The organism is Serratia sp. CY33525, from assembly GCF_052169115.1.
GTDB lineage: Bacteria > Pseudomonadota > Gammaproteobacteria > Enterobacterales > Enterobacteriaceae > Serratia > Serratia sarumanii.
Window position 1 is genome coordinate 111,836 of sequence record NZ_JBJNLK010000007.1, and the last position, 57,671, is coordinate 169,506.

The 57,671-nt window shown below is 59.6% G+C and carries 54 protein-coding genes (2 of these 54 running past the window's edge); 25 read left to right on the forward strand and 29 right to left on the reverse strand.

The features are described from left to right. The 5 genes from lon to bolA all read right to left on the reverse strand — a co-directional run. On the reverse strand, positions 1-694 hold the beginning of the coding sequence (lon, locus tag ACJ8IM_RS17570) for an endopeptidase La (protein WP_033653263.1). The gene continues 1,661 nt to the left of window position 1, outside the view; the window shows 694 of its 2,355 coding nt (coding positions 1-694); the start codon lies at positions 692-694; the stop codon falls past the left edge of the window. Between the two features lie 194 nt (positions 695-888). Further along, positions 889-2,160: an ATP-dependent protease ATP-binding subunit ClpX gene (gene clpX, locus ACJ8IM_RS17575; RefSeq protein WP_004940354.1), complete on the reverse strand. Its 1,272-nt coding sequence runs from the start codon at positions 2,158-2,160 to the stop codon at positions 889-891. Positions 2,161-2,303: 143 nt separating this feature from the next. After that, positions 2,304-2,927: an ATP-dependent Clp endopeptidase proteolytic subunit ClpP gene (gene clpP, locus ACJ8IM_RS17580; RefSeq protein ID WP_016928858.1), complete on the reverse strand. Its 624-nt coding sequence runs from the start codon at positions 2,925-2,927 to the stop codon at positions 2,304-2,306. A gap of 438 nt (positions 2,928-3,365) precedes the next feature. Then, positions 3,366-4,670 carry a trigger factor gene (gene tig, locus ACJ8IM_RS17585; protein WP_004940358.1) on the reverse strand — a complete coding sequence of 435 codons (1,305 nt, stop codon included), beginning with the start codon at positions 4,668-4,670 and terminating at the stop codon, positions 3,366-3,368. Positions 4,671-5,037: 367 nt separating this feature from the next. Then, entirely contained in the window at positions 5,038-5,352 is a 315-nt protein-coding gene (gene bolA, locus ACJ8IM_RS17590; protein ID WP_004940361.1) for a transcriptional regulator BolA, read from the reverse strand. 314 nt (positions 5,353-5,666) lie between these two features. On the opposite strand from bolA, the gene ACJ8IM_RS17595 reads away from it, so the two are divergent. The 8 genes from ACJ8IM_RS17595 (at position 5,667) to ACJ8IM_RS17630 (ending at position 14,583) form a co-directional block, all read left to right on the forward strand. Then, on the forward strand, positions 5,667-6,245 hold the full coding sequence (locus ACJ8IM_RS17595) for a lipoprotein (RefSeq protein ID WP_033634001.1): 579 nt from the start codon (positions 5,667-5,669) through the stop codon (positions 6,243-6,245). Between the two features lie 51 nt (positions 6,246-6,296). Beyond that, positions 6,297-7,775: a muropeptide MFS transporter AmpG gene (gene ampG, locus ACJ8IM_RS17600; protein ID WP_033653264.1), complete on the forward strand. Its 1,479-nt coding sequence runs from the start codon at positions 6,297-6,299 to the stop codon at positions 7,773-7,775. A gap of 440 nt (positions 7,776-8,215) precedes the next feature. Then, positions 8,216-9,166, forward strand: a complete 951-nt coding sequence (gene cyoA / locus ACJ8IM_RS17605; protein WP_025301763.1) for a cytochrome o ubiquinol oxidase subunit II — start codon at positions 8,216-8,218, stop codon at positions 9,164-9,166. A 3-nt stretch (positions 9,167-9,169) separates the two neighbouring features. Continuing rightward, positions 9,170-11,161 (forward strand): cytochrome o ubiquinol oxidase subunit I, encoded by a 1,992-nt coding sequence (gene cyoB / locus ACJ8IM_RS17610; RefSeq protein ID WP_033637313.1) that lies wholly within the window; start codon positions 9,170-9,172, stop codon positions 11,159-11,161. Beyond that, positions 11,151-11,768, forward strand: coding sequence for a cytochrome o ubiquinol oxidase subunit III (locus ACJ8IM_RS17615; protein ID WP_033653265.1), 618 nt, complete (start codon positions 11,151-11,153; stop codon positions 11,766-11,768). The genes cyoB and ACJ8IM_RS17615 overlap by 11 nt, the downstream gene beginning before the upstream one ends. After that, a complete protein-coding gene (locus tag ACJ8IM_RS17620) occupies positions 11,765-12,112 on the forward strand; it encodes a cytochrome o ubiquinol oxidase subunit IV (RefSeq protein WP_033653266.1) in 348 nt (115 codons plus the stop codon). Before ACJ8IM_RS17615 ends, ACJ8IM_RS17620 begins: the two co-directional genes overlap by 4 nt. 17 nt (positions 12,113-12,129) lie before the next feature. Continuing rightward, positions 12,130-13,020 (forward strand): heme o synthase, encoded by an 891-nt coding sequence (gene cyoE, locus ACJ8IM_RS17625; RefSeq protein WP_015376842.1) that lies wholly within the window; start codon positions 12,130-12,132, stop codon positions 13,018-13,020. A gap of 198 nt (positions 13,021-13,218) precedes the next feature. Then, positions 13,219-14,583, forward strand: coding sequence for an MFS transporter (locus tag ACJ8IM_RS17630; RefSeq protein WP_033653267.1), 1,365 nt, complete (start codon positions 13,219-13,221; stop codon positions 14,581-14,583). A 34-nt stretch (positions 14,584-14,617) separates the two neighbouring features. On the opposite strand, the gene ACJ8IM_RS17635 is transcribed toward ACJ8IM_RS17630, so the two are convergent. Next, a complete protein-coding gene (locus ACJ8IM_RS17635) occupies positions 14,618-15,109 on the reverse strand; it encodes a YajQ family cyclic di-GMP-binding protein (protein WP_025301759.1) in 492 nt (163 codons plus the stop codon). A gap of 182 nt (positions 15,110-15,291) precedes the next feature. Here ACJ8IM_RS17635 and panE point away from each other — a divergent pair, with 182 nt between their 5' ends. Continuing rightward, entirely contained in the window at positions 15,292-16,203 is a 912-nt protein-coding gene (panE, locus tag ACJ8IM_RS17640) for a 2-dehydropantoate 2-reductase (RefSeq protein WP_033653268.1), read from the forward strand. Further along, positions 16,166-16,768, forward strand: a complete 603-nt coding sequence (gene yajL, locus ACJ8IM_RS17645) for a protein deglycase YajL (RefSeq protein WP_033647310.1) — start codon at positions 16,166-16,168, stop codon at positions 16,766-16,768. The genes panE and yajL overlap by 38 nt, the downstream gene beginning before the upstream one ends. A 46-nt stretch (positions 16,769-16,814) precedes the next feature. Here the strand turns inward: yajL and ACJ8IM_RS17650 are convergent, their stop codons facing one another. From ACJ8IM_RS17650 to thiI, 3 genes are all read right to left on the reverse strand, one after another. After that, positions 16,815-18,431, reverse strand: a complete 1,617-nt coding sequence (locus ACJ8IM_RS17650) for a ShlB/FhaC/HecB family hemolysin secretion/activation protein (RefSeq protein WP_033653269.1) — start codon at positions 18,429-18,431, stop codon at positions 16,815-16,817. Between the two features lie 44 nt (positions 18,432-18,475). Next, entirely contained in the window at positions 18,476-20,053 is a 1,578-nt protein-coding gene (locus ACJ8IM_RS17655) for a filamentous hemagglutinin N-terminal domain-containing protein (RefSeq protein WP_072008389.1), read from the reverse strand. 448 nt (positions 20,054-20,501) lie between these two features. Continuing rightward, entirely contained in the window at positions 20,502-21,950 is a 1,449-nt protein-coding gene (gene thiI / locus ACJ8IM_RS17660; protein ID WP_033637305.1) for a tRNA uracil 4-sulfurtransferase ThiI, read from the reverse strand. Between the two features lie 160 nt (positions 21,951-22,110). On the opposite strand from thiI, the gene xseB reads away from it, so the two are divergent. From xseB to ACJ8IM_RS17680, 4 genes are all read left to right on the forward strand, one after another. Then, positions 22,111-22,374, forward strand: coding sequence for an exodeoxyribonuclease VII small subunit (xseB, locus tag ACJ8IM_RS17665; RefSeq protein ID WP_033642062.1), 264 nt, complete (start codon positions 22,111-22,113; stop codon positions 22,372-22,374). 5 nt (positions 22,375-22,379) lie between these two features. Continuing rightward, complete coding sequence (gene ispA / locus ACJ8IM_RS17670) at positions 22,380-23,300, forward strand: (2E,6E)-farnesyl diphosphate synthase (RefSeq protein WP_033637304.1); 921 nt, start codon at positions 22,380-22,382, stop codon at positions 23,298-23,300. Positions 23,301-23,334: 34 nt separating this feature from the next. Continuing rightward, complete coding sequence (gene dxs / locus ACJ8IM_RS17675; RefSeq protein WP_033637303.1) at positions 23,335-25,200, forward strand: 1-deoxy-D-xylulose-5-phosphate synthase; 1,866 nt, start codon at positions 23,335-23,337, stop codon at positions 25,198-25,200. Positions 25,201-25,308: 108 nt separating this feature from the next. After that, entirely contained in the window at positions 25,309-26,283 is a 975-nt protein-coding gene (locus tag ACJ8IM_RS17680) for an aldo/keto reductase (RefSeq protein ID WP_033653271.1), read from the forward strand. A 32-nt stretch (positions 26,284-26,315) separates the two neighbouring features. Here ACJ8IM_RS17680 and pgpA read toward each other — a convergent pair whose 3' ends face one another. The 6 genes from pgpA to nrdR form a co-directional block, all read right to left on the reverse strand. Further along, positions 26,316-26,810, reverse strand: a complete 495-nt coding sequence (gene pgpA, locus ACJ8IM_RS17685; protein ID WP_033653272.1) for a phosphatidylglycerophosphatase A — start codon at positions 26,808-26,810, stop codon at positions 26,316-26,318. Continuing rightward, positions 26,803-27,795, reverse strand: a complete 993-nt coding sequence (gene thiL, locus ACJ8IM_RS17690) for a thiamine-phosphate kinase (RefSeq protein WP_033637301.1) — start codon at positions 27,793-27,795, stop codon at positions 26,803-26,805. The genes pgpA and thiL overlap by 8 nt, the downstream gene beginning before the upstream one ends. Positions 27,796-27,846: 51 nt before the next feature. Further along, positions 27,847-28,263, reverse strand: coding sequence for a transcription antitermination factor NusB (gene nusB, locus ACJ8IM_RS17695; RefSeq protein ID WP_004940384.1), 417 nt, complete (start codon positions 28,261-28,263; stop codon positions 27,847-27,849). Positions 28,264-28,283: 20 nt separating this feature from the next. Beyond that, positions 28,284-28,754, reverse strand: coding sequence for a 6,7-dimethyl-8-ribityllumazine synthase (gene ribH / locus ACJ8IM_RS17700; RefSeq protein ID WP_033637299.1), 471 nt, complete (start codon positions 28,752-28,754; stop codon positions 28,284-28,286). A gap of 107 nt (positions 28,755-28,861) precedes the next feature. Continuing rightward, entirely contained in the window at positions 28,862-29,971 is a 1,110-nt protein-coding gene (gene ribD / locus ACJ8IM_RS17705) for a bifunctional diaminohydroxyphosphoribosylaminopyrimidine deaminase/5-amino-6-(5-phosphoribosylamino)uracil reductase RibD (protein ID WP_101455746.1), read from the reverse strand. A 10-nt stretch (positions 29,972-29,981) separates the two neighbouring features. After that, entirely contained in the window at positions 29,982-30,431 is a 450-nt protein-coding gene (gene nrdR / locus ACJ8IM_RS17710) for a transcriptional regulator NrdR (protein WP_004940387.1), read from the reverse strand. A gap of 175 nt (positions 30,432-30,606) precedes the next feature. On the opposite strand from nrdR, the gene ACJ8IM_RS17715 reads away from it, so the two are divergent. Next, complete coding sequence (locus ACJ8IM_RS17715; protein WP_101455745.1) at positions 30,607-31,167, forward strand: DUF3251 domain-containing protein; 561 nt, start codon at positions 30,607-30,609, stop codon at positions 31,165-31,167. Positions 31,168-31,231: 64 nt separating this feature from the next. Here ACJ8IM_RS17715 and secF read toward each other — a convergent pair whose 3' ends face one another. The 5 genes from secF to queA form a co-directional block, all read right to left on the reverse strand. Continuing rightward, positions 31,232-32,200 carry a protein translocase subunit SecF gene (gene secF, locus ACJ8IM_RS17720; RefSeq protein WP_019454209.1) on the reverse strand — a complete coding sequence of 323 codons (969 nt, stop codon included), beginning with the start codon at positions 32,198-32,200 and terminating at the stop codon, positions 31,232-31,234. 10 nt (positions 32,201-32,210) lie between these two features. After that, the gene (gene secD, locus ACJ8IM_RS17725) at positions 32,211-34,058 is read right to left on the reverse strand and encodes a protein translocase subunit SecD (RefSeq protein ID WP_072008390.1); all 1,848 of its coding nucleotides are present in this window, start codon (positions 34,056-34,058) and stop codon (positions 32,211-32,213) included. 24 nt (positions 34,059-34,082) lie between these two features. Continuing rightward, entirely contained in the window at positions 34,083-34,415 is a 333-nt protein-coding gene (gene yajC / locus ACJ8IM_RS17730; protein ID WP_004940391.1) for a preprotein translocase subunit YajC, read from the reverse strand. Positions 34,416-34,448: 33 nt separating this feature from the next. Beyond that, positions 34,449-35,573, reverse strand: a complete 1,125-nt coding sequence (gene tgt / locus ACJ8IM_RS17735) for a tRNA guanosine(34) transglycosylase Tgt (protein ID WP_033653276.1) — start codon at positions 35,571-35,573, stop codon at positions 34,449-34,451. Between the two features lie 72 nt (positions 35,574-35,645). Next, a complete protein-coding gene (gene queA, locus ACJ8IM_RS17740; protein WP_004940394.1) occupies positions 35,646-36,716 on the reverse strand; it encodes a tRNA preQ1(34) S-adenosylmethionine ribosyltransferase-isomerase QueA in 1,071 nt (356 codons plus the stop codon). A gap of 120 nt (positions 36,717-36,836) precedes the next feature. Between queA and ACJ8IM_RS17745 the strand changes: the two genes are divergently transcribed. From ACJ8IM_RS17745 to ggt, 3 genes are all read left to right on the forward strand, one after another. Next, complete coding sequence (locus ACJ8IM_RS17745; protein WP_033647323.1) at positions 36,837-37,418, forward strand: ACP phosphodiesterase; 582 nt, start codon at positions 36,837-36,839, stop codon at positions 37,416-37,418. A gap of 229 nt (positions 37,419-37,647) precedes the next feature. Further along, positions 37,648-38,250, forward strand: coding sequence for a peroxiredoxin C (locus ACJ8IM_RS17750; RefSeq protein ID WP_019454212.1), 603 nt, complete (start codon positions 37,648-37,650; stop codon positions 38,248-38,250). Between the two features lie 234 nt (positions 38,251-38,484). Then, complete coding sequence (gene ggt / locus ACJ8IM_RS17755) at positions 38,485-40,248, forward strand: gamma-glutamyltransferase (RefSeq protein WP_033637292.1); 1,764 nt, start codon at positions 38,485-38,487, stop codon at positions 40,246-40,248. A gap of 53 nt (positions 40,249-40,301) precedes the next feature. Here the strand turns inward: ggt and malZ are convergent, their stop codons facing one another. Further along, positions 40,302-42,125, reverse strand: coding sequence for a maltodextrin glucosidase (gene malZ, locus ACJ8IM_RS17760; RefSeq protein ID WP_033653277.1), 1,824 nt, complete (start codon positions 42,123-42,125; stop codon positions 40,302-40,304). A 246-nt stretch (positions 42,126-42,371) separates the two neighbouring features. Here malZ and ACJ8IM_RS17765 point away from each other — a divergent pair, with 246 nt between their 5' ends. The 4 genes from ACJ8IM_RS17765 (at position 42,372) to ACJ8IM_RS17780 (ending at position 44,681) form a co-directional block, all read left to right on the forward strand. After that, entirely contained in the window at positions 42,372-43,628 is a 1,257-nt protein-coding gene (locus tag ACJ8IM_RS17765; RefSeq protein ID WP_033637290.1) for a mechanosensitive ion channel family protein, read from the forward strand. A gap of 132 nt (positions 43,629-43,760) precedes the next feature. Further along, the gene (locus ACJ8IM_RS17770; protein WP_033653279.1) at positions 43,761-44,030 is read left to right on the forward strand and encodes a hypothetical protein; all 270 of its coding nucleotides are present in this window, start codon (positions 43,761-43,763) and stop codon (positions 44,028-44,030) included. Positions 44,031-44,115: 85 nt separating this feature from the next. Next, positions 44,116-44,394 carry a type II toxin-antitoxin system RelE/ParE family toxin gene (locus ACJ8IM_RS17775; protein WP_019454217.1) on the forward strand — a complete coding sequence of 93 codons (279 nt, stop codon included), beginning with the start codon at positions 44,116-44,118 and terminating at the stop codon, positions 44,392-44,394. Beyond that, positions 44,394-44,681, forward strand: coding sequence for a HigA family addiction module antitoxin (locus ACJ8IM_RS17780; RefSeq protein WP_033653280.1), 288 nt, complete (start codon positions 44,394-44,396; stop codon positions 44,679-44,681). The genes ACJ8IM_RS17775 and ACJ8IM_RS17780 overlap by 1 nt, the downstream gene beginning before the upstream one ends. A gap of 46 nt (positions 44,682-44,727) precedes the next feature. On the opposite strand, the gene proY is transcribed toward ACJ8IM_RS17780, so the two are convergent. From proY to phoB, 5 genes are all read right to left on the reverse strand, one after another. Continuing rightward, positions 44,728-46,134: a proline-specific permease ProY gene (proY, locus tag ACJ8IM_RS17785; protein ID WP_033653281.1), complete on the reverse strand. Its 1,407-nt coding sequence runs from the start codon at positions 46,132-46,134 to the stop codon at positions 44,728-44,730. Between the two features lie 73 nt (positions 46,135-46,207). Beyond that, entirely contained in the window at positions 46,208-47,524 is a 1,317-nt protein-coding gene (gene brnQ / locus ACJ8IM_RS17790; protein ID WP_033653282.1) for a branched-chain amino acid transport system II carrier protein, read from the reverse strand. Positions 47,525-48,008: 484 nt separating this feature from the next. Beyond that, positions 48,009-48,971 (reverse strand): PstS family phosphate ABC transporter substrate-binding protein, encoded by a 963-nt coding sequence (locus ACJ8IM_RS17795; RefSeq protein WP_033647326.1) that lies wholly within the window; start codon positions 48,969-48,971, stop codon positions 48,009-48,011. Positions 48,972-48,985: 14 nt separating this feature from the next. Beyond that, complete coding sequence (gene phoR / locus ACJ8IM_RS17800) at positions 48,986-50,302, reverse strand: phosphate regulon sensor histidine kinase PhoR (protein ID WP_033653283.1); 1,317 nt, start codon at positions 50,300-50,302, stop codon at positions 48,986-48,988. 24 nt (positions 50,303-50,326) lie between these two features. Further along, positions 50,327-51,016, reverse strand: a complete 690-nt coding sequence (gene phoB, locus ACJ8IM_RS17805) for a phosphate response regulator transcription factor PhoB (RefSeq protein WP_004940438.1) — start codon at positions 51,014-51,016, stop codon at positions 50,327-50,329. A gap of 215 nt (positions 51,017-51,231) precedes the next feature. Here phoB and sbcD point away from each other — a divergent pair, with 215 nt between their 5' ends. From sbcD to licT, 3 genes are all read left to right on the forward strand, one after another. Further along, positions 51,232-52,464 carry an exonuclease subunit SbcD gene (sbcD, locus tag ACJ8IM_RS17810; protein WP_033653284.1) on the forward strand — a complete coding sequence of 411 codons (1,233 nt, stop codon included), beginning with the start codon at positions 51,232-51,234 and terminating at the stop codon, positions 52,462-52,464. Beyond that, positions 52,461-55,712, forward strand: coding sequence for an exonuclease subunit SbcC (gene sbcC, locus ACJ8IM_RS17815; protein WP_033653285.1), 3,252 nt, complete (start codon positions 52,461-52,463; stop codon positions 55,710-55,712). The genes sbcD and sbcC overlap by 4 nt, the downstream gene beginning before the upstream one ends. 231 nt (positions 55,713-55,943) lie before the next feature. After that, positions 55,944-56,792, forward strand: coding sequence for a BglG family transcription antiterminator LicT (licT, locus tag ACJ8IM_RS17820; RefSeq protein ID WP_033653286.1), 849 nt, complete (start codon positions 55,944-55,946; stop codon positions 56,790-56,792). On the opposite strand, the gene ACJ8IM_RS17825 is transcribed toward licT, so the two are convergent. The 3 genes from ACJ8IM_RS17825 to mak form a co-directional block, all read right to left on the reverse strand. Then, positions 56,789-57,175 (reverse strand): type II toxin-antitoxin system VapC family toxin, encoded by a 387-nt coding sequence (locus ACJ8IM_RS17825; RefSeq protein WP_033637281.1) that lies wholly within the window; start codon positions 57,173-57,175, stop codon positions 56,789-56,791. The genes licT and ACJ8IM_RS17825 overlap by 4 nt on opposite strands. Then, a complete protein-coding gene (locus ACJ8IM_RS17830) occupies positions 57,172-57,405 on the reverse strand; it encodes a type II toxin-antitoxin system Phd/YefM family antitoxin (protein ID WP_033637280.1) in 234 nt (77 codons plus the stop codon). The genes ACJ8IM_RS17825 and ACJ8IM_RS17830 overlap by 4 nt, the downstream gene beginning before the upstream one ends. Before the next feature lie 102 nt (positions 57,406-57,507). Further along, on the reverse strand, positions 57,508-57,671 hold the end of the coding sequence (mak, locus tag ACJ8IM_RS17835; protein WP_033653287.1) for a fructokinase. 751 nt of this gene lie beyond the right edge of the window; the window shows 164 of its 915 coding nt (coding positions 752-915); its start codon lies beyond the right edge, outside the window; the stop codon is at positions 57,508-57,510.

The following is a 57,671-nucleotide window of genomic DNA, read 5'->3' on the forward strand; positions in this document are numbered from 1 at the left end:
CATTCAGATAGTACTCGCGCTGGCTCTTCTCCATCTGCTTCTTGACGCGGTTGCGGATGCGTTTCTCGACCTGCAGCAGGTCGATCTCCGATTCCATCATCGCCATCAGGTATTCCAGGCGCTCGGTGATGTCGGACATCTCGAGCACCGACTGCTTGTCGCTGAGTTTCAGCGGCATGTGGGCGGCGATGGTGTCCGCCAGGCGCGCGGCGTCGTCGATGCTGTTCAGTGAAGTCAGCACCTCCGGCGGGATTTTTTTGTTCAGCTTGATATAGCCTTCAAACTGATTGATCGCGGTGCGCACCAGCACTTCCTGCTCGCGCTCGTCGATCGACGGCGACTCAAGGTATTCCGCCTGCGCGGCGAAATGCTCACCGCTGTCGGACAGCGTGGTGATGCGCGCGCGCTGCAGCCCCTCGACCAGCACTTTTACCGTGCCGTCCGGCAGCTTCAGCATCTGCAGGATCGACGCTACGGTGCCAACCGAGAACAAGTCGTTAATGCCAGGTTCATCCGTTGAGGCCTCTTTCTGTGCCACCAGCATGATCTTCTTATCGTGATCCATTGCGGCTTCGAGGCACCGAATCGATTTTTCCCGGCCAACAAATAACGGGATCACCATGTGCGGATAAACCACCACGTCGCGCAATGGCAGAACGGGGATTTCAATGCGTTCGGAACGCTCAGGGTTCATAGAGCTCTCTCTTAGTTTAATTTCCGCCAGGTTGAGGGGGAATCTCATGAGACGCAAGCATCTAACGTTTCATAAAATCTGGTTAACGAGTATATGGGGATGAATCTCTTACATTCAACGGCAAGAATGCAGGAAAAAGAAATGGGGGATAAAATCCCCCATTTTGCTGATAACGCCCTGGTTTGACTGGCTAATTATTCGCCAGACGCCTGAGCTTCCGGCTTGCCGTAAATCAGCAGCGGTTTGGATTGGCCGGCGATGACCGACTCGTCGATCACCACTTTGTCTACGCTGTCCATCGACGGCAGATCGTACATGGTGTCGAGCAGCGCGCCTTCCACGATGGAACGCAGGCCGCGGGCGCCGGTCTTGCGCGCCATGGCTTTCTTGGCGATGGCGTTCAACGCTTCGTCGCGGAACTCCAGCTCCACGCCTTCCAGGTTGAACAGCGCCTGATACTGCTTGGTCAGGGCGTTCTTCGGCTCTTTCAGGATCTGAATCAGCGCGTCTTCGCTCAGCTCGCTCAGGGTCGCCACCACCGGCAGACGGCCGATGAACTCAGGGATCAGGCCGAACTTGATCAAATCTTCCGGTTCGGCCTGCAGCAGCAGTTCGCCTTCGGTCGCCTTCTCGGACTCGCCCTTGACGGTCGCGCCGAAGCCGATGCCGGAGCCGGTGTTGACGCGCTGGCCGATCACCTTATCCAGGCCGGCGAATGCGCCGCCGCAGATAAACAGGATCTTGGAGGTATCGACCTGCAGGAACTCCTGTTGCGGATGCTTGCGCCCACCCTGCGGCGGAACCGCGGCGATGGTGCCTTCAATCAGCTTCAGCAGCGCCTGCTGCACGCCCTCACCCGAGACGTCACGCGTGATCGACGGGTTGTCGGACTTGCGGGAAATCTTATCGATTTCATCGATATAAACGATGCCGCGCTGCGCTTTCTGCACGTCATAGTCACATTTTTGCAACAGCTTCTGGATAATATTTTCCACGTCCTCGCCCACGTAACCGGCTTCGGTCAGCGTGGTGGCGTCGGCCATGGTGAACGGCACGTCCAGGAAGCGCGCCAGCGTTTCCGCCAGCAGGGTTTTGCCGCTGCCGGTCGGGCCGATCAGCAAGATGTTGCTCTTGCCCAACTCGATACCGTTGCTGGTATCGCCGTTGCGCAGGCGTTTGTAGTGGTTGTACACCGCAACCGCCAGCACTTTCTTCGCCTGCTCCTGGCCGATGACGTAGTCATCCAGGTGGTGGCGGATCTCGTGCGGCGTCGGCAGCGCACTGCGCTCACGATGCGGGGCAACTTCTTTAATCTCTTCGCGAATAATGTCGTTACACAGATCGACACATTCATCGCAGATATACACTGACGGCCCGGCAATCAGCTTACGCACTTCATGCTGGCTTTTGCCGCAAAAAGAGCAGTACAGCAGCTTTCCTGAACCGTCTTTGCGCTTATCTGTCATCAGTCAAACCTCTTCTTTAGTCTTGTCCCGCAGGAAAATCACGGCGGCAGTGCGCCCAAACTCATATCGGGAACGCCGAGTGGCCACAGCAGAGCGAGCCCCTGCCCACTCTGATTACTATAGTCCATCGGCGCCGCGTGGTTCTAGCTGCGGTGTGTCAGAATGCCGTCAACCAGGCCGTATTCCACAGCTTCTTCCGCGGTCATAAAGCGATCGCGCTCGGTGTCGCGCTCGATCTGCTCCAGCGGCTGGCCGGTATGTTCCGCCATCAGTTCGTTCATGCGCGCTTTCACCTTGAGGATTTCGCGCGCGTGGATTTCGATGTCCGTCGCCTGGCCCTGGTAGCCGCCCAGCGGCTGGTGAATCATCACGCGCGAGTTCGGCAAGCAGAAACGTTTGCCTTTGGCGCCCGCGGTCAGCAGGAAGGAGCCCATCGAGCACGCCTGCCCCATACAGATGGTGCTGACGTCCGGCTTGATGAACTTCATGGTGTCGTAAATCGACATGCCCGCGGTGATCACCCCGCCCGGCGAGTTGATGTAGAGGAAAATGTCTTTTTCCGGGCTTTCCGCTTCGAGGAACAGCATTTGCGCCACGATCAGGTTGGCCATGTGATCTTCCACCTGGCCGGTCAGGAAAATGATGCGCTCTTTCAGCAGGCGGGAATAGATGTCGTAAGAACGCTCCCCGCGTGAAGTCTGCTCTACCACCATCGGCACCAGCGCCATGTTCGGTGCAAATTGATCTCGTTCGCCACTGTATGACATTACCGTCTCCTAATAGAAATTGCCTTGGCGGCCAGGGTGTCACCCTAATACGCCGATTCTACTTGAGAACGGCCATGATGACTATGCTCAAGCATTCGACCCGCGCCGCACGTACCCGACGGTTATTTCATCCCGCGCACTTTGGCAAACAGCCCCAGAATTATTCTTTACAGATTGGGGGATCCCGGCGCGATTTCAAGCCCAGAGGCCGATTTTCTCCGCGCGCCGAAAACGATGCCGTTAATCTGACCGTTATCATGCCAGCCAGTTCCCCAGTCAACAGGGTAAATATAGTGCATATTGCCCCGCTTAACCTGAGATTAATCAGCAACGTGGCAAAAAGAAAAGCCCGCAACCTGAGGTTGCGGGCTTTTTCATCGTGCGCCGGTTCGCCAGGCGAAACCGGGGGCGCCGTTCATGGTGCCCGGCACGCCGGCATTACGCCTGTTGAGTCTGGTTCATCAGCTCGCTGAAGGTAGTGGCTTTTTCAGTCACTTTCGCTTTTGCCAGCAGGGCTTCAACCGCTTGCTCTTCCAGAGCCACGTTGCGCATGTTGTTCATCAGCTCTTTGTTTTTGCTGTAGAACTCGATGACTTCGCTCGGATCTTCGTAGGCAGAAGCCATTTCTTCGATCAGCGTCTTCACGCGGTCTTCGTCAGCTTTCAGGTCGTTGGTGCTGATCACTTCGCCCAGCAGCAGGCCAACCACTACGCGGCGTTTCGCTTGCTCTTCGAACAGCTCGCGTGGCAGTTCCAGCGCTTGCTTCTCGTTGCCGCCGAAACGCTGTGCAGCCTGACGACGCAGCACGTCGATTTCGCCGTCGATCAGGGCAGCAGGCACGTCGATTTCGTTCGCGCTCACCAGGCCGTCGATCGCCTGAGACTTGATGCGGTTACGCACGGCGCCTTTCAGCTCGCGCTCCATGTTCTTGCGAACTTCGGTGCGCAGGCCGGCAACGGAACCGTCCGCCACGCCGAAACGCTTGATGAACTCTTCGGTCAGCTCCGGCAGTTCGCGCTCTTCAACTTTCTTCAGCACGATAGCGAATTTGGCCGCTTTGCCCTTCAGGTTTTCCGCGTGGTAATCTTCTGGGAAGTTCACGTCGATGGAGAACTCTTCGCCCGCTTTGTGACCGACCAGGCCTTCTTCGAAGCCTGGGATCATGCGGCCCTGGCCCATTGCCAGTACGAAGTCGGACGCTTTGCCGCCTTCGAACTCTTCACCGTCGATAGAACCGGTGAAGTCAACGGTCACGCGATCTTCAGCTTCCGCTGCGCGATCGGTTTCTTTCCAGGTCGCCTGCTGCTTGCGCAGGGTGTCCAGCATCGCGTCGACGTCTTCGTCGTTCACTTCAACCACAGGTTTTTCAACTTCGATGTTTTCCAGGCCTTTCAGCTCAACTTCTGGATACACTTCGAATTCAACGGCGAAGGTGAAGTCTTCACCTTCTTTGTACTCGCCCGGCACGTAGTTTGGTGCGCCGGCCGGATTAATCTTTTCTTTGATGATCGCGTCAACGAAGCTGCGCTGCATCGCTTCGCCCAGCACGTCCTGACGAACAGAGGCGCCGTAACGCTGTTCCACGATGTTCATCGGCACTTTGCCTTTGCGGAAGCCGTCGATACGCACGCTTTTCGCTGCGTTGATCAGCTCTTTCTTCACCGCCTGCTTGATAGTATCAGCCGGTACAGTAATAGAGAGACGGCGCCCAAGGCCTTGAGTGGTTTCTACTGAAACTTGCATCTTGTTACCTCAAAAAAATCACAGTGCTCGGTCAACTCCGTTCCAAGAACCAGGACGGCTACAAATAAGAACCGAGTTCCCTGATGACAGAAGCGTCCCGAAACCATTCCGGAAAAATAAGACGCGACATTATAGCGGCGCATGCATGGCGAGTCGAGGAAAGCTAGGCGGCGCAGGCGCGCTAAAACTCACACTTTTGCCGATTCGATCGCCAAAAGGCCGCCAAAACAGACCGAACGTTGGCCACATTGCGCATCGGCCGTGTCGTCGTCAAAAACAGAAACGGCCCGCAGGCCGTTTCAAAATTCGTCAGTAGTAATACCCTAATTCAAGGGCAAAGTTCCACTGATACCTGAAAATTTCCCCCTCAGGCCAGCGTCCCGGCGCCGCGACACGGCGGCGAGGCCGGCACGGTATCCTGCAACCCTTCCCACTCTTTGAGCGTGTAGGTGTGCAGCGCCAGCGCGTGTACGCCGTCCGCCAGCTCCTCCGACAGCACGCCGTAGATGGAGCGGTGGCGCGTCAAAAAACGTTCGCCGACGAAGCGATCGCTGACCAATACCACTTTGAAATGGCTTTCTGAACCCGCCGGAACGTTATGACGATAGCTTTCATCAACGACTTCCAGATACGCGGGCTCAAACGCCGCCCTTAACTTTGCTTCTATTTGCTCGCGAATCATAGGATCTCCTTACAACACCGGCAGAGGACCGTGCCCATCTAGTTCAATATTAGCCGGTTTCCCCCCGTTTAGACCATCGCCGGGACAAATTTCTCTTTTCTGCGGTCAAATGATGAGCGTCATCCCCGCCGCTTGGGGGATTATCCGATTGAGCGGGCCAAAAAAGCGTGTTTTTATCAACGGCAGGTAAAAATTTGTCACTCAGGCGCCTTCCGCGCTTCCACCGCACGGCGGCGATGCTATGATGTCGGCAATTTGTTGTCGGCTATCCCGCTCTGATTATTGCTAAATCCATCGAGAATGAGACAGAAAACATGTTAAAGAAACTTTGTCTTCCTTTGCTGGCCGCCCTGCTGCTGGCCGGCTGCGCGACCAGCAGCAACACCCTGAACGTCACGCCGAAAATCGTTCTGCCGCAGCAGGATCCTACCCTGCAGGGCATCACTGTCAGCATCAACGGCGCGGATCAGCGCACCGACCAGGCGCTGGCCAAGGTGAACCGCGACGGCCAGTTGGTCACGCTGACGCCATCGCGCGATCTGCGTTTCCTGCTGCAGGAAGTGCTGGAGAAACAGATGGGCGCACGCGGCTACATGATCGGTGCCGACGGCCCGGTGGCGCTGCAAATCGTCGTCAATAACCTGTACGCGGACGTCTCCGAAGGCAACCTGCGCTACAACATCACCACCAAAGCCGACATCTCGATCATCGCCCAGGCGAAGAACGGCAACAAGCAGGTGAAGAATTACCGCTCGACCTATAACGTGCAGGGCGCCTTCACGGCCACCAACGAGAAGATCACCGACGCCGTCAACTCCGTGCTGGGCGACGTGATCGCCGATATGGCCCAGGACACCAGCGTCAACGATTTCATCAAGCAAAACGCGCGCTAATCGCTGCGCCTTGTGCCGCCCGGCGGATCGGGCGGCGCAGACAGGGAACTCATGTCGAAACACTATCTGAACATTTTCACCCAGCGTAACTCCGCCATTCTGCTGCTGCTGGGCTTCGCGTCGGGTCTGCCGCTGGCATTGACCTCCGGCACGCTGCAAGCCTGGATGACCGTCGAAAATATCGATCTGAAAACCATCGGCATCTTCTCGCTGGTGGGCCAGGCCTACGTCTTCAAATTCCTCTGGTCGCCGTTCATGGACCGCTATACCCCACCGTTCCTCGGGCGGCGGCGCGGTTGGCTGCTGGTCAGCCAGCTGCTGCTGGTGGCGGCGATCGTGGCGATGGGCTTTATGCAGCCCGCGCAGCACCTGTGGTGGCTGGCGGCGTTGGCGGTGCTGGTGGCGTTCTGCTCCGCCTCGCAAGATATCGTGTTCGACGCCTACAAGACCGATCTGCTGAAAGCCGAAGAGCGCGGGGCGGGCGCGGCGATCTCGGTGCTGGGTTACCGGCTGGCGATGCTGGTTTCCGGCGGCCTGGCGCTGTGGCTGGCGGATCGCTATTTCGGCTGGCAAGCCACCTACTGGCTGATGGCCGGATTGATGCTGATCGGCGTGGCCGCCACGCTGCTGGCGCCGGAGCCGGACGAAAGCATCCCGGCGCCGCGCACCATGGAACAGGCGGTCGTCGCGCCGCTGCGCGATTTCTTCGGCCGCAACAACGCCTGGCTGATCCTGCTGCTGATCGTGATGTACAAAATGGGCGACGCCTTCGCCGGCAGCCTGAGCACCACCTTCCTGATCCGCGGCGTGGGGTTCGACGCCGGTGAAGTCGGGCTGGTCAACAAAACCCTCGGCCTGTTCGCCACCATCGTCGGCGCCCTGTTCGGCGGTGTGCTGATGCAGCGTCTCAGCCTGTTCCGCGCGCTGATGCTGTTCGGCGTCCTGCAGGCGGTCTCCAACCTCGGGTATTGGATTCTGGCGGTGACCGACAAGAGCCTGCTCACCATGGGCAGCGCCATCTTCCTCGAAAACCTGTGTGGCGGCATGGGCACCGCGGCCTTCGTGGCGCTGCTGATGACGCTGTGCAACCGTTCGTTCTCCGCCACCCAGTTCGCGCTGCTGTCGGCGCTGTCCGCCGTGGGGCGCGTCTATGTCGGCCCGATCGCCGGCTGGTTCGTCGAAGCCCACGGCTGGCCGTTGTTCTACCTGTTCTCTATCGCCGCCGCCCTGCCCGGCTTGCTGCTGCTCGGCATCTGCCGTCAGACGCTGGAGCACACCCAGCAGCATGGCGACTTCATGCCGCGCACCGAGTTTTCAGAATCTTACCGTTGGGCACTGCGCCTGCTGACGCTAGGCTGTTCGCTGTTGGGCCTGTGGTTGCTGTTGCTGATCGCCAATGCGCTGGACTGGACGCAGGCACCGCTGCTGGCCGATCGGCTGCTGCAAGTCGGCGCCGCGCTGAGCCTGCTCGGCGTCGCGATGGGCAGCACGCTGGATTACCTCGCCCTTCGCCGCACCCGTTTGGCATAATCTGACCGGCCGGCGATTTCGCCGGCCGAAAAAAAAGCGATCCGGGGGTATATTTATTTCGGTAAAAAAAGATAATCGGCGCGAAAATTATTTTTTTATCCGACTGCCGCGCTCGGAAATAAAATTAAATTCACCTTTAAGACACAATTATTTTACATTAAATAAACCTTTTCTTCGTATTTCCCCGTCGCGCATTTCTTCGCCAAATTCATCATACCTTTAGTTTTCCTTAACATACGGGCTGCTCGTCACGATTCAGCGTGCCAACGCGTTGTTGTCATTAGTAAATTGTCACGCAGGGTTACATCTGTGACCCCCTTAACAGAAAGTGTCAACAAGCCGCTGACACTCCCTTAAGCATGTTTACAGTACTGCAACCTTCCCGTAAAATGCCCGCACACATGAAACGACAATTGAGCCTTTGTTATTGAGGTCGTTAGATGAGACTTAAGAAATACAATAAAAGTATTGGGATGCTGTCATTAATCGCAGCCACTGTATTGCTCAGTGGTTGCGATATGGTTTTGATGAATCCCAAAGGAGCAATTGGTGTTGAGCAACGGACACTGATTATCACTGCAATCGCGTTGATGTTGATCGTGGTGGTGCCAGTTATCTTCATGGCGTTCGCCTTTGCCTGGAAGTATCGCGCTTCCAACAAAGACGCCAAGTACAGTCCGAACTGGGCCCACTCCAACAAGATCGAAGCGGTCGTCTGGACCATTCCTATCATTATCATCGCCATCCTTGGCACCATTACCTGGAAGACCACCCACGAACTCGACCCGTTCAAGCCGATTGTCACCGACAAGAAGCCGATGACGATCGAAGTGGTGTCGCTCGACTGGAAATGGCTGTTCATCTACCCGGAACAAGGCATTGCGACCGTTAATGAGCTGGCTTTCCCGAAAGATGTTCCAGTCGAATTCAAGATCACCTCTAACTCGGTAATGAACTCGTTCTTTATCCCGCAGTTGGGTGGACAGATTTATGCGATGGCCGGCATGCAGACCAAACTGCACCTGATCGGCAACGAAGCCGGTGCCTACAAAGGCATCTCCAGCAGCTACAGCGGCGCAGGCTTCTCCGGCATGAAATTCACCGCGATCGTTACCCCGACCGAAGGCGACTTCGATCAGTGGGTAGCCAAGGTGAAGGCATCGTCTAAAAACCTGAACACCACCGACGACTTTAACAAACTGGCAGAGCCGAGTGAAAACAACCCGGTTGAGTACTTTGCCGCTGTCAAACCGAATTTGTTCAAAGAAACAATTGCCAAATTCATGGGCGACATGGATATGCACAAGGGCGCTGGCGCGCACGAAGGCATGGACATGAGCCAAGGTATGGACATGGGTGAACATGCTGCTCACGCCGGAGCCGAGGAATAACTGATGTTGGGAAAATTAACACTTGATGCGGTTCCGTACCACGAACCGATCATCATGGTCACCGTAGCCGCAATTATTGTCGGGGGCCTGGCAGTGCTGGCGCTGCTGACATATTTCGGCAAATGGAAGTGGTTGTGGAGCGAATGGCTGACTTCGGTCGACCATAAAAAAATTGGTATCATGTACATCATCGTGGCGATGGTCATGCTGCTGCGCGGTTTCGCCGACGCAATCATGATGCGTAGCCAGCAGGCGTTGGCGTCCGCCGGCGAAGCCGGGTTCCTGCCGCCGCACCACTACGACCAGATCTTCACCGCGCACGGCGTTATCATGATCTTCTTCATGGCGATGCCTTTCGTGGTCGGCCTGATGAACGTCGTGGTGCCGCTGCAAATCGGTGCGCGCGACGTCGCCTTCCCGTTCCTGAACTCCCTGAGCTTCTGGTTCTTCGTGGTGGGCGTTGTGCTGATCAACATCTCCCTGGGGGTCGGTGAGTTCGCTCAGACCGGTTGGCTGGCGTATCCGCCGCTGTCGGGTAAAGAGTACAGTCCTGGCGTCGGGGTCGATTACTGGATCTGGAGTCTGCAGATTTCCGGTCTGGGTACCCTGCTGACCGGCGTGAACTTCTTCGCCACCATTCTGAAGATGCGTGCCCCAGGCATGCCTATGATGAAGATGCCGGTGTTCACCTGGGCGGCGCTGTGTACCAACGTCCTGATCATCGTTTCTTTCCCAATTCTGACCGTCACCATCGCGCTGCTGACCCTGGATCGCTATCTGGGCACCCATTTCTTCACCAATGATATGGGCGGCAACATGATGATGTACATCAACCTGATTTGGGCCTGGGGTCACCCAGAGGTGTATATTCTGGTTCTGCCGGTGTTCGGCGTGTTCTCCGAAGTCACCGCGACCTTCTCCAGAAAACGCCTGTTCGGCTATACCTCACTGGTATGGGCAACCATCGCGATCACCGTTCTGTCGTTCATCGTCTGGCTGCACCACTTCTTTACCATGGGGTCCGGCGCGAACGTTAACGCCTTCTTCGGTATCGCCACCATGATCATTTCCATCCCGACCGGGGTGAAAATCTTCAACTGGCTGTTCACCATGTATCAGGGCCGTATCAAGCTCAACTCCGCGATGCTGTGGACCGTTGGCTTCATCATCACCTTCTCCGTAGGTGGTATGACCGGCGTTCTGCTGGCGGTGCCGGGCGCGAACTTCGTGCTGCACAACAGCCTGTTCCTGATCGCTCACTTCCACAACGTCATCATCGGCGGCGTGGTGTTCGGTTGCTTCGCGGGCCTGACCTACTGGTTCCCGAAATCCTTCGGCTTCACGCTGAACGAAAAATGGGGCATCCGCGCGTTCTGGTTCTGGATCATCGGCTTCTTCACCGCCTTCATGCCGCTGTACGCATTGGGCTTTATGGGCATGACCCGTCGTATCAGCCAGAACATCAACCCTGAGTTCCACCCTCTGCTGCTGGTTGCAGCCGGCGGTGCGGCGCTGATCGCCTGCGGCATCCTGTGCCAGCTGATCCAGATCTTCGTCAGTATCCGTGACCGCGAACAGAACCGCGATCTGACCGGTGACCCATGGGGCGCTCGTACTCTGGAGTGGTCAACCTCGTCTCCACCGCCGTTCTATAACTTTGCCGTAGTGCCGCAGATTCATGACCGTGATGAATTCTGGGACATGAAAGAAAAAGGCGAAGCGTATAAGAAACCGGCTAAATACGAACCGATTCATATGCCTAAGAACACCGGCGCCGGCGTTATCATCGCCTTCTTCAGCCTGGTATTCGGTTTCGCAATGATTTGGGAAATCTGGTGGATGGCTCTGGCCGGCTTCATCGGTATGATCGTTGTCTGGATCGGCAAGAGCTTCGATCACGATGTTGACTACTATGTGCAGGTTGATGAAATCGAGCGCATTGAGAACCAACACTACGAACAAATCCGTAAAGCAGGCGTGAACCATGTCAACTGAAACTCTGACCAATCATAACGCAGCCCATGCAGAGCATGGGCACCACGACGCGGGAGAGACCAAAGTCTTCGGATTCTGGATCTACCTGATGAGCGACTGTATTTTGTTTGCGAGCTTGTTCGCGACTTATGCAGTCCTGGTGAACGGGACCGCTGGCGGTCCTACTGGAGCACACCTGTTCAAACTGGACTTCGTCCTGGTTGAAACCTTCCTGCTGCTGTTCAGCTCCATCACCTACGGCATGGCGATGATCGCCATGAACAAGGGGAAAGTGGCGGGCGTCAATCTCTGGCTGTTCCTGACCTTCCTGTTTGGTCTGGGATTCATTGGCATGGAGCTCTTCGAATTCCATGAATTTATCTCAGAAGGTTTTGGCCCGGATCGCAGCGCGTTCCTGTCCAGCTTCTTCGCGCTGGTCGGCACCCACGGTCTGCACGTAAGCGCAGGCTTGGTATGGATCATCGTGATGATGATTCAGGTGAGCAAGTTCGGCCTGACCGCGACCAACAAAACCCGCCTGATGTGCCTGAGCCTGTTCTGGCACTTCCTGGACGTGGTCTGGATCTGCGTATTTACCGTTGTTTATCTGCTGGGGGCTATGTCATGAGTCATTCATCCCATGAAACCTCTCACGGCGGCGCAAGCCACGGCAGCGTGAAGTCATACCTGATCGGCTTTATCCTGTCGATCATCCTGACGGTAATTCCATTTGCGATGGTAATGTACGGGAACGGTGGCAACATCTCCCATTCCACCATCCTGGCGGTTGTTGTCGGTATGGCGGTTATCCAGGTGATTGTTCACCTGGTTTACTTCCTGCACATGAACACCTCATCGGAAGAGCGCTGGAACCTGGTGGCATTGCTGTTCACCGCTATGATCATCGGTATCGTTGTTGTAGGTTCACTCTGGATTATGTACAACCTCAACATCAATATGATGGTCGATTAAGAGCTGAGCTGCACGTGATGATTAAGCAATACCTGCAAGTCACTAAACCAGGAATTATTTTCGGCAATTTAATTTCTGTCGTTGGGGGATTCCTGCTCGCTTCCAAAGGGAGCATCGACTATCCCCTGTTTCTCGCCACCCTGGTGGGTGTCTCGTTGGTGGTCGCGTCGGGCTGTGTGTTTAACAACTACATCGACCGTGACATCGACAAGAAAATGGAGAGAACGAAGAATCGGGTGCTGGTAAAAGGCCTGATCGCGCCGAGTGTCACCCTGGTTTATGCGACCGTTCTGGGTATTGCGGGCTTCGCGTTGCTGTATATCGCGGCCAACCCGCTGGCCATGTGGCTGGCGGTGATGGGCTTCGTGGTTTATGTCGGCGTTTACAGCCTGTACATGAAACGCCACTCGGTCTACGGCACGCTGATCGGCAGCCTGTCGGGCGCCGCGCCGCCGGTTATCGGCTACTGCGCGGTAACCAACGAGTTCGACGCCGGGGCATTGATCCTGCTGGCTATCTTTAGCCTGTGGCAGATGCCGCATTCTTATGCGATCGCTATCTTCCGCTTTAAAGATTACCAGGCGGCCAACATTCCGGTGCTGCCGGTGGTGAAAGGCATTTCCGTCGCCAAGAACCACATCACGGTCTACATCCTGGCATTTATGATCGCCACGCTGATGCTGACCCTGGTGGGCTACGCCGGCTACAAATACCTGATCGTCGCTGCGGCGGTGAGCGTCTGGTGGCTGGGCATGGCGCTGCGCGGTTACAAAACCGAAAACGACAGCGTCTGGGCGCGTAAACTGTTCGTGTTCTCCATCGTCGCCATCACCTCGCTGAGCGTGATGATGTCGATCGACTTCAGCGCCACGGCGGCGCCTGAAGCGCTGGTGACCTACGTTTGGTAAGCCAAATCATCTGTGAATGGGCCGCTTTTGCGGCCCATTTTATTTGTCACGCCGAAAAGCGGCCGAACTGTAATATCTGTTAAACAACATTCGATTTACCCCCCCTGCTCTGCACACTAAAATGACGCAGCTTTACAGAAATCATGCCATCAGGCGCTGTCTCAACGTCTGATGGCATGGTTTTTACCGAGGTTTGATGTGAACGATAATTCAATGACCCCGCAGGAGCGCCGCGCCACCTGGGGATTAGGCACCGTATTCTCCCTGCGCATGCTCGGCATGTTTATGGTACTGCCGGTGCTGACCACCTACGGCATGGCGCTCAACGGCGCCAGCGAAGCGCTGATCGGCATCGCCATCGGCATCTACGGCCTGGCGCAGGCGGTGTTTCAAATCCCGTTCGGCCTGGTGTCCGATCGCATCGGCCGCAAGCCGCTGATCGTCGGCGGCCTGCTGATCTTTGCCCTCGGCAGCGTGATCGCCGCCGCTACCGACTCGATCTGGGGCGTGATCCTCGGCCGCGCGCTACAAGGCTCCGGCGCCATCGCCGCCGCGGTAATGGCGCTGCTCTCCGATCTGACCCGCGAGCAGAACCGCACCAAGGCGATGGCGTTTATCGGCGTCAGCTTCGGCATCACCTTCGCCATCGCCATGGTATTGGGCCCTATCATCACCCACGCCTTAGGCCTGCATGCGCTGTTCTGGATGATCGCCGTACTGGCGCTGGCCGGCATTGTCATCACCCTGGCGGTGGTGCCTTCCGCCGACACTCACCTGCTGAACCGCGAGTCCAGCATCGTGCGAGGCAGCTTCCGCAAGGTGCTAAGCAACTCGCGCCTGCTGAAGCTCAACTTCGGCATCATGTGCCTGCATATCCTGCTGATGTCGAGCTTTGTGGCGCTGCCGCTGGCGATGGAAAAAGCCGGGCTGGCGGCCAGCGAGCACTGGATCGTCTACCTGGTCACCATGCTGGTGTCGTTCGCCGCCGTGGTGCCTTTCATCATCTATGCCGAAAAATATCGCCGCATGAAACAGGTGTTTATGGGCTGCGTGGCGGTGCTGTTCTGCGCCGAAGTGTTGCTGTGGCTCTCCGGCGCGCGCCTGTGGGGCATCATCGCCGGCGTTCAGCTGTTCTTCATAGCCTTCAACGTGATGGAAGCCATTCTGCCTTCGCTGATCAGCAAAGAATCGCCGGCCGGCTACAAGGGCACCGCGATGGGGGTCTACTCCACCAGCCAGTTTATCGGCGTGGCGATCGGCGGCAGCCTCGGCGGCTGGCTATACGGGTTGCAGGGCGCAGGGCTGGTGTTTATCGCCGGCGCCGTGTTGGCCGCGGTCTGGTTCCTGGTCAGCAGCACCATGAAAGAGCCGCCGTATGTCAGCAGCCTGCGCATTACGCTGTCGGAACTGGCGGTAAAGGATTCGGCGCTGGAAAGCCGCCTGAAGGCGCAGCCCGGCGTGGCCGAAGCGATCGTGGTGCCGGAAGAGCGCAGCGCCTACGTCAAGGTGGATACCAAGCAGACCAATCGCGGTCAGCTGGAAGCGCTGGTCAATTCGCTATAAAGCATCAGGGCCGGCAATGCCGGCCCCGTAGAGATTAATCGCGGAAGTTCTTGAACTGGAACGGCTGCCCCAGATCGCCGCCGCGCACCAGCGCCATCACGCTCTGCAAATCGTCGCGTGACTTGCCGGTCACCCGCACTTCTTCGCCCTGGATCTGCGCCTGCACCTTCAGCTTGCTGTCTTTGATCAGCTTGACGATTTTCTTCGCCACAGAGGTTTCAATCCCCTGCTTCAGCTTGGCTTCCACGCTGTAGGTTTTACCGCTGTGGGTAAACTCTTCCGGGATCTCCAGCGCGGCGCCGTCGATGCTGCGCTTGCTCAGCTTTTCGCGCAGAATATCGAGCAGCTGCTGCACCTGGAAATCAGACTCGGTGGCAACCTTGATGCTTTGATCTTTCTCGTTTAGCTCAAAGCTGGCCGGCACGTTGCGAAAATCCCAGCGGGTGCCGAGATCGCGGGTGGCATTCTCAACGGCGTTACGCACTTCCTGCATATCAATTTCGGAAACGATGTCGAAAGATGGCATACTTCTTCCTCCTGAATGAGTGCCTAATAGCTTAGGCGATTTTGATGCCGAGCATGATAACCGCTTTGCCGCCTCAGACAAAATCTGCTGAACGCACGCAGGGATAGCGCTTCGGGCTGCCATAAAGCCTATAGTTAATTCACGGTAATTGAGCGGTATTCCCGTGTTTCCAAGGAGACTGAATGAAAATAACCATTCTTGGTTGCGGCGCGCTCGGACAACTGTGGCTCTCCCGGCTGTATCAACAGGGCCACGATGTGCAGGGATGGCTAAGAGTGCCTCAGCCTTTTTGCGCCGTGAACGTGATAGAGCCGGAAGGCGTCTCGTTCAATCGCAATTTGCCCACCAACGATCCGGAGCACCTCGCGCAGAGCGAGCTGCTGCTGGTGACGCTGAAAGCCTGGCAGGTGTCCAGCGCGGTCAGCGCGCTGCTGCCGAAGCTGAACCCCCAGTGCGCCATTTTGCTGCTGCACAACGGCATGGGCACCCAGGAGGAGCTGCCGCCGAACGGCCAGCCGATCCTGCAGGGCACCACCACCCACGCCGCGCGCCACGAAGGCAGCACCATTATTCACGTCGCCACCGGCATCACCCACATCGGCCCCACCTCGCCGGCCGCCCAACACCTCAGCCACCTGGCGGAAGTGCTGCATCAGGCGCTGCCCGACGTCGCCTGGCACAACAACATCGCCTCGGCCAACTGGCGCAAGCTGGCGGTCAACTGCGTGATCAACCCGCTGACGGCGCTGTACGGCTGCCGCAACGGCGATCTGCAGCGCTACCCGGAACAGATCGAAACGCTGTGCCGTGAAGTCGCCAGCGTGATGGCGATGGAGGGCTACCACACCTCCTGCGAAGGTCTGATGCAATACGTGATGGACGTGATCCACAGCACCGCCGACAACGTTTCGTCGATGCTGCAGGATATCCGCAGCCAGCGGCACACCGAGATCGACTACATCACCGGTTACCTGCTGCGCCGCGCGCGCAGCCACGGCCTCACGCTGCCGGAGAATGCGCGGCTGTTTGAACTGATTAAACGAAAGGAAAATGAATATGAGCGTATCGGCGCTAGTCTGCCTGGCACCTGGTAGCGAAGAAATCGAAGCCGTCACCACCCTCGATCTGCTAGTGCGGGCGGGCGTAAAAGTCACTACCGCCAGCGTTGCCGGCGACGGCGAGCTGACTATCGTCTGTTCGCGCGGCGTCAAGCTGCTGGCCGACGCGCCGCTGGTGGCGATCGTCGATGAGCCGTTCGACGCCATCGTGCTGCCCGGCGGCCTGAAAGGCGCAGAATGCTTCCGCGACAGCCCGCTGCTGGTGGAAAAAGTGCGGCAGATGCATCTGCAGGGCAACATCGTCGCCGCCATCTGCGCGGCGCCGGCGCTGGTGCTGCAGCATCACGATCTGTTCCCGATCGGCAACATGACCGGCTTCCCGGGCCTGAAAGACCAGATACCGGCGGATAAATGGATGGAGCGCCGCGTGGTGTACGACGCGCGCGTCAACCTGCTCACCAGCCAGGGGCCGGGCACCGCGATGGAGTTCGCGCTGAAGCTGATAGACCTGCTGCTCGGCAAGGCCAAGGCGGCGGAGATCGCCGCGCAGCTGGTGCTGATCCCCGGGATGTACGATTATCGCGACAGTGAAGAAAACTGAATCAGCGATCGTAAACACGGGGCGCAGATCCGCGCCCCGTATCGCGTCAAAAACTGAGCTGGCTGGAGAAGCCCAAAACCAGACGCTCACTCGGCAGCGCGCCGGGTTTGATCACCGGCGTGCCGGCGAAAATGTCCGCAGCAAAACGCCCCTGATTCACCTGCAGGCCAATGACGCTCCCCGCCAACTGGCCGCCTTCCCCCTGTTGTTTGGCCAACTGCCCATAGTCGAATCCAATATAGGGTTGCAGCATGTCACGTTCCAACGTCAGCGTATTGCGCAGATACCCTCCGCTGCTGCCGATCAATTTGCTGTCGCCGCTAAACCCGCGCACCGTAGAACGATCGCCGATAAACGACTTATCCTGGATCGGCTGTGCGGCGCTTGCCCATTGCCCCGATAACTCCCCGAGATAACGCAGACGATGACCAAATGCATTGAAGGGTTTCAGCATACTGCCGCCCGCTCGCAGCTGCTGTTCGGCATGTGAGCTCCCCTTCCCGACGCCGGCAAGGGCGTCGGCGGTCAGCGCGATTTGCGCACGGGCGCCATAATAAAGATGGCTGACGCCCAGCTTCAGGCTGGTTAGCCGTGCGCTCTGCAAGGCAATCTCCGTGTCATTGAGGTAATAGCGGTAATGACGTTGCAGCAGTTGCGCATTCAACGACGTTTTCTCATTCATCCCGCGCGCCAACGTATAGTCAGCCTGCAGCCCCCAATACTGCGAACGGCCGTTATAGCGATAATCGGTGAAGTTGCCGGCGAAAGTCTGGTGATAGCGGCTGTCTCCGCCCAACGCGCTGAAGCGCCAGTATCCCCAAGGCAAGCTATAGTACAGGGCGCGGCTTTCATTGCCTTTGCCCGGCGGCGCCAGAATGCTGCGCGCCATCGACAGGTAAAAAACGTCGCCCAATGCGGTCAGATTATCGAGATACAGCGCGCCGCCGGTCTGATAACGCCCCGTAGAACGAACGCCGGCATCATCCGCCCAGGCGGTAAAACGCCAATATTTATCCTGTTGGCGCAGGATCTCGATATCGCTTTCGCCAGCTCGTTCGCCCGGAGCAATGCGGATATCGCTGATGACGCCCGGTATCCCCCCCATGTTCTCCAGCCCTTGCTCGATACTACGCAAATTCAGCACATCGCCGGCCGCAATGGGAAAAAGCGCATCGGGGCGGAAATAGGCGCTGCTGCCCGCCTGCATTTTCAGCTGACCGATGCGGCCATAATGCACACGAACCTTCAGTATCCCTGCCGTTACCTCTTGAACGTCGAGCTGCACCCGCGAAGTGATATAGCCTTGCGCTATCAGCGCGTTTTGCAGCTTTTTGCGCAACCTCGCCAACCCTTTCTCCCCCATACAGCGGCCACGGGCCGTATGCGCCAACTGTTTGAAAGCCGTGAGGCGTAGCGGCGCCGTCGCCGTTTCGACTTTATCGATCATCCAACACGGAGATTCGCTGATAAATATGTCCGCTTGCGCGTTTTGCTCCGGCTGCGGCGACAAAACAGGAGGGGTGGACGGTAACAGCTTGCGTTGCGTATCGCCGATGAGGCTTTCCTGGCTAACGCGTTGTTTGGCCGGCGCCGGCGTGGCTTCAGCGCGGCTGCAACAGCTGAACAGCACGCCCAGACAAAGAATAAGACATTCCCTTTTCATGCTCTCTCATCCATTCCCCCACCCTTGGGTGGGGGAAACGTTTGTCACATCCAATAAGACCAACCGTAAGGCCAGCCGAAACCGCCGTATCCCCAACCCCAGCTATTCGCGGGCTTGTTGATGTCGCGGCCGTTGTTGGTGACCGCGCCGGACGTGGAGCGCATCGTGCCTGAGTTGTTGAAAGAGACGCCGCGATGGCTGATATCGCCATAGGCTTCAATCCTGCCGTAGTTGCTGAAACTGGTGTCCGACAAGCTGATGGAAGAAGCGCGAGAAACGATGCTCCCGCGGTTGGTGATGGACGTTCCCTGGATCGCCGCGCCGTTTTGGGCTTCGATCACGCCATTGCCGGCGTTGAACAAGCTGGTGGCGTTGAGTTGCAAAGCCTGCGCGGATTGAATGCCGCCGGTATTGTCGACGCGGGTCGCCCGCAGTGTCAGCGCGCCGTTTTGCGTTTTGACGCTGCCGCGATTGTTCAGTTGGGTCGCATTCAGCCGTATTGCCCCGCCCTCAATGCGGCCGATATTGTCCAGCTGCGTTGCCGTCAGGGAGGCCGAACGCGCACTCACGTTCTTTTCATTTTGCAGCCGGGTAGCGCTGATGTTCAATTGCCCCTGTGAAGCGATATTTCCTTGATTGACCAGCGAGTCGGTACTGATGTCGGCGCCACCGTTTTTCGCCTGAATCTGACCGCGGTTGGCGATACCGACGGAAGCGCGAGATACGTTTTGAGCGCCGTTGCCGATTTGCACGCGTTCATCACTTCCCGCGTCGGTTTGGATACTGACGATGCTGACATTGTTCAACGAGGCGCCGGCGTTGGAGCCCGCCCCATTGGCATTGCCGCTATTGACGCCTACGCCGTTTTCATTGGCGACCAGCCTAATCTTGTTGGCATACATTCCCCCCAACTCGGCGACGTCGATCAATACTTCAGGCTTATCTTTAGACGCATCAACGCTATTGAAGCGGGATAGATCTGCCGAAACCGTTTTTTTCCCCGCCGAGACTAACAGGGCGTCCGCATGAACCGCCGCGCTGATTTCCGCCGTGCGCGCAATAACAGCCGTATAATCGACATCGCCCTTCGACAAGCCCTCCCCCTCGACTCGAATATTGCCTTGATTAACGTGGAAGCCGTTAAAAGCGCCGTCCTTGAACTGCAAATCGGCGGTAGTTAATACGCCGTTGCGGGCATTAATAAAACCGCAACCGTTGCAGGTAATGCCGGATTTATTGGCAATGACAACATCGGCACGTTGCCCGGCGACTTCTACCATCCCCTTCAAAATACTTTTATTTGCCGAATTCACTTCATTCAGAATTACCTTAGCTGCACGGCCCTCTAACTGAGCGTTCCCCACAACGGTTCCGGCCAATGACGTATTCACGCCCGCAAGGCTGTTATTTAAAATAGCGCCCTGAGCGCCAACGTCGAACTGCGTGTAAACGTTATGCGAGACACCGTCCGCACCCGCACGATTGATATTCACCACCGGCACCTGATTGATATGGTCAACCGATGCGCCCCCCGCCTGAGGTGCTATTTGCGCCAACAGCGGCGCGCTGGGCAACAGCAACGCCGCTGCCGACAACAGCAATGTCGTCTTATTCATTTTCATTAATCGCTCTCCTTAAATAATGTTGTCCATCCCTGCCAACCATTAACTGACGTTCAGACTAATGGCGAAAAACATTAATGGCCATAGGGATATCCTCCTTTGCAATGTGCATTACCCTGATAACCATAAAATACGAATGGCTTATGCTCAGCAAAAATATAATTTGCACAGTAAGAGAAAAACATGCGCAATCAAATGCCAAAACACAATTTCAATAGGGAGTCAGCAGATAAACGCCGACAGGGCTGCCAGCGTTCGATAACAATAATATCCATACCATCAAATAAAAAAATCAATAGATTTTTAATATATTGACTGAAGTGATTTTAATAAAAGGAAAAACAAGTTAAGTGTATTATTTAAAAAAAGGCGTAATAAGCAGGGTTATTTGGCGGGAAAATGCGCTTTGAAAGAAAACGGCCGGCGTCTGGCGACGCCGGCGGATAAATTACGGACGATAAACCTTCACGTTGCTGAAGCCTTGCTCCAGCAGGTACAGCGCCTGCAGGCGGCTCATCACGCCGCGCTCGCAGTACAGCAGGTAGGTTTTGCTCTGATCCAGATCGCCGAACTGGGTGCTCAGCTTGTAGAACGGCAGCGCTTTCACTTCAACCTGTTCCAGCTGCAGCGGCTTCTCTTCCTGCTCGTCGTTGGAGCGGATATCCAGGATCACCTCGTCGGCGCCGAAGGCCGCGACGGTTTCGACCTCGGTCACCTGCTCCTGCGCCTGCTCGGCGATGGAGCGGATATCGACGTTCTTCGCTTCGCTCACCACCCGGTCGAGAATGCTGAAATCGAAGTGGCTCTCTTCCTCTTCGATCTTGGCCTTGACGGCTTTCACCGTCGGGCTCTTCGAAATCACGCCGCAGTATTCCGGCATGGTTTTGGCGAAGTCTTCGGTGCCGATTTCGCGCGCCAGCTTGATGATGTGCTCTTTATCGTGCGAGATCAGCGGACGCAGGATCAGGGTATCGGACGCGTTGTCGATCAAGCGCAGGTTGGTCAGCGTCTGGCTGGAGACCTGCCCCAAGGCTTCGCCGGTCACCAGCGCCTGCACGCCGTAGCGTTCGGCCACTTGCGAAGCGGCGCGCACCATCATGCGCTTGAGCACCACGCCCATCTGGCCATCGTCAATCTTCTCCAGGATCTCACCCACCACCGGCTCGAAATCGATGGCGACGAAGCGCACCTTGTGCGAGCTGGCGAAGCGATTCCACAGGTAGTGCGCCACCTGCTTCACGCCGATCTCGTGCGCGGCGCCGCCCAGGTTGAAGAAGCAGAAGTGCACGCGACAGCCGCGACGCATCAGCATGTAGCTGGACACGCCCGAGTCGAAACCGCCGGAAATCAGCGACATTACGTCTTCCTGGGTGCCGACCGGGTAACCGCCGATGCCTTCGAGGCGGCGTTTGACCAGCATCAGCTTGTCGTCTTCGATCTCCAGGTTTACCGTAACCTGCGGGCGGGTCAGGTTAACGCGCGCGCTCTCGATATGCTGGTTCAGACCGCCGCCGACATAGCGCTCCACGTCCTGCGAGTTGAACGCCTGCTTGCCGCGGCGCTTGACGCGCACGCAGAAGGTTTTGCCTTCCAGCTGGGCGCGGTAGGCTTCCAGCGTCTGCTCGAAGATGTGGTGGATATCGGTATAAGCGCGATCTTCCACTTCCAGAATATGGTGGATGCCGGGAATGCGCGTCAGGGCGTCGGCGATGACCGGCCGCTGGTTTTCATCTTTGGCGCGAACTTCGATATGATCCCAGTGACGGACGACCGCCAGCGTTTCATCATACTGCTTCAGGACGTTGCGAATATTGGTCGAGAGAATCTTGATAAAGCGCAAGCGCACAGATTGGCTCTTGATGGTGATTTCCGGGAACAATTTAATGATAAACTTCATGGCGGTCTTTGTTGTCAGATAAGAATTACGGCGCGGAGTATATCACCATATCGCCGCGCTCTGCGCACAAAACCATACATGAGCGCCATGATTTGCTAATCAAGATCCGCTAGGATAGGCTCTGGCGCCACGGTTCACATGATGACGTAAAAAGAAAATTATGCCGAAAAAACCAGCACAATCAGCCAGTACAGAGCAAACAGCCAGCTTTGAAAGCGCCCTCGGCGAGCTGGAAAGCATCGTGACGCGTCTGGAATCAGGCGAACTGCCGCTGGAAGACGCGCTGAACGAATTCGAACGCGGCGTGCAGCTGGCGCGTCAGGGCCAGCAGAAACTGCAACAGGCGGAACAGCGTGTGCAGATACTTCTTAACGACAGCGCCGACGACGCGGCGCTGGCGCCTTTCACACCGGATACCGAGTAACCGACATGTCTGAGATCGCCCCAGCGGCCGCTTTTGCCGATCAACTGCAGATTTTCCGCCAGCGCGCCGATCGCGCGCTGCTGGACTTCATCGCCCCACTGCCGTTCAACGACGGCAACATGGTGGCGGCGATGCGTCATGGCGCCTTGCTGGGCGGCAAGCGCCTGCGCCCGTTCCTGGTCTATACCACCGGCCAGATGTTCGGCGTGTCGTTGGCCAACCTGGACGCGCCGGCGGCGGCGGTGGAATGCATTCACGCCTACTCGCTGATCCACGACGATCTGCCGGCGATGGACGACGACGATCTGCGCCGCGGCCAGCCGACCTGCCACATTAAATTCGGCGAAGCCAACGCGATCCTGGCCGGCGATGCGCTGCAAACGCTGGCGTTTTCGATCCTGGCCGATGCTGAAATGCCCGACGTGGCCCTGCGCGATCGGCTGGCGATGGTCTCCGAACTGGCGACCGCCAGCGGCGTAGCCGGCATGTGCGGCGGCCAATCGCTGGATCTGGAAGCCGAAGGCAAGCGCGTCGACCTGCAGGCGCTGGAGCAGATCCACCGCCACAAAACCGGCGCGCTGATCCGCGCGGCGGTGCGTCTGGGCGCGCTGAGCGCCGGCGAAGCCGGGCGAGCGGCGCTGCCGCAGCTGGATCGTTACGCCGCCGCGGTTGGCCTGGCGTTCCAGGTGCAGGATGACATTTTGGACGTTGTCGGTGAGACTGAAAAAATCGGCAAGCGCCAGGGCGCGGATCAACAACACGGAAAGAGTACCTACCCGGCGTTGCTCGGGCTTGACAGCGCGAAAGCAAAAGCGTGGGATCTCTATCAGGAAGCATTAGCTGCATTAGACACTTTGGCAGCGCAATCTTATAACACAGCGCCATTGCGAGCGTTAGCCAGCTTCATTATTGAACGCGACAATTAACGTGTGACGTTAACTCCTCTGATATGAGTATCGAATGAGTCTTGATATAGCCAAATACCCAACCCTGGCGCTAGCGGAAAACCCCGAGGAACTCCGCTCACTGCCCAAAGAGAGCTTGCCGAAGCTGTGTGATGAGCTGCGGCAATACCTGCTGAACAGCGTCAGTCGCTCCAGCGGCCACTTTGCCTCCGGGCTGGGTACCGTCGAACTGACGGTGGCGTTGCATTTCGTCTACAACACGCCGTTCGATCATCTGGTGTGGGACGTCGGCCACCAGGCCTACCCGCACAAAATTCTGACCGGCCGCCGCGACCGTATCGCCACCATTCGGCAAAAGAACGGCCTGCACCCCTTCCCGTGGCGCGCCGAAAGCGAATACGACGTGCTGTCGGTCGGCCACTCGTCGACCTCGATCAGCGCCGGCCTCGGCATGGCGGTGGCGGCGGAACGTGAAGGCAAAGGCCGCCGCACGGTGTGCGTGATCGGCGACGGCGCCATCACCGCCGGCATGGCTTTCGAAGCGATGAACCACGCCGGCGACATCAACCCGGACATGCTGGTGGTGCTGAACGATAACGAGATGTCGATCTCGGAAAACGTCGGCGCGCTGAACAACCACCTGGCGCAGCTGCTGTCCGGCAAGCTTTACTCCACCCTGCGCGAAGGCGGCAAGAAAGTGCTGGCCGGCGTGCCGCCGATCAAGGAGCTGGTGAAACGCACCGAAGAGCACCTGAAAGGCATGGTGGTGCCGGGTACGCTGTTCGAAGAGCTGGGCTTTAACTATATCGGCCCGGTAGACGGGCACGACGTGCAGGGGCTGGTTGCCACGTTGAAAAACATGCGCGATCTGAAAGGCCCGCAGCTATTGCACATCATGACCAAGAAAGGCCGCGGTTACGCGCCGGCGGAGAAAGATCCGATCAGCTTCCACGCGGTGCCGAAGTTCGATCCCGCCAGCGGCACGCTGCCGAAAAGCGCCGGCGGTCTGCCGACCTATTCGAAAATCTTCGGCGACTGGCTGTGTGAAACCGCCGCCAAAGACAGCTCGCTGATGGCGATCACGCCGGCGATGCGCGAAGGCTCCGGCATGGTGCAGTTCTCTCGTGACTACCCGCAGCAATATTTCGACGTGGCGATTGCCGAGCAGCATGCGGTCACCTTCGCCGCCGGGCTGGCGATCGGCGGCTACAAGCCGGTGGTAGCGATCTATTCCACCTTCCTGCAACGCGCCTACGATCAGTTGATCCACGATGTGGCGATCCAAAACCTGCCGGTGATGTTCGCCATCGATCGCGGCGGCATCGTCGGTGCCGACGGCCAGACTCACCAGGGGGCGTTCGATCTGTCGTTCATGCGCTGCATCCCGACCATGGTGATCATGACGCCGAGCGACGAGAACGAATGCCGCCAGATGCTGTACACCGGCTATCACTACAACGACGGCCCGAGCGCCGTGCGCTATCCGCGCGGCACGGGTACCGGCGCGGCGCTGGAGCCGCTCAACCTGCTGCCGATCGGCAAAGGCGTGGTGCGCCGCCAGGGGGAAAAGATCGCCATTCTCAACTTCGGCACCCTGCTGCCGGAGGCCGCGCAAGCGGCGGAGGCGCTCAACGCCACGCTGGTCGACATGCGCTTCGTCAAACCGCTGGACGAGCAGCTGGTGCTCGAACTGGCCGCCAGCCATGAAACGCTGGTCACGCTGGAAGAGAACGCCATCATGGGCGGCGCCGGCAGCGGCGTCAACGAACTGCTGATGGCCAAACGCCGTCCGGTGCCGGTGCTGAACCTCGGCCTGCCGGACAGCTTTGTCTCGCAGGGCAGCCAGGAAGAACTGCGCGCCGATCTGGGGCTGGACGCCGCCGGCATTCAGCGCCAAATCGAAACCTGGCTGGCGCAGTAATCGCCACTCGCGCCTGAAAAAACGCCTCCGCTCTCGGGGGCGTTTTCGTTTCCGCCCTCCGGGATCCGCGCTACAGTTACTGTCTGAGCTTTCGAATGGGAGGCAAGCATGAAGTACCTGAAACTGGGCAACACCGATCTGAACGTCTCGCGCATCTGCCTGGGTTGCATGACCTACGGCGAACCGAACCGCGGCAATCACGCCTGGACGCTGCCGGAAGAGAGCAGCCGCCCGCTGCTGAAACAGGCGCTGGAAGCCGGCATCAACTTTTTCGATACCGCCAACAGCTATTCCGACGGCAGCAGCGAGGAGATCCTCGGCCGGGCGCTGCACGACTATGCGCGCCGCGAAGACGTAGTGGTCGCCACCAAGGTGTATTTCCCGCTGAGCAACCTGGAGCGCGGTTTGTCGCGCGCCAACATCATGCAATCCATCGACGACAGCCTGCGGCGCCTGGGCACCGACTATGTCGATTTGCTGCAGATCCACCGCTGGGATTACGAAACGCCGCTGGAAGAGACGCTGGAAGCGCTGCACGACGTGGTGAAAGCCGGCAAGGCGCGTTACATCGGCGCCTCCTCGATGTACGCCTGGCAGTTCGCCAAGGCGCTGTATACCGCCGATCTGCACGGCTGGACGCGCTTTGTTAGCATGCAGGATCAATACAACCTGATTCAGCGCGAAGAAGAGCGCGAAATGCATCCGCTGTGTACCGCCGAAGGCATCGCCGTGCTGCCGTGGAGCCCGCTGGCGCGCGGCCGCCTGACCCGCCCCTGGGGCGAAACCACCGCGCGGCTGGTTTCCGATCAGTTCGGCAAGAGCCTGTACGAGGAAACTGAAGGCATCGACGCCATTATCGCCGAGCGCGTCGCCAGCCTCGCCGACGAACGCGGCGTTTCACGCGCGCAGATCGCGCTGGCCTGGCTGCTGAACAAGCCGGCGGTCAGCGCGCCGATCGTCGGCGCTTCACGCAGCGAGCAGTTGGATGACGCCATCGCCGCGGTCGATTTGAGTTTGTCGCCGCAAGAGGTCGCAGAACTGGAGACGGCTTACGTGCCGCATCGGGTGACGGGATTTGAATAAGAGAAGCGGGCGCAAAACGGCGCGCCCGTCTGTCAGAACAGCCCGATCGGCCAGTGGTGCCCAATCAGGTAGATGATGCCGGCGGACAGCACGCCGGCGATGATATCGTCGACCATGATGCCCATGCCGCCATGCACGTTGCGGTCGAACCAGCGGATCGGCCACGGCTTCCACATGTCGAGAATGCGGAAGATAACGAAACCGGCGGCGACCCAGCGCCAGTCGTTGACCGGCAGCGCCATCAGCGTGATCCACATGCCGACGAACTCGTCCCAGACGATGCTGCCGTGATCGTGCACCTTCATGTCTTTTGCCGTGCGGTGGCAAATATAGACGCCGATGCAGATGCTGAACATCACCGTCAGCGAGTAGAGCTGCCACGGCAGCTGGAGCAGCAGCAGCCAAAACGGGATCGCCGCCAGCGATCCCATGGTGCCCGGCATCACCGGCGACAAACCGCTGCCAAACCCGGTGGCCAGCAGGTGCCACGGATTGCTCATCCGCAGCCGGCGCTTGGCTTCATCCATGGGTGCCCGGCTCCGCGTTGAAATGATCGAACCCAGCCCAGTCCAGCTCTACCGCCTCATCGTCGCGATAATAGCGGATGCCTTCAGACAGCGGGCCAATTTGGCCGATACAGGTGTAGTCGGCCCCGAGGTGGCTCAACGCCACTTCCAGCGCGCCGCGGTTGATCTCCGGCACGGTGAAGCACAGTTCGTAATCTTCACCGCCCGCCAGCGCCCAGCGCAGCGCCTGTTCGGCATCGGCGTGGCTGCTCAGCGCCTGCGACATCGGCAGCTCGTCCAGCACGATGCGTGCGCCACAGTCGCTGGCCTTAAGGATATGCTTCAGATCGGAAATCAGGCCGTCGGAGATGTCGATCGCCGAGCTGGCCAGATCGCGCAGCGCCTGCCCCTGCAACACCCGCGGCTGCGGCCGCAGATGGCGAGCGACCAAATAATCGCGCGCCGTCGTTTCCGTCACCGCCAAACGATCCTGCAGGATCGCCAACCCGGCGGCGCTGTCGCCCAGCGTGCCGGTCACATAGATCCAGTCGCCGATGCGCGCGCCGCTGCGGGTCAGCGCCCGGCCGGCCGGGATCAGCCCCTGGATGGTCAGCGTCATGCTCAGCGGCCCGCGCGTGGTATCGCCGCCGATCAGCTGCATGCCGTAATAGTTGAGCTGATCGAACAGGCTGTCGCTGAAGGCCTTCAGCCAGGATTCGTTCACTTCAGGCAGGGTCAGCGCCAGCGAAAGCCAGGCCGGATCGGCGCCCATCGCCGCCAGATCGCTCAGATTGACCGCCAACGCCTTATAGCCGAGATCGGCCGGATCGATGTCCGGCAGAAAGTGCACGCCCGCCACCAGCGTATCGGTACTGACGGCCACCAGCTGTTTTTCCGGCACTGCCAGCAGTGCGCAGTCATCTCCAATGCCCAACTGTACATCCCGGCGCACACGCTTGAACCGGTCAAAATAGCGGGCAATGAGGTCAAATTCGCCGCATGCCATATCGATATTCCACTAGAAGAAATTAAGGCCGGGAATGCCGGCCTTAATGTTTTACTTTTTCTTGCGAAGGGTTGGCGCCACTTTATCCAGCACCCCGTTCACAAACTTGTGGCTGTCTTCCGCGCCGAAGGTTTTCGCCAGTTCGATCGCTTCGTTGATCGCCACCTTGTAAGGGACATCCTCGCGCATTTTCAGTTCAAACAGCGCGACGCGCAGCACCGCGCGCTCCACCTGGCCCAGCTCTTCGAGCTGACGCGACAGGTAAGGCGCCATCAGTTCGTCCAGCATACCTGCATTCACTGCCGCGCCGGACAGCAACTCGCGAAAATAGGCGACGTCAACATCTTTGACATCCTGCTCCGTCAGGAACTGGTGTTCAACATCGGCAAGGTCGTTTTTAGACAACTGCCAAGAGTAAAGCGCTTGAACAGCGCACTCACGAGCGCGGCGACGAGCAGCAGGTTTCACGGAATTCCCCTTAACTAAATTCAGGCTTTAATAGCTTTGATAACATTAATCATTTCAAGTGCGGTCAGCGCGGCTTCAGCGCCCTTGTTGCCCGCTTTGGTGCCGGCGCGTTCGATCGCCTGCTCGATGCTTTCGGTGGTCAGCACGCCAAAAGCAACCGGGATTTCGGCATTCATCGCAACGTTGCCGATGCCGGAGCTGGCTTCGCCCGCCACATATTCGAAGTGCGCGGTGCCCCCACGGATAACGGTGCCCAGCGCGATAACCGCGTCGTATTTGCCGGTTTTGGCCAATACGCTCGCCGTCAGCGGCAGCTCGTAAGCGCCCGGGACCCAGACAACGGTGATGTTGTCGTCAGCAACCTGACCAATGCGTTTCAACGCGTCGATCGCGCCTTCCAGCAGGCTGTCGTTGATGAAATTGTTAAAACGTGCAATTGCGATCGCCACACGGGCCTTTGGAGTAGCAACAACACCTTCGATAACTTTCATGGGCTTTCCTTAAAAATGGGTTCAATACCCCGCAGGGGGGCGGATTCTATCATATTCTTTCATCGCCTGCGCGGCGCTTTTGTAAAACCGGCGCGCGGGCGCGAGATTCAGTGTTTCGCCCGCAGGCGCAAACGCAGGTCGGAGCCGACCTGGCGCACATCGCTAAAGACGAATTCCGGCGCGTCGGCCAACCGCTCCAGACCCGGCAGGTGGCACAGGCCACGGCCATTATCGCCCAACAGTTTCGGCGCGATGTACAAAATGAGCTCATCCACCAGGCCGGCCTGCAGCAGCGCGCCGGCCAGCGTTGCGCCCGCCTCCACCCAGATTGAATTCACCTGGCGCTTGGCCAACAGCATCATCATCACCACCAGATCGACGCCGCCACCATGCGCCGGGCAGATAAACTGCTCGACGTCTTGCGGCCAGGCCTGTTCATCCGCCTCCAGGCGCGCCAGCCAGGTGGCGCCTGGCTGCTGCACCACGCGGTGCTGCGGAGTAATGCGATTTTGGCTGTCGAGCAGGATGCGCAGCGGCTGGCGCAGATTGTCGCGCGGATAGAGGCGCTGCGTCTCGGCGTCCAATTCATCCCAACGCACCGTCAGCGACGGATCGTCCGCCAGCACGGTGGCGCTGGTGCTGAGAATGGCGGCGCTCTGCGCGCGCAGGCGCTGCACGTCCTGACGCGCTTCGGGTGAGGTGATCCACTGGCTCTCGCCGGAGGCCATCGCCGTGCGGCCGTCCAGCGACGCGCCCAGCTTCAGCTGCACGTAAGGGAAGCCGGTGCGCATGCGCTTGAGGAAGCCCAGGTTGACCGCTTCGGCCTCGGCCAGCATCAGGCCGTGCCGCACCTCGACGCCGGCCTGCTGCAGCTTGTACAGCCCGCGCCCCGCCACCTGCGGATTGGGATCTTGCATCGCCGCGACCACCCGGGTTACGCCGGCGGCCACCAGCGCATCGGCGCAGGGCGGCGTGCGGCCGTGATGGCTGCACGGCTCGAGCGTGACATAGGCGGTGGCGCCGCGCGCCTTGTCGCCCGCCATGCGCAGCGCGTGCACTTCCGCGTGCGGCTCGCCGGCGCGCAGATGATAGCCTTCACCGACAATTTCGCCGTCGCGCACGATAACGCAGCCGACGTTCGGATTGGGTGCGGTGGTAAAACGCCCCAGCCGCGCCAGTTCGAAGGCGCGCGCCATATAAAGTTCGTCGTGATGCATGAAAGATCCTTTAGTCTTGCAGGCGGGCGATCTCTTCGCCGAACTCGCGCACGTCTTCGAAGCTGCGGTACACCGACGCGAAGCGAATATAGGCGACCTTATCCAGCTTTTTCAGCGCGTCCATCACCAGATTGCCCACCAGTTTGGTCGGCACTTCGCGTTCGCCGGTGGCGCGCAGTTGGGATTTGATATGATTAAGGGCGTTTTCCACGTCGTCCGAGCTTACCGGGCGCTTTTCCAGCGCTTTCAGCATGCCGCGGCGCAGTTTGTCTTCGTTGAACGGCTCGCGCACCTCATCGCTTTTAATCACTCGCGGCATCACCAGCTCAGCCACCTCGAAGGTGGTGAAGCGTTCATTGCACACCAGACACTGGCGGCGACGGCGCACTTGCGAACCGTCCCCCACCAGGCGGGAATCAATGACTTTGGTATCAACGGCGGCGCAGAAAGGGCAATGCATAACACGTCCTGATAAACGTTTTTTATAGATAAATGCAGTTTACCCCGAAGTGCAGCCACAACAAAGAGCGGCGGCCATTTGTTGCGACACGCGGCCGGGAAGCGGCGCCGATATGACTTTCCCCTCCGGGCGGACTAAGCTGATAACAGGAGATTCAGCATAGGAAATCGCCGTCATGACAACCTGTTACCCCAAAATCGCCCTGCTCGCCGCCGCCGTGTTGCTGGCGGGCTGCGCGCATAACGCCGCCGTGCCCCAGCTGCGCCATCAGGTCGCCGCGCTGAACCAGAAAGTGAGCGTGCTGACCGATCAAACCACCGCGCTGGAGCGGCAGAATCAGCTCAATCAGTACTCCGACAATGGCGTCTATCTGCTGCCGGCGGCCCGAAGCGCCGCCCGTTTGCAGAGCGGTATCGGCGAACTGAGCGTTTCGCTGAGCCACATCAAGAACGAAGCCAACGGCACGCAGGCGCAGCTGCATGTACGCATCCTCTCACAGGCCACGCTGCCGCCGTTCAAAGCCGTGGTGGAATGGGGCCAGTTGGACGACGCCACCGGCCGGCCGTTGACCGCCGAGGCGCTGTCGCAACCGATCGCCAGCGCCGATTCGCTGCTGCCGAAGCCCGGCCAGGACTTCGAACTACGCTTCAGCGGCCTGACGCCGGAACAATTGGGCTATATCCGTCTGCACAGTCTGGTTTCGACCGCCCAACCGGCGGTAGTGAAGCAGCACTGATCCCCAAGGCAAAAAAAAGGAGCGCCATCGGCGCTCCTTCTCATATCGCTGAATACTGCGGTTGTTAAGGCAGAATCGAAGGCTGATCTGCGCCCTCTTTTTCCACTTTTTGCTGCAGCATGTGTTCGCGTTTCATCCCCAGCTTCAACGCCAGCGCGGACGCGACGTAGATCGAGGAGACGGTACCGATCGACACGCCGATCAGCATCGCCAGCGAGAAGCCTTGCAGCATCGCGCCACCGAAGATGTACAGCATCAGCACCACCATCAGGGTGGTCCCGGAAGTCATCAGCGTACGGCTCAGCGTCTGGGTCAACGACACGTTCATGATCTCGTAAGGCGTACCGCGGCGGATCTTGCGGAAGTTCTCACGAATACGGTCGGAAACCACGATGCTGTCGTTCAGCGAGTAGCCGATAACCGACATCAGGGACGCGACGATGGTCAGGTCAATCTCAATGTGGAACAGCGACAGCACACCCAGCGTGATGATCACGTCGTGCGCCAGCGCGATAACCGCCCCCAGCGCCAGGCGCCATTCGAAGCGGAAACCGACGTAGATCAGGATACAGATCAACGCCACCAGCAGCGCCATGCCGCCGGTTTGCGCCAGCTCGCTGCCCACGCTCGGGCCGACGAACTCGATGCGCTTCACGGTGGCGTTTTTATCCACCGAGTCGTTGATCACGCCGATCACCTTGTTGCCCAGTTCCTGGCCTGCGGTGCCGGTCGCCGGTGGCATGCGCACCATCACGTCGCGGCTGCTGCCGAAGTTCTGGATGATCGGATCCTGGAACCCGGCCTTCTCCAGCGTATCGCGCATCAGGTCGAGATTAGCCGGTTTTTCCAGGTTGATTTCAATCACCGTACCGCCGGTGAAATCCAGACCCCAGTTAAACCCGCGCACCGACATGGTGGCGATCGACGCGACCAACAGCACCAACGAGATGCCGAAGGCCACGTAGTCCCAGCGCATAAAGTCGTAGACTTTACGGCCGTAGTTGAGTTGCTCAACAGTATAATCCTGTGCCACAACGCACTCCTCAGATAGACAGCTTGTTAATGCGTTTGCCGCCGTAAAGCAGGTTGACGATGGCACGGGTACCGACAATCGCGGTGAACATGGACGTCGCCACACCGATAGCGGTGGTGATCGCAAAGCCTTTGATCGAACCGGTGCCGACTGCGTACAGGATGATCGCGGTGATCAGCGTGGTGATGTTGGCGTCAACGATACTGGAGAACGCGCCTTTATAGCCCTCATGGATCGCCTGCTGAACGGACCTGCCGTTCTTCAGCTCTTCCTTGATACGTTCGTTAATCAGTACGTTGGCGTCGACCGCCACCGCCAGCGTCAACACGATCCCGGCAATGCCCGGCATGGTCAGCGTCGCCCCCGGCAACAGGGACATCACGCCGACGATCAGCACCAGGTTGGCGACCAGCGCCGTGGTGGCGATCACGCCGAACTTACGATACCAGACCACCATGAAGACGATGGACGCCACCAGGCCCCACAGACAGGCTTCCAGACCCTGGGTGATGTTCTGCTGACCCAGGGTCGGGCCGATGGTGCGCTCTTCGACGATCTGAATCGGCGCGATCAGCGCGCCCGCACGCAGCAGCAGCGAAAGCTGACGCGCTTCGTTCGGGTTGCCGATACCGGTGATGCGGAAGCTGTTGCCCAGACGCGACTGAATGTTCGCCACGTTGATCACTTCTTCCTGTTTCACCAGCACTGCACGGCCGTTGGCGTCTTTCTTGCCGCTGTCCTTATACTCCACGAACAGGGTCGCCATCGGCTTGCCGATGTTGTCCTTGGTGAAGTTGGACATGGACGTGCCGCCGGCGCTGTCCAGCGAGATGTTAACCTGCGGCTGGTTGTATTCGTCGGTGCTCGAGGTGGAGTCAGTGATGTGATCACCGGTCAGGATCACGCGCTTGTACAGCACGATCGGCTGGCCGTCACGGGTGTATTTCACCTCGGAGTCGCCCGGCACGCGGCCGTTGGCCGCCGCAGTGGCGTCCGCATTGGTGTTCACCAGACGGAATTCGAGGGTCGCGGTGGCGCCCAGAATTTCTTTGGCGCGCGCGGTGTCCTGAATACCCGGCAACTCGACCACGATGCGGTCGGCGCCCTGGCGCTGCACCAGCGGTTCGGCGACGCCGAGCTGGTTGACGCGGTTACGCAGGATAGTGATGTTTTGCTGGACGGCGTATTCGCGCGCTTCGCTCAGACGGGCGTCCGTCAGGCTGGCTTTCATGGTGTTGGCGCCGTTGGCGGACAGCACCAGATCGCGCTGACGCGGGCCGATGTAGCTGATGGCCTGGTCACGGGCCGCATTGTCGCGGAAGCGAACTTCCACGCCGTTGTTGTCCAGCTTGCGGATAGACGCGTAAGGAATGCCCTTCTCGCGCAGCTCGCTGCGCAGGGTATCCATGGTCTGTTCCTGCAGCTTGCTCAACGCGGTGTCCATGTCCACTTCCATCAGGAAGTGTACGCCGCCGCGCAGGTCCAGGCCGAGTTTCATCGGCTCTGCGCCCAGCATGGCCAGCCAGGTCGGCGTGGCCGGCGCCAGGTTCAGCGCCACGACGAATTTGTCACCCAGCTCGGTCACCAGCGCTTCGCGGGCGCGCAGCTGAACGTCAGGATCTTTAAAGCGAGCCAGGATGGCGCCATTTTCCAGCGCAATCGACTTGCTCGCGATGTTGTCTTTTTCTAATACGGTACGGACCTGGTCCAGCGTAGTTTCACTGGCGGCGACGCCGCGCGCGCCAGTGATTTGTACGGCCGGATCCTCACCGTAGATGTTGGGAAGCGCATAAAGCAGACCGACGAGGATCACGACGATCAACATCAGATACTTCCACAAAGGATAACGGTTTAGCACGGCAATTCCCTTCGGGAAAAAAGATTACAGGGCCTTCATGGTACCTTTCGGCAGAACGGCCGCCACGAAGTCACGCTTGATCATCACTTCCGTGGTGTCGTTCAGCGCGATGGCGATGATGCCGGTGTCGGCCACTTTGGTCACGCGACCGATCAGGCCGCCGGTGGTCAGCACTTCGTCGCCTTTACCGATGGAGTCCATCAGCTTCTTGTGATCTTTAGCGCGTTTCTGCTGTGGGCGCAGGATCATGAAGTAGAAGATCAGGCCGAACACCACCAGCATAATGATCAGAGAGTACGGGCTTCCCTGAGCCGGAGCCCCTGCGGATGCGACGGCGTCAGAAATGAAAAAGCTCATTGAAATTCCCTCATTAAGTTATCAATTATTAGATCAAGCGTTTAAAGGCGGAATCGGCTTGCCGATCCGACCATAGAAATCCGCAACAAACTGCTCTAATTTACCCTCTTCGATAGCCTGGCGTAAACCCGCCATCAGGCGTTGGTAGTGACGCAGGTTATGAATCGTGTTCAGTCGAGCACCCAATATTTCGTTGCAACGGTCGAGATGGTGCAAGTAGGCGCGGCTGTAATGGCGACAGGTGTAGCAATCACAGTCCTTATCCAGCGGAGAAGTATCATCCTTGTGCTTGGCATTACGGATTTTTACCACACCGTCAGTCACGAACAGATGGCCGTTGCGGGCGTTGCGGGTCGGCATGACGCAGTCGAACATGTCGATGCCGCGACGCACGCCTTCCACCAAATCTTCCGGCTTGCCGACGCCCATCAAATAGCGTGGCTTATCTTCCGGAATTTGCGGGCAAACGTGTTCAAGAATGCGATGCATATCCTCTTTCGGCTCGCCTACAGCCAAGCCGCCCACAGCGTACCCGTCAAAGCCGATATCCACCAGCCCTTTGACTGAAACATCACGTAAATCTTCGTAAACGCCGCCCTGAATGATGCCGAACAGCGCATTTTTATTTTCCAGCTCGTCGAATCGCTTGCGGCTGCGCTCCGCCCAGCGCAGCGACATTTCCATCGAACGCTTGGCGTAGTCCCAGTCGGCCGGGTACGGCGTACATTCATCGAAGATCATCACGATGTCGGAACCCAGGTCATACTGGATTTCCATCGATTTTTCCGGGCTCAGGAACACCTTGTCGCCATTGATCGGGTTGCGGAAGTACACGCCTTCCTCTTTGATCTTGCGCATCGCCCCCAGGCTGAACACCTGGAAACCGCCGGAATCGGTAAGGATCGGCCCATGCCACTGCATGAAATCGTGCAGGTCGCCGTGCAGCTTCATGATCTCCTGGCCCGGGCGCAGCCACAGGTGGAAGGTGTTGCCCAGCAGGATCTGTGCGCCGGTTTCTTTCACTTCTTCCGGCGTCATGCCCTTGACCGTGCCGTAGGTGCCGACCGGCATAAAGGCCGGGGTCTCCACCACGCCGCGGTCGAAGATCAGGCGGCCGCGACGCGCGCGGCCATCGATAGTTTGTAGTTCGTACTTCACAAAACCTCCAGCATCAGAGAAACAGTCTGATGTCGTTGAAACGGGGCCGCGCCGTGCGCGCAGCCCGGGAAATTAACCGCCGACGGACTCGTTTTCCGCCTGCGGGTTACGGCTGATGAACATCGCATCGCCGTAGCTGAAAAAGCGATACTGCTCGGCCACCGCCTGCTGATAGGCGTTCATGGTATTTTTATAGCCGGCGAAGGCCGACACCAGCATGATCAGGGTCGATTCCGGCAGGTGGAAATTGGTCACCAGCGCGTCGATCACCTGATAGTGATAGCCCGGATAGATAAAGATGCTGGTGTCGCCGAAGAACGGCGCAATCAGCGCTTCTTTGCTGGCCGCCGCGGCGCTTTCCAGCGAGCGCACCGAGGTGGTGCCCACCGCTACGACGCGTTTGCCGCGCGCCTTGCAGGCCAGCACCGCATCGACCACCTCCTGCGGCACTTCGGCGTATTCGGCGTGCATCACGTGATCTTCGATGGTTTCCACGCGCACCGGCTGGAAGGTGCCGGCGCCGACGTGCAGCGTCACGAACGCCATTTCCACGCCCTTGGCGCGCAGCGCCGCCAGCAGCGGTTCGTCGAAGTGCAGGCCGGCGGTCGGCGCGGCAACCGCGCCGGGCTTCTCGCTGTAGACCGTCTGATACAGCTCGCGGTCGGCGTCTTCATCCGGGCGGGCGATATAAGGCGGCAGCGGCATGTGGCCGGCGGCGTTGAGGATAGTGAACACGTCGCGCTCGTCGTTGAAGCGCAGCTCGAACAGCGTCTCGTGGCGCGCCACCATGGTGGCGGCGATGCTCTCGTCATCCCCCAACAGCAGCTCGGCGCCCGGCTTCGGCGCTTTCGACGCGCGCACGTGCGCCAGCACGCGATGGTCGTCCAGCACGCGCTCCACCAGCACCTCAATCTTGCCGCCGCTGACCTTGCGGCCGAACATGCGCGCCGGGATCACGCGGGTATTGTTGAACACCAGCAGGTCGCCGGCTTCCAGCTTATCCAGCAGATCGGTGAATACGCCGTGCGTCAGCGCCCCGCTCGGCCCGTCCAGCTGCAGCAGGCGGCATGCGCTGCGTTCGGCCTGGGGATAGTGGGCAATCAGGGATTCGGGAAGTTCAAACGAAAAATCAGCGACGCGCATGGGTATTCACTTCTTCAATTTAGGGCTGGTTGGTAAAAAACAGGCGGCCTAGTCTAAAGCCGGGGGCGGTCAGCGGCAAGAAATAAGGAGGATTTGCCTGACTTCGGGTATAGTTGAGGGATGAATTTTCTCGCTCATCTTCACCTGGCCATGCTGGCGGACAGCTCGCTGCTGGGCAACCTGCTGGCCGATTTCGTGCGCGGCAACCCCGCCGCCGACTACCAGCCTGAGGTGGTGGCCGGCATCATGATGCACCGCCGCGTCGACGTGCTGACCGACAGCCTGCCGCAGGTCAAAGCCAGCCGCGACTATTTCAGCGCCCCCTACCGCCGCGTGGCGCCGATCACCCTCGACGTGGTGTGGGACCATTTTCTGGCGCGCCACTGGCAGCAGCTCGAGCCTTCGCGCGACCTGCACCAGTTTACCCAGGAAGCCCGCAGCCAGATCGAACCTTTTCTGCCGCTCACGCCGCCGCGCTTTCAGAACCTGAACGGCTACCTGTGGCAGGAACGCTGGCTGGAGCGCTACGCCGAATTGCCGTTCATCGCCCGGGTGCTGCAGGGCATGGCCAGCCGCCGCCCGCGCCTCGAGGCGCTGGCCGGTTCGTTCGCCGACGTCGAGCAACATTATCATCAGCTTGAAACACAGTTCTGGCAGTTTTACCCGCAAATGATGCGGCAGGCGAAGGACAAAGCGCTCTGAGGTCAAGCTCAAGCCCTTGAAATTGCAACGCCTTGCAAGAATTTACGTTTTGCCGCTTGCCCTTTTGTGGGAAAAGGTTATTTTTAAAGCTCGCTAAATTATATCAACGACTTTGATAGGTGAAAGCTATCTCATCGATTGGTCTTTTACCCTTTATTCACCAAGTCGCGGCCCCTATACTGGCCCTTGTTTTTACATCCACCCTTTAACACCTATTACAGGAGTAATTATGGTCCTGGTAACTCGTCAAGCCCCTGACTTCACTGCAGCTGCCGTACTGGGTAGCGGCGAAATCGTTGAAAACTTCAACCTGAAGAAGCACCTGAACGGCAAACCGGCCGTCCTGTTCTTCTGGCCAATGGACTTCACCTTCGTATGCCCTTCCGAGCTGATCGCTTTCGATCACCGCTATGAAGAGTTCCAGAAGCGTGGCGTTGAAGTGGTTGGCGTTTCCTTCGACTCAGAGTTCGTTCACAACGCATGGCGTAAAACCCCTGTCGACAAAGGCGGCATCGGTGAAGTGAAATACGCAATGGTTGCTGACATCAAGCGTGAAATTCAGAAAGCTTACGGCATCGAACACCCGGAAGCCGGCGTTGCGCTGCGCGGCTCCTTCCTGATCGACAAAGACGGCATCGTGCGTGCTCAGGTTGTTAACGACCTGCCAATCGGCCGTAACATCGACGAAATGATCCGTACCGTTGATGCGCTGCAATTCCACGAAGAGCACGGTGAAGTGTGCCCGGCTCAGTGGGAAAAAGGCAAAGCAGGTATGGGCGCTTCCCCAGACGGCGTTGCAAAATACCTGTCTGAAAACGCTGCCAAGCTGTAATTTCAGCCTGATAGTGAATCAACCGGCCCACGCGGCCGGTTTTTTTATGCCCCTTTATGGGGCAGACCGCCCACCTTCAGTGCTTTATTTCCCTGTTTCCGCTCACATTTCCCACCCTGCTCGCCGCGCGTGCGCCCATCTGCGGCTACTATCAATAACGCTGGCTCGCGCTTTGCAAGCGAACAGCGGCAAGCAAACACAACACAATAAAAAACTGACAGGGTAGGAATAACTATGTTTTTACAGAAATGGAGCAAACCCCTGACCATGGCGGCGCTGCTGGTCAGCGGCAGCCTGTATGCGGCATCCAACCCCGCGGTGGAAGCCAAAAACGGCATGGTGGTCACCTCGCAGCACCTGGCCTCGCAGGTCGGCGTGGATATCCTGAAGATGGGCGGCAACGCCATCGACGCCGCCGTGGCGGTGGGCTATGCGCAGGCGGTGGTTAACCCCTGCTGCGGCAACATCGGCGGAGGCGGCTTTATGACCGTTCACCTGGCGGACGGCACCGACACCTTCATCAACTTCCGTGAAACCGCGCCGGCGGCGGCCAGCGCCAACATGTATCTGGATGCCGACGGCAAGGTGAAGAAAGACGCCAGCCTGTACGGCTATCTGGCGGCGGGCGTGCCGGGCACCGTGCTGGGGATGGAAACCGCGCGTGAGAAGTACGGCAAGCTGAGCCGTGAACAGGTGCTGGCGCCGGCGATCAGGCTGGCGCGCGAAGGCTTTGTGCTGACCCGCGCCGATACCGATATCCTCGACACCACCGTCGCGCGCTTCAAACAGGATCCCGAGTCGGCCAAAATCTTCCTGCGCCCGGACGGCAGCCCGCTGCAGCCGGGGGACAAACTGGTGCAAACCGATCTGGCCAATACGCTGGAAGCCATCGCCAAAGGGGGAACCGACGCCTTCTATAAAGGCAAGATCCCGCAGGCGGTGGAGGCGGCGGCCAAACAGGGCGGCGGTATCTTGACCGCCGCCGACTTCGCCAATTACAAGGTCACCGAAACGCCGCCGATTACCTGCAGCTATCGCGGCTACAAGTTCGTGTCGGCGCCGCCTCCCAGCTCCGGCGGCGTGACGCTGTGCGAAATCCTCAACGTGGTGGAAGGCTACGACCTGAAAAGCATGGGCTTCAACTCGGCGGCGGCCATTCACACCATGACCGAAGCGATGCGCCATGCCTACATGGACCGCAACACCTACCTCGGCGACCCGGAATTCATCAAGAACCCGATCGACCGGCTGGTGAGCAAGAGCTACGCCGAGCAGATCCGCAAGAAAATCGTCGCGGACAAGGCCACGCCGTCGGAAAACGTGCAGCCCGGCATGGAACCGCATGAAAAACCGGAAACCACCCACTATTCGATCGTCGATCACGACGGCAACGCGGTCTCCACCACCTATACCGTCAACGGCCGCTTCGGCGCCGTGGTGATCGCACCGGGCACCGGCTTCTTCCTCAACGACGAGATGGACGACTTTACGGTCAAAGTGGGCGAGAAAAACCTGTACGGGCTGGTGCAGGGCACCGCCAACAGCATTGCCCCCGGTAAGCGCCCACTATCGTCGATGAGCCCGACGCTGGTGACCAAGGACAACAAGATCTTTATGGTGCTGGGCTCGCCGGGCGGTTCGCGCATCATCACCATCACCCTGCAGACCGCGTTGAACGTGATCGACCACGGCATGGCGCCGCAGGAAGCGGTGGACGCACCGCGCATCCATCACCAATGGTTGCCGGATGAGGTGTACTACGAACAGCGCGGCGTTTCCGCCGATACGCTGAAGCTGCTGAGCGGCATGGGCTATAAGATGGTCGAGCAAACGCCGTGGGGCGCCGCCGAACTGATTCTGGTCGGCTTGCCGGGCGCGGCGGGCGTCAGCCCGGCCAACTCCGGCAACGACTCGGCGGTTTCCGGCAAGGTGCGCGAAGGCTATCTGTACGGCGCCAACGACGTGCGTCGCCCGGCAGGTTCTGCGGTCGGTTACTGATGTAAACGCCTACTCACCTTTATCGTGGGGGCCCTTCGGCCCCCGCAGTGTCTTTAGCCTTCACAGCGCCACACGGTGGCCGTCTCTTCCGCCAGCTGCAGGCGCAGCCCGCCTGCCGTTTCGCTCAACTCTCCCCGCCCTTCCACACGCCGCCACGGGCCGCGCGCCAACAGCGGGTTGTAAGGCAGCTGCGCCTGGCCGCTGCCGTCGCGCTGCAGCGCCACCAACACCTGCTCCTGCTGATACAGGCGCACGAACACCAGCGTTTCCCCGCTGGCGTACAGCACCTGACAACCGCCGCGGCGCAATGCCACGCTCTGTTTACGCAGCGCCGCCATGCGCTGGAACAGCGCCAGCAACGGCCGGTCCCAGTCGCCGACGTCCCACGGGAACGGCTTGCGGCAGAACGGATCGTTGCCGCCGTCCAGACCAATCTCATCGCCGTAATAGAGGCAAGGCACGCCTATCCAGCTCAGCAACCACACCGCCGCCATCTGCATGCGCGCCGCGTTCCCCTGCAACAGCGTGAGAAAACGCGCGGTATCGTGGCTGTCCAGTTGGTTGAACTGGATCAGCTGGCGGCCGTGCGGCAACCCGGCGCGGTAGCCGTCCATCCACTGCGCGCACCCGGCGGCGTCCAGCCGCACCGGGTGATAGGCTACGTCCAGCCCCGCCAAGAACGCCCGCACCGGCAGCGCGAAGCCCATGTAGTTCATCGCCGCATCCTCCACGCCGGCGTGCAGCCAGCGGCGCGCGTCGCCGAAGTGCTCGCCCAATACGTAGGCCTGCGGATTCTCCTGCTTCACCGCCTGATAGATGCCAGCCAGGTGGTGCAGGTTGCCGGTGGCGCCGCCGTTCTCCCCCAGCATGTGCACCACGTCCAGCCGCCAACCGTCGATGCTGTACGGCGGGCGCAGCCAGTGGCGCACCACGCTGCCTTCCCCGCGATAGATCGCTTCCGCCACCTGCGGCTCGGCGAAGTTGAGCTTCGGCAGGCTGGCGTTGCCCTTCCAGTCGAGCGCGCGGCCGTCCGGGTAAAAGTTGAACCAGCCGCGATACGGCGAATCGGGGTGGTGACAGGCGCCGTTTTCGCCCTGACGATGGCGGTCGAACCACGGATGTGAGTCGCCGGTGTGGTTGAATACCCCGTCCAGCACCAGTTTCATGCCCACCTTGTGAGTGCTCACTCGCAAACGCTGCAGCGCCGCGTTGCCGCCGAAGTGCGGATCGACCTGGTAATAGTCCTCGGTATCGTACTTATGCACGCTCGGTGCGGTAAAAATCGGGTTCAGGTACAGCGCCGTCACCCCCAGCTGCTGCAAATACGGCAGTTTGGCGCCGATGCCGTCCAGATCGCCGCCGTAAAAGGTCGAGGCGGCGTGGCGATCCTCCAGCGGGTGCTGCCAGTCGCGCCGAATCACCTCGGCGCCGGCCGCGTGATGGCGGTAGCTGCCGCTCTGGATGCCGTGCTCGCCGCCGCTGCTGGCGAAGCGATCGGGGAAAATCTGATAGAACAGCTGATCCGCCACCCACTCGGGGCCGTTGTCAGGTTCGTCGACGGCGAACTGCGCCAGCTGCCCCGGCGGCGTTGGCGACCAGCCCTGCGGCCCGAACCACTGCTGGCGATCGGCCCACAGCAGCTTGAAGCAGTAACGCCGCGTCGGCTCGCCCTCATTCAGCGTCAGGCTGGCCTGGTAGCGCCGCATCCCCTCGTGGCGCTGCGCTTTCATCGCCAGCAGCCACTCTTCGTTGTCCGGTTCGGCGCGCAAAAACACCCGTTCCGGCAGTTCATCCCCCTGTAACCACAGCGTGATATCCAAACGTTGCCCTTGCTTCACCACAAAAGGCGGGACCGGTTGATGCCAGGCGTTAAGCATACTGTTCTCCTGCTGTACCAAACGAAATCGACGGCGTTCTTCAAGAAGCGAACAATGCCACGTTAAGTGCAACTCCCCCTCCTCTCTGGCCGCAAAACCCGGGGATGAGCCGGGGGGCGGAGACCGAAAAATAACGCTAACCCGATGTAAAAAAAGGTAAACAGGTACAAATCCTGCACGTTACCCCTTAGGCTAACGCGTTTTAAGTTTACAGGATATTTTTTGCGCATTTTTTAAGGAGCGGGAATGCAACAACAGATAACGCGCTGGCTGGAACAGTTTGGTTTGGAATTCGGCGGAGTGATGTCGCTGTTGATGGTATTGGGGTTGATTGTCCTGATCTCGGTCGCGATCCACCTGGTGCTGCACCGGGTGGTGCTGGCCGCCCTTCAGCGCCGCGGCCAGCAATCGCAGCGCGTCTGGCAACAGGCCATCACCCAATACAAACTGTTCCAGCGCGTGGCGCTGCTGCTGCAAGGGGTGATCATCAGCATCCAGGCGACGCTGTGGTTACAGAGCGGCAGCCAGACCCAGGCGGTGATCGTCACCGCCGCACAGGTGTGGATCCTCGCCTTCACCCTGCTGTCGCTGTTCTCGCTGCTGGATACGCTGCTGGCGCTGCTGCGCCAAAGCCCGATCTCCAATCAGCTGCCGCTGCGCGGCATTTTCCAGGGCCTGAAACTGGTGGCGGCGATCCTGATTGGCATCATGATCGTTTCGCTGCTGATGGGCAAATCGCCGCTGCTGCTGCTCAGCGGCCTGGGCGCCATGACCGCGGTCCTGATGTTGGTGTTCAAGGATCCGATCCTCGGCCTGGTGGCCGGCATCCAGCTCTCCGCCAACGATATGCTGAAGATCGGCGACTGGCTGGAAATGCCGAAATACGGCGCCGACGGCGCGGTCACCGACATCGGCCTGACCACGGTCAAAGTGCGTAACTGGGACAACACCGTCACCACCATTCCCACCTACGCGCTGATCTCCGACTCGTTCAAAAACTGGCGGTCGATGTCGGAATCCGGCGGGCGCCGCATCAAGCGCAGCCTGAATATCGACACCGGCAGCGTGCACTTCCTGTCGGAAGAGGAACAGCGCCGCCTGCAGCGCAACCCGCTGCTGCACAGCTACCTGAACGATAAAACCCAGGAGCTGAGCCGGCACAATCAGGAGATTGCCATCGATCTGGCCTCGCCGCTCAACGGCCGCCGCCTGACCAACCTCGGCACGCTGCGCGCCTATCTGGAAGCCTACCTGCGCGCTCACCCGCGCATTCACCAGAACATGACGCTGATGGTGCGCCAGCTGGCGCCGACGCCGGAAGGCCTGCCGCTTGAAATCTACGCCTTCACCAACACCACGGTCTGGGCGGAGTATGAAAGCATTCAGGCGGATATTTTCGATCATATTCTGGCGGTGATCGACGAGTTCGGCCTGCGCGTGCATCAAACGCCAACCGGCAATGACCTGCGCGGCATGCTGCTACAAAACGCCAACGCTTCCTGACGTCGGCTGACGTAACTGTGTCTGCTGGTAATGATGTTCTTTCAATTGCCAGCAGATATCTCCATCCCCTTCTTTTCCCCGGTGAAAACGGCGTTAATGCGCCATCACCTTCACCACCGAGAGGGAAAGCCCTTGCTGAAACGCTTACGTCACCGGCTGTTTACCCTGATGGCCACCCTGCTGTTTATCGGCTGCCTGCACAGCGCTTCGCTGGACGAAAGCCGCATGCCCCGCAACCTGCAACCTTCGCTGAGCGCCCTGAGCAGCAATATGCAAGACATTCGCGAGGTGCTGGCGCGCTGCGCCGGCGAGGAAGAGGAGGAACGCCTTAACGGCGGCGACATGCGTATCGAAGCGCGCGTCGCCGGGGAGGATGAAGCGGAAGACAAACGCCCGGCATAATAGGTTAAAAAACGCCCCATCTTGTTGCGCCATACGCAACACCTGGCTATGATGCGTATAGCGCAACACTCATGGAGCCGTCAGGATGATAAGAAGCTTCAAGCATAAGGGACTCAAAAAGTTTTTCGAAACCGGTTCAACGGCGGGTATCGACGCCAAGCAGGCGAAGAAAATCGCGCTGCGGCTGAGCGTGCTGGATCTGGCGAAAGTGATTGATGACGTAGATCTGCCCGGCTTCTTCTTGCACCCGCTAACGGGCGCTCGCAGCGGGCAATGGTCCGTCACCGTAACCGGCAACTGGCGTATCACGTTTGAACTGGTCGAGGGTGATGTTTATATCGTGAATTATGAGGACTATCACTAATGAACCGCATGCATAATCCCCCTCATCCTGGCGAGTTGATCAAAGAAACCATGGAAACGCTGAATCTCAGCGCGCGTGCGCTGGCTAAAGCGCTGGACGTCGCGCCCTCCACGGTTCAACGCCTGATCAGCGGAAAGTCCGATATCTCGCCGGAAATGGCCATCCGCCTGTCCATCGTGATAGGCAGTTCCGAACAGGTTTGGATGGGCATGCAGGATGCTTACGATCTGTGGCAGGCCAGGCAGTGCATCGACGTTTCCAAACTGCGCAAGCTGGACTTCGCTTGACGCCTGCTCCTAAAAAAAACACCGGCCTTAGCCGGTGTTTTTCCATTCAGTCTTGCTGCGTCGCCAGCGGCGCGCGTTTTTTCTGATGGTTGACCTTGAACCAGTATCCCGCCAGCAGCAATACCACCCAGACCAGGCCGGCGTACAGCGAGACGCGCGTGGTCGGGAAGTAGCCGATCAGGCCGATGATGAACACCAGGAACACGATCGCCACCACCGAGGTGAACACCCCACCGCGCAGCGGGAACGCCAGCTGCTTCACCTGCTCTTTGCTCAGGCTGCGGCGGAAGGCGATTTGGGAGAACAGGATCATGATCCACACCCACACGGTGGCGAAGGTCGCCAGGGACGCGATCACCAGGAACACGCTCTCCGGCATGATGTAGTTGAGGTATACCGCCAGCAGCAGCGCCAGCATCATCACCACCACCGTCACCCAGGGAATGCCGCGCTTCGACACCTTGCTGAACATCTTCGGCGCATGGCCCTGCTCGGCCATGCCGTGCAGCATGCGGCCGACGCCGAACACGTCGCTGTTGATCGCCGACAGCGAAGCGGTAATCACCACGAAGTTGAGGATACCTGCCGCCACGGTGATGCCCATATGCTGGAAGGTCAGCACGAACGGGCTGCCGTTGGTGCCCACCTGGTTCCACGGGTAGATAGACATGATGACGAACAGCGTGCCGACGTAGAACACCAGAATGCGCCACGGCACCGAGTTGATGGCCTTCGGAATCGATTTTTTCGGATCTTTGGCTTCGCCGGCGGTGATGCCGATGATTTCAATGCCGCCGTAAGCGAACATCACCAGCTGCAGCGACAGGATCATGCCGATAAAACCGTTGCTGAAGAAGCCGCCGTTCGACCACAGGTTATGAATGCCGGTCGGTTGCCCGCCGTTGCCGATGCCCCAGATGATGATGCCGATGCCGGCCACGATCATGATGATGATGGTGGCGACTTTGAAGAACGAGAACCAGAATTCCAGCTCGCCGAACACCTTGACGCTCATCAGGTTGATGGCGCCGATGATCAGCACCACGCTCAGCACCCAGATCCAGTGCGGCACTTCCGGGAACCAGACCCCCATATAGATGCCGAAGGCGGTCACGTCGGCGATGGCGACGATCAGGATTTCAAAGCAGTAGGTCCAGCCGGTGATGTAACCCGCCATCGGGCCGAGGTAGTCCTGCGCATAGCGGGAAAACGAGCTGGCCTGCGGGTTGTTGACCGACATCTCCCCCAGGGCGCGCATGATGATAAAGGCCACGATGCCGCCGATCAGGTAAGCCAGCAGCACGCTCGGGCCGGCCATTTTGATGGCGTCCGCCGAGCCGTAGAACAACCCGGTGCCGATGGCCGATCCCAGTGCCATAAAGCGGATATGACGCGTACTGAGGCCGCGTTTCAGCTTATTGTCGGGGGCAGTGGTGGGTGACTGTTGTTGCATGAAAATGACCCATAGTTTTAAACGTAAAAAAGCCACGGACATGTCCGTGGCCCTGGATTAAGCCGGGGGATTATCAGTGCGCGGTCACTTGGGAACGCGTGCACACCCGATCATAAATCGCGACCAGCACCAGCATCAGCAGCGAAGGCGGCAACCATGCCAACCCCTGCTCCGCCAGCGGCAGGTGAGTGGTCCAGGCCGGCAGCAGCTGCTGGAAACTGGAGGCTTTCACCGCGTCAAGGATACCAAACAACAGGCTGACAAGCATCACCGGCGCGATGATGCGCGGGGCACTGTGCCACCAACGCAGGGTGAAGCTCAGCACCACCAGCACGATGCACGGCGGGTAAATCGCGGTCAGCACCGGAATGGAGATCTGGATCAGGTGGCTCAGGCCGAGGTTGGACACCACCATCGAGAACAGGCCCAGGATAAACACCAGCGTCTTGTACGAGAACGGCAGGTATTGCGCGAAGAACTCGGCGCAGGCGCAGGTCAGGCCTACCGCGGTCACCATACAGGCGATGAAGATCAGCGCCGCCAGGAAGAAGCTGCCCAGGCCGCCGAAGGTGTTCTGAACGTAAGCGTGCAGGATCACCGCGCCGTTGGTGGCGTCCGGCACCAGCGCGCCGCTGCCGGAGCCCAGCTTGAACAGGCTCAGGTAAACCAGCGTCAGGCCCACGCCGGCGATCAAACCGGCCAAGATGGTGTAGCGGGTCAACAGACCGGCGTCTTTCACGCCGCGCGAGCGCGCCGCGTTGACGATAACGATGCCGAATACCAGCGCGCCCAGCGTATCCATGGTCAGGTAGCCGTTAACGAAGCCGGAAGAGAAAGGCACGCTCTGGTAAGCCGCCGTCGCCGGAATCGGCGCGCCGGCAGGCCACAGCAGCGCGGCGATGCCCAGTACGCCTAACGCCACAATCTTCAGCGGCGCCAGCACATGGCCGACGGTGTCGAGCAGGCGGCCCGGATACAGGGAGATGCCGATCACCAGCGCGAAGTACACCAGGCTGTAGATGAACAGCGGCATGGCGCCGTCGCCGGTCAGCGGGGCGATGCCCACTTCAAAGGACACGGTGGCGGTGCGCGGCGTGGCGAACAGCGGGCCGACGGCCAGGTAGCAGACGGTCGCCAGCAGCAGGCCGGCGCCGCGGCCGATCGGCGAACTGAGGGCATCGATGCCGCCGCCGACGCGCGCCAGCGCGATGACGGTGATGACCGGCAGACCGACGGCGGTGATCAGGAAGCCCAGCGCCGCGATCCAGACGTGTTCACCGGACTGCAAGCCGACCATCGGCGGGAAGATGATGTTCCCAGCCCCAACGAATAAGGCAAAGGTCATGAAGCCCAGTGCCAGGATATCTTTTGACGTTAAACGATGACTCATACGATGTCGTGTTGCCTGTTCAAATGAAAAAAATTGTCCGATAGCGTGGTGGCGTGACGCCCCACCGGTTGCCGGCATGCCCGATCGTCGCAGCGCCAAATAAGCATCCTAAACGCAGTCGATCCGGCGTTTATGTCCCTATTCGAAAGTGGCCGCTCATGAAGATGGGCAAAATTTTAGGAGTTATAAAAATGGAGGTTTAATCCGACAACGAGGGCTAAGGTAAACGTTTATAGCGCTTCAAGGCAAGACGCACGGCGAAAAGCAGAGCTATCGACCATATAAACTTTAGCCACCAGTCGATCATATTGGCTATCAATAAATATACACTACATGATTTGTATCATTTTTGAACAATGGATTCACGAAACGTGAAACATATACCGCTTTACCGCGCGAAAACGCCAATAAATGCCCGGTTTTCGCGTGGTATAAGCTCCGTTTGGCCGTTAAAAAAGGCGAAAATTACGCCGCTTTTTGTCGCTTATTGCACCGTGGCCGCCGCGAGCGGCTGCAGCCCGAGCGCCTGGCGGGTCCTCTGCAGGGCGCCCGGCGGCAGCGGCAGATAGCCGTCGTGATTGACCAGGCTCTGCCCTGCGTTCGACAGCACGCGATCGAGGAACGCAGCGGTCAGCGGCTCCAGCGGTTGATTGGGGGCTTTGTTGATGTAGATATAGAGATAGCGCGACAGCGGGTAGCGATCGTTGCGCACGTTGGCGGCGGTAGGCGCGACATAGTCCTCTCCCGATTCCGCCAACGGCAGCAGCCGCACGCCGCTGGCGCGAAAACCGATGCTGGCGTAGCCGATGCCGTTGAGCGAACCGGCCACCGCCTGCACCACCGAGGCCGAACCGGGCAGCTCATTGACGCGCGGCATAAAATCGCCGCCGCACAGCGCGCGCAGTTTGAAATAGCCGTAGGTGCCGGACGCCGAGTTGCGGCCGAAGCGCTGCAGCGAGCGCGTCGCCCAGTCGCCGCTCAGCCCCAGCTCGCCCCAACGCGTCAGCGGCTTGCTTTCACCGCAGCGCCGGGTGGCGGAGAAAATGCGATCGAGCTGCTGCAGATTGAGGCCGCGCAGCGGGTTGTCCTGATGCACCAACACCACCAGCGCGTCCACCGCCACCGGCACCGCCAGCGGCGCATAGCCGTAACGGTGTTCGAACGCCGAAACCTCGGCCGCCTTCATCGGCCGGCTCATCGGGCCCAGCTGCGCAGCGCCCGCCGCCAACGCGGTCGGCGCGGTCGACGAGCCGGCGGCCTGGATCTGCAGGTTAACGTTGGGATAATGCCGGCTGAAATCCTGCGCCCACAGCGCCATCAGATTCGCCAAAGTATCGGAACCGACGCTGGACAGGTTGCCCGCCAGCATGCCGTCGGGCTGCGCCAGCGCGCCGCGTCCGGCCAGCAGCGCCAGGCAAAGCAACAGCCCTCGGGTTATTCGGGTCATACCGGTGTCTCGCGTTAATTTTTCACCGCATTCTCTGATAAAGCGGCGGGAACAATCAACCGGTTGGGTAAGGTAAAGATAAAGCGGGTGCCGATCCCCGGCTCGCTGAGGATCTCCAGCCGCGCGTCGTGATGGCTGAGCGCATGCTTGACGATCGCCAGCCCCAGCCCGCTGCCGCCGGTCTGGCGCGAACGGGCCTTGTCGACGCGGTAAAAACGCTCGGTCAGGCGCGGCAGGTGTTCGGCGGCGATGCCCGGCCCGTTGTCGCTGACCTGGAACTGCGCGCCCTGCGCCGTCTGCTGCCAGCTCACTTCGATATGGGTGCCCTTCGGCGTGTGGTTGACCGCGTTGTACACCAGGTTAGACACCGCGCTGCGCAACTGGTCTTCATTGCCGAACACGTTGAGCTGTTCGTTCACCCGGAAAGTGATCTCGTGATTGCCGCCGCTCAGCGATTGCGCCTCGCGCTGCAACACCCGCAGCATCAGCGGGATATCCACCCGCTCGTTCATGTCGACATTGGGCGCCGCCTCGATGCGCGACAGCGTCAGCAACTGCTTGACCAGCCCGTCCATCCGGCGGGTCTGCTCCTGCATGGTGCCGAGCGCCTTGCTGCGCAGCGAACCGTCCTGCTCTTCGTCGCCCATCATCTCCAGATAGCCCTGCAGCACCGTCAGCGGCGTGCGCAGCTCATGGCTGACGTTGGCGAAGAAGTTGCGCCGCGCCCCCTCCAGCTGGCGCATCTGGGTGACGTCGCGCGCCACCATCAGCAACTGCCCTTCGGAGTAGGGCATCACGCGGAATTCGACGTAGTGTTCGTTGTTCAGCTGCAGCGTCAGCGGGCGCGAGAACTCCTGCTGTTGCAGGTAATGGCTGAATTCCGGATAACGCAGCAGGTTGAGGATGTGCTGGCCGTTGTCTTCCGGCCAGCGGAAGCCGAGCAGATGCTGCGCCAGCCCGTTGCACCAGAAGATGTTGCCTTCAACGGTGGTCATCACCACCGCGTCAGGCAGCGATTCGGCCCCGCTGCGAAAGCGCTTGATCAACAACGCCAGCTCACGCCGGCGGCGGCGATTGCGCTGTTGCATCTGATACAGGCCATAGAACAACGGCTCCCAACTCCAGCGGCCGGGCGGCGGCGTCATGCTGCGGTCGATCCACAGCCAATGAGAGAGTTTGAGCTGGTTGTAGAAATTCCACACCAGCGCGGCCAGCGCGGAGGCCAGCAGGAACCAGGGCAGATAACCGAAAATCAGCCCCAGCAGTAAGGCGGGCAAACAGAAAAGAGCCAGCTCCAGAGCCAGCCTCTTCCACGACAGACGTTCTAACACGGCATATTCTCCAGCGCAGCGCGATCAGTAGCGCGTTGAGAACCGGTAGCCGGTGCCCCGAACGGTTTGAACCATTTTATCATGCCCACTGGTTTCTAACGCCTTGCGGAGCCGACGGATATGCACGTCAACGGTACGGTCTTCCACATAAACGTTAGTGCCCCAGACGTGATTAAGCAACTGCTCACGGCTATAAACCCGCTCCGGGTGGGTCATAAAGAAGTGCAGCAGCTTGAACTCGGTCGGCCCCATGTCCAGCGCCTGATCGTTCGCCATCACGCGGTGGGAGGACGGATCCAGGCTCAGCCCTTGCATTTCAATCACTTCTTCCACCGCCATCGGTGAAATGCGGCGCATGACCGCTTTGATGCGCGCCACCAGCTCCTTGGGCGAGAACGGCTTGGTGATGTAATCATCCGCCCCCACTTCCAGGCCGCGCACCCGGTCTTCCTCTTCGCCGCGCGCGGTCAGCATCATCACCGGAATATCGCGGGTCAGCGCTTCGCGCTTCATATGTTTGATAAACTGAATGCCGGAACCGCCGGGCAACATCCAGTCGAGCAACACCAAATCAGGGAACGGCTCAGACAGGCGCGTCACGGCGCTGTCATAATCCTCGGCTTCCAACGGTTGGTAACCATTCTGTTCCAACACAAAGCACACCATCTCACGGATCGGCGCTTCGTCTTCCACCACCAGTATGCGTCTTGCCATCGTCAATCCTGCCAATGTGTTAGCGACTTTGCGGGCGCCATTATGCGTCAGTTTTGTGACACTTTTATGAAAAAAAGCGGCTGTTATAGGCAGTAAGCATAGCGATTATTTCCCGGCGCAAAGAAAAATCATCCGGTTGTCATCATCATTGCGCCGGGACAGCCGCCGCCGCGGCCTTTATAATCATCGCCATTACCTTTGCATCCGGGAGTGTCATGCGCCTGATCCACACCTCTGACTGGCACCTTGGCCAGTACTTTTTCACCAAAAGCCGCGCCGCCGAGCACCAGGCTTTTCTGAACTGGCTGATCGAGCAGATCGAGCAGCAGCAGGTGGATGCGCTGATCGTCGCCGGGGATCTGTTCGATACCGGCTCGCCGCCCAGCTACGCCCGCGAGCTGTACAACCGCTTCGTGGTGGATCTGCAGCGCACCGGCTGTCAGTTGGTGGTGCTGGGCGGCAACCACGACTCGGTGGCGACGCTGAACGAATCGCGGGAACTGCTCTCCTGCCTGAACACCACGGTGATCGCGAGCGCGCAGGGCTCCCTTGAGCAGCAGATCGTGGTGCTGAACCGGCGCGACGGCCAGCCGGGCGCGGTGCTGTGCGCCATTCCTTTTCTGCGGCCGCGCGATCTGCTCACCAGCCGCGCCGGCGAATCCGGCGCGCAAAAACAGCAGGCGCTGCAGGAAGCCATCGCCGAACATTACCAGGCGCTGTATCAGGCGGCCTGCGAACGCCGCGATCGGCTGGGCCTGCCGCTGCCGATCGTCGCCACCGGCCACCTGACCACCGTCGGCGTCACCACCTCCGACTCGGTGCGCGACATCTATATCGGCACCCTCGACGCCTTCCCGGCGCAGGCCTTCCCGCCCGCCGACTATATCGCGCTGGGCCACATTCACCGCGCGCAGAACGTCGCCAAATCAGAGCATATTCGCTATAGCGGCTCACCGATTCCGCTCAGCTTCGATGAACTGGGCAAAGCCAAAAGCGTCTTCCTGGTCGATTTCGCCGACGGCGCCCTGCAGCAGGTAGAAGCGTTAGCGATCCCGCAGTTCCAGCCCATGCAGCTGATCAAAGGCGATCTGGCCGAGATCGAACGGCAGCTGCAGCAATTTGCCGACTATGCCGGCGAGCTGCCGGTGTGGCTGGATATCGAAGTGGCGACGCAGGACTACCTCAGCGATATCCAGCGCCGCATCCGGCTGCTGGCGGATGAGCTGCCGGTGGAAGTGGTGCTGCTGCGGCGCAGCAAAGAGCAGCGCCGCCAGGCGATCGCACAGCAGGATAAGGAAACGCTCAACGAACTGAGCGTCAACGAGGTGTTCGAACGGCGCCTGGCGCAGGAGGCCGACATGCCAGAAGCGCGCCAACGGCGGATGCATCAACTGTTCCGCCAGGTGGTCGAGGCGGTGCAGCACAATCCTGAGGAGACCCAACCATGAAGATCCTCAGCCTGCGGTTAAAAAACCTCAACTCGCTGCAGGGCGAGTGGAAAATTGACTTCACCGCCGAGCCGTTCGCCAGCAACGGCCTGTTCGCCATTACCGGCCCGACCGGCGCGGGCAAAACCACCCTGCTGGACGCCATCTGCCTGGCGCTGTACCACCAGACGCCGCGTCTCAACGTCACGCCGAGCCAGAATGAACTGATGACCCGCCACACCGCCGAATCGCTGGCGGAGGTCGAATTCGAGGTCAAGGGCGTCGGCTATCGCGCCTTCTGGAGCCAGCGCCGCGCCAAAAACGCGCCGGACGGCAATCTGCAGGCACCGAAGGTGGAACTGGCGCGCCGCGAGGACGGCAAGATCCTGGCGGACAAGGTGCGCGACAAGCTGGAGATCACCGCCGCCATCACCGGGCTGGACTTCGGCCGCTTCACCAAATCGATGATGCTGTCTCAGGGGCAGTTCGCCGCGTTCCTCAACGCCGACGCCAACGATCGCGCCGAACTGTTGGAAGAGCTGACCGGCACCGAAATCTACGGGCGGCTGTCCGAACAGGTGTTCGAATCGCACAAGCAGGCCAAAACCGACCTGGATGGGTTGCACCAGCGCGCCAGCGGCATCGAGCTGCTGAACGATGAACAGCGCCACTCCCTGACTGAACAGCTGACGGCGCTGAGCGCGCAGGAAAGCGCCCTCGGTAAGCAAACTCAGCAACAGCAACAGGCGCTGAGCTGGCTGCAGCAATGGCAACGCCTCCAGCAACAGCAAAACGAGGGTCAACGGCGGCTGGAAACCGCCCAGCGCGAGCAGACGGAGGCCGCCCCGCAGCTGCAGCGGCTGGCGCTCAGCGAACCGGCCGAGAAATTGCGGCCGCTGCGCGGTGAACGCGATCGCTGCCGCGCCGAGCTGCAGACGATACAACAGCAGGCAGCCCAGCTGACGCAGCAACAGGAACAGCACTCGGCGCAGCTGGCGCCGCTGCAGCAGGCGGTGGAAAAGGCCCGTCTGGCGCAGCAAGCCCATGCCGAGCATATGCGGCAGCAGCAACAGCTGATCGATGACCAGGTCGCCCCGCTCGACCATCAGATCGCCCAACTGCAGTCGACGCAGGCCGAGCGGCGACAGGCCGGCGATGCCGCCGCGCAGCAGTGTGCCAAACAGAAAACCACGCTGGAGCAGCTCACCGCCGAGCGCAGCCAGCTGACGGCGCAGGCCGCACAGCATCAGCAGCAGTTGAACGCGCTGACCGAAGCGCTGGCCGTTCAGCAGCAACAGCAGCAGGCGCTGGCGGCGCAAACGCCGCTGGCCCCGCTGCGCCAGCGCCTGAGCGCCCTGGCGGATCTGCGCCCGACGCGCCAGCAGTTATTTACGCTCGCCTCTTTATCGCAACAAGTTGTTAAACGGCTGGAACAGCAGCGGCAAGAGCTAAACATCGGTCAAAATGAACTGACCCAGTTGGAGCCACAGTTAGAGCTCATCCGTCAGCAATTTAAGCAGCAGAAAGCCCACCAGGCCGATGTTGAAAAAACCTATGCGCTGGAACAACGGATCGTGGGTCTGGAAGCCGAGCGCGCCCGTTTGCAACCCGGCGCCCCCTGCCCGCTGTGCGGCTCATGCGATCACCCGGCGGTAGAACAATACCAAGAGGTAAAACTGTCAGAAACTGCGCAACGTCTGGAGCAAATGAAAGTCCAGACCGAAGCATTGCAAAAACAAGGCGTCGAGCTGCGAGCCCGTTACGACAACCTGCAACAGCAATTGCAACGCCAACAGCAGGCTATCGCGCAGGATGAGCAGCAGCTGGCTGCCCAACAGCAGCAGTGGCAGCAGCTCAGCGCGCCGCTGGCATTCGACTTTACGTTGGCCGAGGGCGAGCGGCTCAGCGCCTGGCTGAGCGGCTGCGACGATGAAGAGCGGCGCGGGCAACACGCGCTGCAGCAGCATGAACAGGCGGCGCAGGCGGTACAGCAGGCAAAAGACGCGCTCGCCGCTCTGCAAACGCAGCAGCAGCAGGCGCAGCAACGGCAGGCGCTGCTTGAAGAGCGCTTTACGCTGCTGCAGAAAACCCATGCCGACAGCCTGCAACAGCAGCAAGACCTGCAACAACGCTGGCAAGAAGGCGAGAAGACCCTCGCCGAACGGCGCGCGCAGCGGCTGGCGCTGTTCGGCGAACAGCAGGTCGCCGAGGTGCGCGAACAGCTGCGCGCCAAACAAACCGCCTGTGAGGAGGCCAGCTTGCAGGCCGCCGAGCAGTGGCAAAAAGCGCAGGAACTGCGCGAGCGCCTGGCCGGCCAGCAGGCCGGATTGCAACAACAGCACACCCAAATGCAGGAACGGCTGCAGCAGGCGCAGCAGCTGTGGCAGCAGGCGCTGGCCGACAGCGAATTCGCCGATGAAACCGCCTTCGCCGCTGCGCTGCTGGACGACGCCCTGCGCCGCGAATTGCAGCAGCGCAAAGAGCAACTGCAACAGCGGCAGGTGGAGGCCGCCGCCCTGCTGACGCAGGCGACGCAAACGCTGGAGCAGCATCGGCAAAGCCGCCCGGAAGGGGTGGATGAAGCCAACGCGGATCTCGACGCACTCACCCAATCGCTGGCCGAGCTGGCACAGCAGTTGAAAACGTTGCAGCTGCGCCAGGGCGAACTGCGCAACCAGCTGGAAAGCGATGCCGCCCGCCGTCTCAATCAACAGGCGTTGTTCGAGCAAATCGCCCGCAGCCAGCAAGACTACGACGACTGGAGCTACCTCAACCAGCTGATCGGCTCGAAAGAAGGCGACAAGTTCCGCCGCTTCGCTCAGGGGCTGACGCTCGATCATCTGGTTTATCTGGCCAACCTTCAGCTCGGCCGGCTGCACGGGCGCTACCTGCTGCAGCGCAAAACCAGCGACGCGCTGGAGCTGCAGGTGGTGGACACCTGGCAGGCCGACGCGCTGCGCGATACCCGCACCCTGTCCGGCGGCGAGAGCTTCCTGGTCAGCCTGGCGCTGGCACTGGCGTTGTCCGATCTGGTCAGCCACAAAACCAGCATCGATTCGCTGTTCCTCGACGAAGGCTTCGGCACGCTGGACGCCGAAACCCTCGATACCGCGCTGGACGCGCTGGACAGCCTGAACGCCTCCGGCAAAACCATTGGCGTGATCAGCCACGTCGAGGCGATGAAAGAGCGTATTCCGGTGCAGATCAAGGTGAAAAAGGTCAACGGACTCGGCGTCAGCCGGCTGGAGGCGCACTTCAGGCTGGAATGATCCCGCCGTGCGCGGCGCAGAAGTGTGACCGCGGCGGCACTCCGCGGTGAAAAGCGTTGAGCCGCGGCGAGCACGGGTTATTATGCAGGCATAACAGGATTGTTACTGTATCCCCTCCGCCGCTCAGGCCGCAGGACAGAAACATAAAATACAGGCAAAACCTGACGCCCGGGATCGCTTCCGGGCGTCAGGTTTTTTCGTTTTCAGGATGCTGAAACACCGGGAAAGACCATGAAAATCGCTAAAATACTCAATAATAACGTGGTGATTACGCTGGACGACCGTCAGGAAGAGACGGTGGTAATGGGAAAAGGAATTGGCTTTAAAAAGAAGCCCGGCGACACGCTGGACGAAAGCCTGATCGAAAAGGTGTTCACCCATAACGGCGGCGAAATCGCCGAGCGTTATAAAGAGCTGCTCTCCGAGATCCCGCTGGCCTGCGTCACCACCGCCGACCGGATTATTACCCTCGCCCGCGAACGGCTGCCGGGCAAGTTGCATAACATCGTCTACATCACGCTGACCGATCACATCCATTTCGCTCTGCAGCGCCATGCGGAAGGGTTGGATATCAAAAATGCCTTGCTGTGGGAGATTAAAAAGCTCTATCCGGCCGAGTTCTCCGTCGGCCTGGAGGCGCTGGCCCTGATCGCCGAGCGGCTGAATACCGCGTTGCCGGAAGACGAGGCCGGATTTATCGCCCTGCATCTGGTCAACGCCCAGCTTAACGACGAGATGCACAACACGCTGCACATCACCCGCGTGATGCAAGAGATCCTCAACCTGGTCAAATACCACTTCCGCTTTGATTACAACGAGGAAGCCCTGAGCTACCACCGTTTCGTCACCCATTTGAAATTCTTTGCCCAGCGCCTGCTGGGGAAAAACTACGTCGACAGCGACGACGACTCGCTGTATCAGGTGGTGAAAGAGAAATACCGTGAGTCATTCGCCTGCGCCGGCAAGATCAACCGCCACATCGAAAAGCACTATCAGCACCAGCTCACCACGGAAGAGATGATGTTCCTGACCATTCATATCGAACGGGTGCGCAGCGAAAGCGAGGAAAAACCGGCTTAACGGCGGGCGTCCGCCACCCGCACGCCGTACTGCGGAAACACCGCGTCGGCGGAGATCAGCGTCAGCCCCTCGGCCTGCGCCTGTGCGATCAGCATGCGATCGAAAGGATCCTGATGATAGGGCGGTAGTTGCCCGGCCTGTTGGCAATGAAAGGCGTCCATCGGCAGCGCCAGAAAATCTTCGGCCTCGATGATCGCAAAGATGTCTTCCGGCAGCGCCAGCTTGCCCAGCGCCTGCTTGATCGAGATCTCCCAAATGCTGGCCGCGCTGACGTACACCGCATTGCCCGGATCGGCGATCTGCCTTTTGGCGTTCGCGCCCAGGCAGGCGTCATCAATCAGCCACCACAGCAACGCGTGGGTATCCAGCAGCAGGCGCTTCATGCATCGCCCTCAAACAGCGCCGCAATGGCCGCATCCCCCGCGTTGAAATCCGCCGGCACGGTAAACTTGCCCTTGGCGGCGCCGGGCCGGCGCGCTTCGCCCTGGATGGCGACCAGCTGTACGTACGGCTTCCCTGCTTTTGCAATAATCACGGTTTCTCCCTCCGCGGCTCTGTCCGCCAGCTGGCTCAGATTGGATTTGGCTTCGTGCATATTGGCCTGAATCGGCATACGCGTCCTCCTTAGCTAAGTTAGCTAAAGCATAAAGCGCCGTCCAGTTTTTGTACAGGGAAGGGTTTAAAGCGCGAGCAGCCTCGCGCTTTGCTGCAACGCTTAGCGCTGCTGTTGCGGCCATAACCAGGCCGCGCCGCGTACGCCGCTGGAGTCGCCGTGCACCGCCTTGCGGATCGGCGTTTCACACTCGCCGCCGAACACCCAATCTTTCACCCGCTGCGGCACCGTGCGGTACAGGCGATCCACGTTGCTCATGCCGCCGC

Coding starts and splice junctions, on each gene's coding strand:
- ACJ8IM_RS17635 (WP_025301759.1), bottom strand. CDS start 15,109: ATGCCATCTTTCGACATCGTTTCCGAAATTGATATGCAGGAAGTGCGT.
- ACJ8IM_RS17750 (WP_019454212.1), top strand. CDS start 37,648: ATGGTCCTGGTAACTCGTCAAGCCCCTGACTTCACTGCAGCTGCCGTA.
- cyoB (WP_033637313.1), top strand. CDS start 9,170: ATGTTGGGAAAATTAACACTTGATGCGGTTCCGTACCACGAACCGATC.
- ACJ8IM_RS17745 (WP_033647323.1), top strand. CDS start 36,837: ATGAATTTTCTCGCTCATCTTCACCTGGCCATGCTGGCGGACAGCTCG.
- thiL (WP_033637301.1), bottom strand. CDS start 27,795: ATGGCATGCGGCGAATTTGACCTCATTGCCCGCTATTTTGACCGGTTC.
- ggt (WP_033637292.1), top strand. CDS start 38,485: ATGTTTTTACAGAAATGGAGCAAACCCCTGACCATGGCGGCGCTGCTG.
- dxs (WP_033637303.1), top strand. CDS start 23,335: ATGAGTCTTGATATAGCCAAATACCCAACCCTGGCGCTAGCGGAAAAC.
- ACJ8IM_RS17595 (WP_033634001.1), top strand. CDS start 5,667: ATGTTAAAGAAACTTTGTCTTCCTTTGCTGGCCGCCCTGCTGCTGGCC.
- xseB (WP_033642062.1), top strand. CDS start 22,111: ATGCCGAAAAAACCAGCACAATCAGCCAGTACAGAGCAAACAGCCAGC.
- ACJ8IM_RS17765 (WP_033637290.1), top strand. CDS start 42,372: ATGCAACAACAGATAACGCGCTGGCTGGAACAGTTTGGTTTGGAATTC.
- cyoE (WP_015376842.1), top strand. CDS start 12,130: ATGATTAAGCAATACCTGCAAGTCACTAAACCAGGAATTATTTTCGGC.
- yajC (WP_004940391.1), bottom strand. CDS start 34,415: ATGAGCTTTTTCATTTCTGACGCCGTCGCATCCGCAGGGGCTCCGGCT.
- ACJ8IM_RS17680 (WP_033653271.1), top strand. CDS start 25,309: ATGAAGTACCTGAAACTGGGCAACACCGATCTGAACGTCTCGCGCATC.
- ACJ8IM_RS17615 (WP_033653265.1), top strand. CDS start 11,151: ATGTCAACTGAAACTCTGACCAATCATAACGCAGCCCATGCAGAGCAT.
- clpX (WP_004940354.1), bottom strand. CDS start 2,160: ATGACAGATAAGCGCAAAGACGGTTCAGGAAAGCTGCTGTACTGCTCT.
- ampG (WP_033653264.1), top strand. CDS start 6,297: ATGTCGAAACACTATCTGAACATTTTCACCCAGCGTAACTCCGCCATT.
- brnQ (WP_033653282.1), bottom strand. CDS start 47,524: ATGAGTCATCGTTTAACGTCAAAAGATATCCTGGCACTGGGCTTCATG.
- ACJ8IM_RS17830 (WP_033637280.1), bottom strand. CDS start 57,405: ATGCCGATTCAGGCCAATATGCACGAAGCCAAATCCAATCTGAGCCAG.
- ACJ8IM_RS17775 (WP_019454217.1), top strand. CDS start 44,116: ATGATAAGAAGCTTCAAGCATAAGGGACTCAAAAAGTTTTTCGAAACC.
- ribD (WP_101455746.1), bottom strand. CDS start 29,971: ATGCATCACGACGAACTTTATATGGCGCGCGCCTTCGAACTGGCGCGG.
- cyoA (WP_025301763.1), top strand. CDS start 8,216: ATGAGACTTAAGAAATACAATAAAAGTATTGGGATGCTGTCATTAATC.
- phoB (WP_004940438.1), bottom strand. CDS start 51,016: ATGGCAAGACGCATACTGGTGGTGGAAGACGAAGCGCCGATCCGTGAG.
- thiI (WP_033637305.1), bottom strand. CDS start 21,950: ATGAAGTTTATCATTAAATTGTTCCCGGAAATCACCATCAAGAGCCAA.
- malZ (WP_033653277.1), bottom strand. CDS start 42,125: ATGCTTAACGCCTGGCATCAACCGGTCCCGCCTTTTGTGGTGAAGCAA.
- licT (WP_033653286.1), top strand. CDS start 55,944: ATGAAAATCGCTAAAATACTCAATAATAACGTGGTGATTACGCTGGAC.
- ACJ8IM_RS17655 (WP_072008389.1), bottom strand. CDS start 20,053: ATGAAAATGAATAAGACGACATTGCTGTTGTCGGCAGCGGCGTTGCTG.
- panE (WP_033653268.1), top strand. CDS start 15,292: ATGAAAATAACCATTCTTGGTTGCGGCGCGCTCGGACAACTGTGGCTC.
- clpP (WP_016928858.1), bottom strand. CDS start 2,927: ATGTCATACAGTGGCGAACGAGATCAATTTGCACCGAACATGGCGCTG.
- pgpA (WP_033653272.1), bottom strand. CDS start 26,810: ATGGATGAAGCCAAGCGCCGGCTGCGGATGAGCAATCCGTGGCACCTG.
- ACJ8IM_RS17715 (WP_101455745.1), top strand. CDS start 30,607: ATGACAACCTGTTACCCCAAAATCGCCCTGCTCGCCGCCGCCGTGTTG.
- bolA (WP_004940361.1), bottom strand. CDS start 5,352: ATGATTCGCGAGCAAATAGAAGCAAAGTTAAGGGCGGCGTTTGAGCCC.
- ACJ8IM_RS17780 (WP_033653280.1), top strand. CDS start 44,394: ATGAACCGCATGCATAATCCCCCTCATCCTGGCGAGTTGATCAAAGAA.
- tig (WP_004940358.1), bottom strand. CDS start 4,670: ATGCAAGTTTCAGTAGAAACCACTCAAGGCCTTGGGCGCCGTCTCTCT.
- ribH (WP_033637299.1), bottom strand. CDS start 28,754: ATGAAAGTTATCGAAGGTGTTGTTGCTACTCCAAAGGCCCGTGTGGCG.
- ACJ8IM_RS17825 (WP_033637281.1), bottom strand. CDS start 57,175: ATGAAGCGCCTGCTGCTGGATACCCACGCGTTGCTGTGGTGGCTGATT.
- queA (WP_004940394.1), bottom strand. CDS start 36,716: ATGCGCGTCGCTGATTTTTCGTTTGAACTTCCCGAATCCCTGATTGCC.
- ACJ8IM_RS17795 (WP_033647326.1), bottom strand. CDS start 48,971: ATGACCCGAATAACCCGAGGGCTGTTGCTTTGCCTGGCGCTGCTGGCC.
- ACJ8IM_RS17620 (WP_033653266.1), top strand. CDS start 11,765: ATGAGTCATTCATCCCATGAAACCTCTCACGGCGGCGCAAGCCACGGC.
- ispA (WP_033637304.1), top strand. CDS start 22,380: ATGTCTGAGATCGCCCCAGCGGCCGCTTTTGCCGATCAACTGCAGATT.
- nrdR (WP_004940387.1), bottom strand. CDS start 30,431: ATGCATTGCCCTTTCTGCGCCGCCGTTGATACCAAAGTCATTGATTCC.
- sbcD (WP_033653284.1), top strand. CDS start 51,232: ATGCGCCTGATCCACACCTCTGACTGGCACCTTGGCCAGTACTTTTTC.
- ACJ8IM_RS17650 (WP_033653269.1), bottom strand. CDS start 18,431: ATGAAAAGGGAATGTCTTATTCTTTGTCTGGGCGTGCTGTTCAGCTGT.
- sbcC (WP_033653285.1), top strand. CDS start 52,461: ATGAAGATCCTCAGCCTGCGGTTAAAAAACCTCAACTCGCTGCAGGGC.
- yajL (WP_033647310.1), top strand. CDS start 16,166: ATGAGCGTATCGGCGCTAGTCTGCCTGGCACCTGGTAGCGAAGAAATC.
- proY (WP_033653281.1), bottom strand. CDS start 46,134: ATGCAACAACAGTCACCCACCACTGCCCCCGACAATAAGCTGAAACGC.